This is a genomic window from Pseudomonas sp. MWU12-3088, from assembly GCF_023242405.1.
GTDB classification, from domain to species: Bacteria; Pseudomonadota; Gammaproteobacteria; order Pseudomonadales; family Pseudomonadaceae; genus Aquipseudomonas; species Aquipseudomonas kribbensis.
Map to the genome: position 1 here is coordinate 343,615 of NZ_JALJEA010000006.1, position 47,538 is coordinate 391,152.

Genomic DNA, 47,538 nt, shown 5'->3' on the forward strand with positions numbered 1-47,538 from the left:
GGTCGAAATGATCGCCGCGTAGGTCGAAGGACGGCCAATGCCGCGCTTTTCCATTTCCTTCACCAGGCTGGCTTCCGAGTAACGGGCCGGCGGCTTGGTGAAGTGCTGGGTCGGGTCGAGCTTGATCAGCTTCATCACGTCGCCCTGCGCCATGTCGGGCAGGACATCGTCGTCGCCCGGCTTGGTGATTTGCGGCAGAACGCGGGTGTAGCCGTCGAACTTCAGGATACGGCCCTTGGCACGCAGCTCGAAGTCGCCAGCGGCCACGCTGACGGTGGTCGACAGATATTGCGCCGGCAGCATCTGGCAAGCCAGGAACTGGCGCCAGATCAGCTCGTAGAGGCGCTCAGCGTCACGCTCCATGCCTGCGAGCTTGCTTGGCGTGGTGTTGGCGTCGGAAGGACGAATCGCTTCGTGAGCCTCTTGTGCGCCTTCCTTGCTGCTGTAGACGTTCGGCGTTTCCGGCAGGTACTTCTTGCCGAACTCGTCTTCGATATAAGTACGCGCCATCGCCACGGCATCGGCCGAGAGGTTGGTCGAGTCGGTACGCATATAAGTGATGTAGCCGGCTTCGTACAGACGCTGGGCCATCATCATGGTTTTCTTCACGCCGAAGCCCAGGCGGTTGCTCGCAGCCTGTTGCAGCGTGGAGGTGATGAACGGTGCCGACGGTTTGCTGCTGGTCGGCTTGTCTTCACGCTTGACGATGCTGTAGCTGGAAGACTTCAGCTTCTCCAGGGCCGCCATGGCCTGCGCTTCGTTGAGCGGCTTGAAAGCTTCGCCCTTCTCACGGGCCACTTCGAAACGAACGGTCGAGCCCTTGGTGGTGCCGAGGTCGGCATGCACTTCCCAGTACTCTTCCGGGATGAACGCACGAATTTCACGCTCACGCTCGACCACCAGCTTCACGGCCACCGATTGCACACGACCGGCGGATAGGCCACGGGCGATCTTGGCCCACAGCAGCGGCGAGACCATGTAACCGACGACGCGGTCGAGGAAACGGCGGGCCTGCTGCGCGTTCACTCGATCGATATCGAGCTCGCCCGGCTCCGAGAAGGCTTCCTGAATCGCTTTCTTGGTGATTTCGTTGAACACCACGCGCTTGTAGCGGCTGTCGTCACCACCGATGGCTTCGCGCAGGTGCCAGGCAATGGCTTCCCCCTCGCGATCCAAGTCGGTTGCGAGATAGATGGTGTCAGCATCCTTGGCGAGCCGGCGCAGCTCTTCGATGACTTTTTCCTTGCCCGGGAGGATCTCGTACTTGGCCTTCCAGCCATGATCCGGATCGACACCCATGCGCGAGACCAGCTGCTTGCGCGCCTTCTCTTTCGGCGACAGCGCTGGCGCTTCGCCCGCAGCTGCCTTGCCACGCTTGGCGGCTGGCTCCTTGCTGGCGCTAGCCGAACCGCTGGTGGGCAGGTCTCGGATATGGCCGATACTCGACTTCACCACGTATTGGTTGCCCAGATACTTGTTGATGGTCTTGGCCTTAGCCGGGGATTCCACAATGACCAGCGATTTGCCCATGGATCAGAAAATTCCTGAATTCTAGAAGTGAAAGGCGGTTGGCGCCTGACGCGGCACCGCTATATATAGTGGCTACAAGGTGAGGTCAAGCGCAGGGTTTTGCGCGCACTCGCCTTACGGCTTCGAAAAAAGGCTCGGTTCGGCTTGCACCAAAGCAAAGCGTGGGACCTGCTCCCCGTCAACCTCGACGGACTCCAGGAACATGCTCAAGGGACGCACCCAGAAGCCGTAATCGCCATACAGGGCTTGGTAAAAGACCACTTCCTCTTCGGTCTCGGAATGCCGCGCGACACTGAATACGCGGTACTGCGGACCTTTGTAATGTTGGTAGAGCCCAGGTTGTATCGGCATGCTTCGGCCCTCACTCAAATTTTTTCAAAATAAAAACAAAAATAAATCCGTAAAAACAAAAACCGGGGCACTTGGCCCCGGCTTCCATCGACGAGACGCTTAAACGCGTTCGAAGACGGTGGAGATGCCTTGGCCGAGGCCAATGCACATGGTGGCCACCCCGAAGGTGCCGCCATTCTGCTTCATCACGTTCAGCAAGGTGCCGGAAATACGGGCACCGGAGCAACCGAACGGGTGACCCAGGGCGATCGCGCCGCCGTGCAGGTTAACCTTCTCATTCATCTTGTCGAGCACTTTCAGGTCTTTCAGCACTGGCAGAGCCTGTGCGGCGAACGCTTCGTTGAGCTCGAAGAAGTCGATATCGTTGATACCCAGGCCGGCACGTTTCAGTGCTTTCTGAGTCGCCGGTACCGGACCATAGCCCATGATCGCCGGATCCACACCTGCCACCGCCATCGAACGAATCACGGCCAGCGGCTGAATGCCCAGGTCCTGTGCACGCTGCGCCGACATCACGATCATGCACGAAGCACCATCGGTGATCTGCGACGAAGTACCGGCAGTCACGGTGCCGCCCTTTGGATTGAACGCCGGCTTCAGAGCCGCCAGGCTTTCCAGGGTGGTTTCCGGACGAATGGTTTCGTCGTAGTCGAAGGTTTTCAGGAAACCGTTCTCGTCATAGCCCTGCATCGGGATGATTTCGTCCTTGAACTTGCCTTCCACAGTTGCCTTGTGGGCCAACTGGTGGGAACGCACGCCAAAGGCGTCCTGCTGTTCGCGAGTGATGCCGTGCATTTTGCCCAGCATTTCAGCGGTCAGGCCCATCATGCCCGAGGCTTTTGCCGCGTACAGGGACATGTGCGGGTTCGGGTCGACACCGTGCATCATGCTCACGTGGCCCATATGCTCGACGCCACCAACCACGAATACGTCACCGTTGCCGGTCATGATCGCTTGCGCAGCGGTGTGCAGCGCACTCATCGACGAGCCGCACAGACGGCTGACGGTCTGGCCGGCCGAGGTGTGCGGGATCTGGGTCATCAGCGACGCCATACGCGCGATGTTCCAACCCTGCTCCAGGGTCTGGTTCACACAGCCCCAGATCACGTCCTCGACTTCAGCAGGATCGACCTTGGTGTTGCGCTCCAGCAGTTTGCTGATCAGGTGCGCCGACATGTCTTCGGCGCGGGTGTTGCGGTGCATGCCGCCCTTGGAGCGGCCCATCGGAGTACGACCGAAGTCGACAATCACGACGTCTCTAGGATTCAAGCTCATAAGTTCACTCTCACTCTAGTTGGGGGCGCTTAACCGAAGAAGCTCTGGCCGTTCTTGGCCATTTCGCGCAGCTTCGCGGTCGGGTGGTACAGCGCGCCCAAATCAGCGTACTGGTCGGCCAGGGCAACGAACTCGGCAACACCGATCGAGTCGATGTAGCGCAGCGCACCGCCACGGAATGGAGGGAAACCAATACCGTAGACCAGACCCATGTCGGCTTCGGCGGCGGTTTCGACGATGCCGTCTTCCAGGCAACGCACGGTTTCCAGGCACAGCGGGATCATCATCCAGTTGATGATGTCTTCGTCAGTGACTTCGCGCTGCTCGTAAACGATCGGCTTGAGCACTTCCAGTACCGACGGATCGGCGACTTTCTTCTGCTTGCCTTTCTTGTCGGCCTCGTAGGCGTAGAAGCCCTTGCCGTTCTTCTGACCCAGACGCTTGGCTTCGTAAAGCACGTCGATGGCCGAACGACGATCGTCCTTCATGCGATCCGGGAAGCCTTCAGCCATCACGTCACGACCGTGGTGGCCGGTGTCGATGCCGACCACGTCCATCAGGTACGCCGGGCCCATCGGCCAGCCGAATTTTTCCATGATCTTGTCGATACGGACGAAGTCCACACCGGCGCTGACCAGCTTGGCGAAACCGCCGAAGTACGGGAACAGTACGCGGTTGACCAGGAAGCCCGGGCAGTCGTTGACGACGATCGGGTTCTTGCCCATTTTCTTGGCGTAGGCAACGGTGGTGGCAATCGCCAGCTCGCTCGACTTCTCGCCACGGATCACTTCCACCAGCGGCATCATGTGCACCGGGTTGAAGAAGTGCATGCCGACGAAGTTTTCCGGACGCTTGAGGGCCTTGGCCAGCAGGCTGATGGAAATGGTCGAGGTGTTGGACGCGAGGATGGTGTCCTCTTTGACCTTGTCTTCGACTTCCGCCAGAACGGCTTGCTTGACCTTCGGGTTCTCGACCACGGCTTCAACGACCAGGTCAACGTGACCGAAATCGCCGTAGGACAGGGTCGGACGAATGCCGTTGAGCACTTCAGCCATCTTCGCAGCAGTCATGCGGCCTTTGTCAACGCGGCCGACCAGCAGCTTGGCGGCCTCCGCCAGACCTTGCTCGATGCCGTGCTCGTTGATGTCCTTCATCAGGATCGGCGTACCTTTGGAGGCCGACTGATAGGCGATACCGCCACCCATGATGCCGGCGCCCAGTACGGCAGCCTGCTTCACATCCTTGGCGATTTCGTCGTAGGCCTTGGCCTTTTTCTTCAGTTCCTGATCGTTCAGGAACAGACCGATCAAGCTCTGCGCGGCAGAGGTCTTGGCCAGTTTCACGAAACCTGCGGCTTCGACTTCCAGCGCCTTGTCGCGACCGAAGTTCGCGGCTTTCTGGATGGTCTTGATCGCTTCGACCGGGGCCGGGTAGTTCGGGCCGGCCTGGCCAGCCACGAAACCCTTGGCGGTTTCGAAAGCCATCATTTGTTCAATGGCGTTCAGCTTGAGCTTTTCCAGCTTCGGCTGACGCTTGGCCTTGTAGTCGAACTCGCCGGAGATGGCGCGCTTGATCAGCTCAAGGGCAGCATCCTGCAGCTTTTCAGGGGCAACCACGGCATCGACGGCGCCGACTTTCAGCGCGTCTTCAGGACGGTTTTCCTTGCCGGCGGCAATCCACTCGATGGCGTTGTCGGCACCGATCAGGCGCGGCAGACGCACAGTACCGCCGAAGCCCGGGTAGATGCCCAGCTTGACTTCCGGCAGACCGATCTTGGCCTTGGTGGACATGACGCGGTAGTCCGCTGCCAGGCACATTTCCAGACCGCCACCCAGGGCGATGCCGTTGATCGCGGCCACGGTCGGAACGTTGAGGTCTTCGAAATCGCTGAAGATCTTGTTGGCTTCGAGATTGCCTGCAACCAGCTCGGCATCCGGCAGCTTGAAGTTGTCGACAAATTCGGTGATGTCGGCGCCGACGATGAACACGTCCTTGCCACTGCTGACGATCACGCCCTTGATCGAAGCATCTGCCTTGATGGTGTCTACGGCCTGACGCAGTTCGTTCAGGGTAAGACGGTTGAACTTGTTGACGGACTCACCCTTGAGGTCGAATTTCAATTCGACGATGCCACTTTCAAGAGCTTTAACCGTGATGGCTTTACCTTCGTAAATCATCAACTGATCTCCACGATATGGAAGCTGAACAGTACACGTCGGACGCAGGCGAATGGCTCGGCAGGACGCTTTTTCGTCAATGCTGACACCAATCCACCCGGCACACCCGCCAACGCGATAGTCGGGATTCTGTAGGAGCAGTCTGCAATACAAACGCTCAATTCATACGCCCGTTTGATTTGGGTACGCCACCTTCACGGAATTTCCGACAATTGTCAATCGCCCTAAATACGGGTTGAAATGCGACTTTGCGGTCATTTCTGTAAGACGCAGCCCGTCCACGCATGCTTGCATGTGAGGGCATTCATAAGATTAATAGTTAGAAAAGTCGCCCTAATTCACCGCAAGCCTTGTTTAACAGGCTACGCTGGCTGGACTACGAAGGAAAACAGGCGCACTTTTGCTGACCGGATCACTCCGGCCCAACGCAAAAAAAGAATTTCCGGCCTGCCTGGCCAACCCCGCCCGATGAATCATGTCGGGCTTTTTATTGCTCGTCTGCCAGACGTTTTGCACCGTTGCAGCGCGAAACGTCGGTGTGTCATGCCAGCGCTTTCAGCGTGGCATCAATGTCCAGCAGAACCGAAGCGTCACCTTTCTCGCCCCAATAGAGCGCGATCATCTGCTTGTCGGCATCAACCTTGAAAACGTTGCCCGGCAATTTTTCGAAATGATTCAGCAGAAGCGGATCTTCACAGACTTCCTGCCACTGATTGACCCATACGCCCGGAGATTTCTGCCAATACGTCCAGCACGCCGGCTGCTTGCCGCGCCGTGGCCGGTGGTATTGCGCGCACGGGTTTGGCGGCTCCTGGCTCAGCCAGTGCGGCCACTCCTGCGGCGCCAGCTGCATGGCCAGCCCGATACGCCGCGCCTCAGCGCGCAAGGCTATCCGGCCACTCTGTGCGCGGGACGGACGCAACCACGCCAGAGGGCTCAACACCACCAGCAGGATTGACACCACCAGCCAGACCGTCATATGTGTACTCCCGTTTTGTCATGAGCCCATTGCGTCAGTTTGGAACCAATGCGCTTGAAACCAGCCATACTTAACAATATTGATCCCTCACGAGGAGCACCTCATGCCCTACCACCATATCCTGGTCGCCGTAGATCTGACCGAAGAGTGCGACCCTGTGATCCACCGCGCCCGAGAGCTGTCGGTGAGCAATAGCGCCAAGCTGTCGCTGGTGCATATCGTCGAACCGATGGCCATGGCCTTCGGGGGTGATGTGCCGATGGATCTGTCACAACTGCAACAACAACAGTTCGATCAGGCCAAGGAACGCCTTGAGCGCCTGAAGCACAAATACACCGAACTGGAAGGCTCCAACTGCCACCTGACCTACGGCCAGCCACGCCAGGAAATCCACCACTTCGCCAAGGAACAGGAATGCGACCTGATCGTGGTCGGCAGCCATGGCCGGCATGGTCTGGCGTTGCTATTGGGCTCCACCGCCAACGACGTCCTGCACGGCGCACCTTGCGATGTGCTGGCGGTGCACCTGGTCAAACGCTGATCCCAGGCACTTGTGAAAAGCTAAAAAGCCCGGCGCCCATCACTGGACGCCGGGCTTTTTCATGCCTGGAAACAATCAGGCATCCAGCTCGGCCCAACGCTCCACCAGCGCATCCAGCTCAGCCTGCAACTGCTCCAGAGAAGCAATCACCTTGGCCGTTTCGGCCGGCGGACGCTGGTAGAAACCGGCTTCAGCCATTTCAGCCTCGACAGCAGCAATCTGCTGCTCTTTGGCGTCGATGTCACCCGGCAACGCTTCCAGCTCGCGCTGAAGCTTGTAGCTCAGTTTCTTCTTCGCAGCCGGGGCAGCAGCGACAGGCGCGGCAACCGGAGCCGGTTCGGCAGTGACCACCGCCGAGTTCAGGTCGGCCTTGCCGGATTTGCTTTCAGTCACGCCCAACAGACGCGGCGAACCGCCCTGACGGATCCAGTCCTGATAGCCGCCCACGTATTCGCGAACCTTGCCTTCACCTTCGAAGACCAGGGTGCTGGTGACCACGTTATCGAGGAATGCCCGGTCGTGGCTGACCATCAGCACAGTGCCGTTGAAGGTCAGCAGCACTTCTTCGAGCAGCTCGAGGGTTTCCACATCGAGGTCGTTGGTCGGTTCGTCGAGCACCAGCAGGTTTGCAGGTTTGCTGAACAGCTTGGCCAGCAGCAGGCGCGCACGCTCGCCACCGGACAGCGCCTTCACCGGCGTGCGGGCACGCTGCGGGCTGAACAGGAAGTCGCCGAGGTAGCTCAGCACGTGGCGGCTCTGGCCATTGATATCGATGAAATCGCGACCTTCGGCGACGTTGTCGACCACGGTCTTTTCCAGATCCAGCTGATGGCGCAACTGGTCGAAGTAGGCCACGTCGATCTTGGTGCCCTCTTCCACCTTGCCGCTGGTCGGTTGCAGACCGCTGAGCATCAGTTTCAGCAGGGTGGTCTTGCCGGTGCCGTTGGCGCCGAGCAGGCCGATACGATCGCCGCGCTGCAGCACCATGGAGAAATCGCGGATCAGGAACGGACCGCCCGGGTGCGCAAAACTCACGTTATCCAGCACCATTACCTGCTTGCCGGACTTCTCCGCTGTTTCCAGCTGGATATTGGCCTTGCCGGTACGCTCACGACGTTCGCTGCGCTCGACACGCAGGGCCTTCAGCGCACGCACGCGGCCTTCGTTACGGGTGCGACGGGCCTTGATGCCCTGACGAATCCACACTTCTTCCTGAGCCAGACGCTTGTCGAACAGCGCATTGGCAGTTTCTTCAGCGGCCAGTTCGGCTTCTTTGTGGACCAGGAAACTGGCGTAGTCGCCGTTCCAGTCGATCAGGCCGCCGCGATCCAGTTCAAGGATGCGGGTGGCCAGGTTTTGCAGGAAGGAACGGTCGTGCGTGATGAACAGCACGGCGCCCTGGAAATCCTTCAGCGCTTCTTCGAGCCAGGCAATCGCACCGATGTCCAGGTGGTTGGTTGGTTCGTCGAGCAGCAGCAGATCCGGCTCGGACACCAGCGCCTGGGCCAGCAGCACGCGACGACGCCAGCCGCCGGACAACTCGGCGAGGGTCTTGTCGGCCGGCAGTTGCAGGCGACTCAGGGTGCTGTCGACCAGGGTCTGCAAGCGCCAGCCGTCACGGGCTTCGAGATCGTGCTGGACGTGCATCAGCTTTTCCAGATCAGCGTCGGTGACGATGTTCTGGCTCAGGTGATGGTATTCAGCAAGCAGCGCACCCACGCCGTCGAGGCCTTCGGCAACCACGTCGAACACGGTCCGCTCGTCGGCCACCGGCAATTCCTGCGGCAATTCGCCGATTTTCAGACCGGGGGCACGCCACACGGCGCCGTCGTCAGGCTTCTGGTCGCCCTTGACCAGTTTCATCATGCTGGATTTGCCAGTGCCGTTGCGGCCGATGATGCACACCCGCTCACCACGGGCGATCTGCCAGGACACCTTGTCCAACAACGGCATCGCGCCGAATGCAAGGGACACATCGCTGAATTTGAGCAGGGTCATGAGCTTCTCCAAAAACCGGGCGCGCATTCTACCTGAATCGAGGGCCGAACAGGCCGGCAATTTCGCCGCTGACGTACTCTGCACAACATTTGTTGCGAACTTGTGCCGCAAGGCCTGCAAAGCTTTCGCCGTCTGCTGGCAAAAGGCTAAGCTACAGACAATTCAGTGCCGCCCACGCTGGCACTTGTCATGATTTCTCTGCCCGGATGTCTCATGCGCAGTCGCCTTCTCAGTGTTTTGTCCTGTTTGCTACTCACCGCCGCTGCTGCTCAATCCGCTCAGGCGGTGGACCTGTCCACCCAGCGCCAGTATTACGATGAGGCCAAGCGCGCCCTGGCCAAGGGCGATACCGGCCCGTATTTCCGTTACAGCCAGGCCCTCGCCGATTATCCGCTGGAGCCGTACCTGGCCTACGACGAGCTGACCGCCCGCCTGAAGACCGCCAGCAACGCGGAAATCGAGAAATTCCTCGCCGAACACGGTGACCTGCCCCAGGCCAACTGGATGAAGCTGCGCTGGTTGCGCTGGCTCGCCGACCGTGGAGACTGGGCGACCTTCGTCAAGTATTACGATCCGAAGCTCAACTTCACCGAACTGGACTGCCTGAACGCGCAGTACCAGATCAGCAGCGGCCACAAGGCCGAGGGTTATGCCAATGCCGACAAACTGTGGCTGACCGGCAAATCGCAACCCGCCGCGTGTGACGCGCTGTTCGGGATCTGGGCTGCCGATGGCCAGTTGACCGAGCAAAAACGCTGGGAACGCACCAAACTCGCCGCCCAGGCGCGTAACTATCCACTGGCCAACAGCCTGGTCAACGGCCTGACCACCCTGTCCCCACGCGGACGTCTGCTGGTGGATGTGGCGCAGAAACCTGAACTGCTCAACCAGCCATCGCGCTTCACCCCGGCCGACGAACCAATGTCGGACATCGTCAGCCTCGGCCTGCGCCGCCTGGCCCGCCAGGATCCGGACAAGGCCATGGATCTGCTCGACGGCTACGCCAGCAGCATGCATTTCTCGCGAGATGAAAAAGTCGCCATCGCCCGGGAAATCGGCCTTACCCTGGCCCGTCGATTCGACAGCCGTGCGCTGGATGTGATGACCAAATATGACCCGGAACTGCGCGACAACACTGTTTCCGAATGGCGCCTGCGCCTGTTGCTGCGTCTGGCACGCTGGGACGACGCCTATCAGTTGACCCGCCGCCTGCCGCAGGATCTGGCCACCACCAACCGCTGGCGTTACTGGCAGGCCCGCAGCCTGGAACTGGCGCAACCGCAGAACACTGAAGCACAGACGCTGTACAAGAGCCTTGCACGGGAGCGGGATTTCTACGGTTTCCTGGCCGCCGATCGCTCACAGCTGCCCTATTCGCTGGTCAACAAACCGCTGGTACTCAGCCAGGCCACCATCAACAAGGTGCGCAACACCCCTGGCGTGCGCCGGGCGCTGGAGTTCCACGCCCGCGGGCAGATCGTCGACGGACGTCGCGAGTGGTACCACGTCAGTCGTCACTTCAACCGCGACGAGATGGTCGCCCAGGCCAAACTGGCTTACGATCTGAAATGGTATTTCCCGGCGATCCGCACCATCAGCCAGGCGCAATACTGGGACGACCTGGACATCCGCTTCCCGATGGCCCACCGCGACACCCTTGTGCGTGAAGCCAAGGTTCGTGGCCTGCACTCGAGCTGGGTGTTCGCCATCACCCGTCAGGAAAGTGCCTTCATGGACGACGCCCGCTCCGGCGTCGGCGCCAGCGGCCTGATGCAACTGATGCCCGGCACCGCCAAGGAAACCGCGCGCAAGTTCAGCATTCCGCTGGCCTCGCCGCAGCAGGTGCTCGATCCGGACAAGAACATCCAGCTCGGCGCCGCCTACCTGAGCCAGGTGCACAGCCAGTTCAACGGTAACCGCGTGCTCGCCTCCGCCGCCTACAACGCCGGCCCCGGCCGCGTGCGCCAGTGGCTGCGCGGTGCCGACCACCTGAGCTTTGACGTATGGGTGGAAAGCATCCCGTTCGACGAGACCCGCCAGTACGTGCAGAACGTGCTGTCCTATTCGGTGATCTACGGCCAGAAACTCAACTCGCCGCAACCGCTGGTGGACTGGCATGAGCGGTACTTTGACGATCAGTAATCGTGCAAAGATCGACGTAAACAAAAATGCCCGCATCGAGAGATGCGGGCATTTTTTTGAAATCAATAATTCGCTAACCGTGTTGCAACTTCACCAGCTGAAATCTGCCGCTCGAAGTCAGCCGATACTTCTGATTCGGGCTCCTCGGCGAGTCGGGATCAGTCATCTCGATCAATTCACCCACTAAAGCGGGTGTCAGGTAGTTCGCGCGAAAAGTAGCCTTGTGGACCAGACCCAGCGCCCCCATCAGCTCGTTGACACTGAGTGGAGCGCTATCAAAGAGTAGCTGAAGCAGCTTTCTTACTTGGTCGGTTACTTGGTCGGTAGAAGGCTCATTTTCGATAGCCTCGCGCAACGCCAGGTTCAGCGCATTCAGCATGTACTCCACGAACGGCGTTGATTCCGCCATTCGGTCAGCAGCCGACAACGCTGCGTAATAATCATCCTGCTGCTCGCGAATCACCGCCTCGACAGGCAAATACGCCAACACCGGTCGCCATTGACTGAGGATCAACGTTTGCCATAGCCGTCCCATTCGACCATTGCCATCGGCAAATGTATGGATGAACTCAAACTCGTAGTGAAAGACACAACTGGTAATCAACGGATGCCAGTCCGAAGCCTCGAGCCACGCCAGCAAGTCGTCAACCAAATGGGCAATCCTGCTTGGCGGCGGTGCCATGTGGACCAGTTGTTCGCCACGATAGATGCCGACACCCGCTCGACGAAAGCGACCAAAGTCGTCAATCAACCCATGCATCAACAGTTCGTGAGCACGCAGCAAGTCAGAACGATTACCGGGCTTCCAGTCAGTCAAGCACTCATATGCCGCAAAAGCATTGCGCACTTCCTGAATTTCCCGAGGCAGACCCAACACCCTTTGACCGGCCAACACAGCAGTTACCTGTTCGACACTGAGAGTGTTGTTTTCAATAGCCAAAGAAGCCTGGATCGTTCGAATACGATTCCCACGACGCAACTGAGGTGTCTGTCGCCCACTGTCAGCAGCCGAAAGCTGACCGATCTGCTCACTGATCTCTGCGATCAACGCAAGCATTCGAGGCGTCAGGGTCAACGGGGGTTGGTAGCGGCTCATATCCTTTCCAGATGCTTCTCAATGGTCGCCATAATGCCCGATGCCATCGAGCTCGGCAGCCATATTCAATGAGCTTTCTGCCCATCACTGAACTGCAACGCCGCCAACCGCGCATACAGCGGATTGCTCGCGATCAGCTCCTGATGCGTACCGATCGCCACCAGTTTGCCCTGGTCCATCACCGCAATCCGGTCGGCGTTTTTCACCGTGGCCAAGCGGTGGGCGATCACCAGGGTGGTGCGGTTTTGCATCAGGCTGGGCAGGGCTTGCTGGATCAGGTGTTCGCTCTGGGCGTCGAGGGCGCTGGTGGCTTCGTCCAGCAGCAGGATCGGCGCGTCGACCAGCAATGCCCGGGCAATGGCCAGACGTTGGCGTTGGCCGCCTGACAGGCCGAGACCACCGTCACCCAGATGGGTCTGGTAGCCGTCGGGCATTTGCTCGATGAAGTCGTGGGCGTGGGCGATTTTCGCGGCTTCCTGCACCTGCCCCAGGGTGGCGGTCGGGCAACCGTAGCGAATGTTTTCTTCGACGCTGCCGAAGAACAGCGCCGGAGTCTGTGAAACCAGTGCAAAACAGCGGCGCAGGTCCAGCGGATCAAGACTCGTCAGCGGCACGCCATCGATCAGGATTTGCCCTTCGCGCGGATCGTAGAAACGCAGCAGCAAGTCATACACCGTGGACTTGCCCGCACCGGACGGACCTACAAGCGCGAGGGTTTCGCCCGCGTTGACCGTCAGACTCAAGCCGTCAACGGCAAAGCTTTCCGGACGCGAAGGGTAGGAAAAGCGCACGTCCTGCAACGCCAGCTCGCCTTTGATCCGCTCCGGCAAGATCACCAGTCCGGCTTTCGGCGGCTGGATGATGTTCTCGGAACGCAGCAATTCGGCAATGCGCTCGGCAGCACCCGCCGCCCGCTGCAACTCGCCGATCACTTCGCTCAAAGTGCCAAAGGCACTGCCGACGATCAGGCTGTAGAACACGAACGCCGCCAGCTCACCGGCAGAAATCCGCCCGGCAATCACGTCCATGCCGCCGACCCACAACATCACCGCGACGGCACCGAGCACCAGCACGATCACCAGCGTGATCAGCCAGGCCCGCTGGAAAATCCGTTTGCGCGCGGTCTCGAACGCCTGCTCGACGGTGCCGGCGAAGCGTTGTTCGTCTTGCACCTGATGGTTGTAGGCCTGAACGGTCTTGATCTGGCCTAGGGTTTCCGAAACATAGCTGCCAATGTCGGCGATCCGGTCCTGGCTCAATCGCGAAAGATTACGCACGCGTCGCCCGAAAATCAGGATCGGCGCAATCACCAGCGGCAGCGCAATCACCACGATACTGGTGAGCTTGGCATTGGTGATGAACAGCAGCACGACGCCGCCAATGACCATCAGCAGATTGCGCAGGAACAGCGACAGCGACGAACCGATCACCGATTGCAGCAACGTCGTGTCAGCGGTCAGGCGCGACTGGATTTCCGAGCTGCGATTGTCCTCGTAGAACCCGGGATGCAGGTAAACCAGATGGTTGAACACCTGCCGACGGATGTCGGCCACCACCCGCTCGCCGATCCAAGACACCAGATAGAACCGGGCAAAAGTACCGACTGCGAGTCCCAGCACCAAGAGCATGAACAGGCCAATGGACTGGTTGAGCAGGTGCGGCGACTGGGTCATGAAACCCTGATCGACCAGCAGCTTGATGCCCTGCCCCATCGACAAGGTGATGCCGGCCGTGACGATCAATGCGAGCAAAGCCCCGAAGGCCTGCCAGCGATAAGGAGCGAGAAAATGACTGGTCAGGCGCAGGGCCCGGCGGTGTCGCGAGGAAAGCATCGGGATCATTCAGGTTCACGTCGTGTGCTGATTAATAGGGCCAGCCTGGACACTCAATGGGGTGGAACTCTGCAAATCACAATGAGTCAGGTTAATTATGACCGGCCAGACTACCCCCTAGATGCTATCGGTCTAATGTCCGGGTTGAGACGAACGGTCATTTCTGCTTGAGTGAAGATACCGTTCCGGAAAGATCGAAGGGAGTTGTCACAGCCTGGTCACCTGACGGTTTTATTGTGCTTACACAACCTGATGAGGAGACAGGCCATGTCCTTGCAACACAGCAGCGACGACAAGATTCAAGTGATCCGCACCAAGCCCGGCCAACCTCTGGGTTGCTCGATTATCGATAAGGATGGGCGCGAAGTGCCAATCACTGAAGACATGATCCAGAACGCTTGCCGCGAACTGGAGAAGCGATTGGTCAAGCCTGCCGAACAAAAGTGATGTAGCCACCGTCTTCCTGACCCGGCCCCTGTAGGCCGGGTTTTTTCTGCCCGCGGTTTATACGGCTACAGCGCCCAGCGCCGTCACGATCTGCCGCAGGGCGGGCGAATCCCCCTCGATTCTTACTTTCAGCCCCTCGATTTCGCGCCGCACCGGATACTGTTTGCGCAACACATCGAACGCTGCACGCTGCTCACCGACGCTACCCAACAGGGTGCGACGGAAATCCGCATCGTCCCGGCGCGGGTCGTACACGCCACGGCACAACATCGCCAGGGCCCAGGCCGGATCACTGTCGGCATGCAGGGAAACTTCCGACAACCACGGTGCCGGCAACAGGTCGCCGAGCTGAATGCTGGCCGGCTGACCGATGAAATCGCAATACGCCTGATAGATCTGCGCCGTGCCGCGTTGCTTGCCATCGAGGCTGTAACCGGCAATATGCGGGGTCGCCAGCACACAGAGCTCGGCCAAGGCGACATCGACTTCAGGCTCGGCTTCCCACACATCGAGGACCGCTTGCAGGTCTTCACGCTCCAGCAGCACTTCGCGCAACGCGGCGTTATCCACCACCGGGCCACGAGCCGCATTGATCAGCCAGGCGCCGGGCTTGAGTTGCTGCAAACGTTGCTCGTCGAACAAGTGCCAGGTCGCGCCTTCACCACTTCGGGTCAGCGGGGTGTGCAGACTGATCACGTCGCACTGCTGGATAATCTGCTCCAGGCTGACATAGTCGCCGCCCTCGGCCGCCTGACGCGGCGGATCGCAGACTTTCACGTTCCAGCCCAGCCCTTTCAGCACCTTGATCAAGCGACCGCCCACTTCACCGGCGCCGATCACGCCATAGGTGCGTTCACTCAAATCGACACCTTCGATTTCAGCCAGGGTCATCAGGCTGCCCAGCACATAATCCACCACACCACGAGCATTGCAGCCCGGCGCGCTGGACCAGGTGATGCCGGCCTCGTTGAAGTATTCGAGATCCAGATGATCGGTGCCGATGGTGCAGGTACCGACAAAGCGCACCTGGCTGCCTTCGAGCAACGCGCGGTTGACGTTGGTCACCGAGCGCACCAGCAACACGTCGGCCTGTTCAACCGTGGCCCGGTCAATGGAACGGCCCGGCACCCGGCGGATCTCGCCGAAACCGGCAAAAAAGGCATCGAGCAGCGGGATATTTTCGTCGGCGACAATCAGCATGGCGGGGCTCCTTGGGCGGATCGGCAGTGTAGGCGCTGGGACTGCGATGAGCCAGCCGGCTGTTCGATTACAAATCCGCAACAGAGGATTTTTCCTGACCATAACGTCAGCGGCGTAGAATGCCCGGCCTTGCGCATCAACCCCTGTGGACGCTTTTCCTGTGAATTCCGTAACCGAACGCCCTGACGCCGTTTCCCTCAACCGCCCTGCCCGGGTTCGCCTGGAGCTGAAGAATCTGCTCGGCCTGGCCCTGCCGATCATGATCGCGCAGCTGGCCACCACCGCCATGGGCTTCGTCGATGCGGTGATGGCCGGGCGCGTCGGGCCAAAGGATCTGGCGGCCGTGGCACTGGGCAACTCGATTTGGGTACCGGTGTTTCTGCTGATGACCGGCACCCTGCTGGCCACCACGCCGAAAGTCGCTCAGCGCTTCGGCGCCGGCACCCACAGCGAGATCGGCCCGATCGTGCGTCAGGCCTTGTGGCTGGCACTGGTGGTCGGACTGATGGCAACCACCCTGCTGTTCTGCGCCGAACCGATCCTGCACCTGATGAAAGTCGATCCGGAGCTGATCGGTCCGTGCATGCAGTACCTGCACGGCATCGCCAGCGGTCTGCCGGCGGTGGCCTTCTACCATGTGCTGCGCTGCACCAGTGACGGCCTCGGCCGCACCCGGCCGGCGATGGTGTTGGGCCTGTGCGGCCTGGCGCTGAACATTCCGCTCAACTACGTGTTCATTTACGGCCACTTCGGCGTGCCGGCCATGGGCGGCGTCGGTTGCGGCTGGGCCACGGCAATCGTGATGTGGGTCATGGCGCTGGGTCTGGCCGGTTATGAGCGCTGGGCGCCGGCCTACAAGTCGAGCGAACTGTTCAGCCGTTTCGACTGGCCGCAATGGGCGGTGATCAAGCGCTTGCTGGCCATCGGGTTGCCGATTGGTATCGCGGTGTTTGCCGAGTCGAGCATTTTCGCGGTGATCGCGCTGCTGATCGGCAGCCTCGGCGCCACGGTGGTGGCCGGGCACCAGATCGCGCTGAACGTCAGCTCGCTGGTGTTCATGATTCCGTACTCGCTGGGCATGGCCGTGACCGTGCGTGTCGGCCAGGCCCTGGGCCGTGAAGAACCCCGTGAAGCGCGTTTTGCGGCGGGTGTCGGCATGGGTACCGCGCTGGCCTACGCCTGCCTGTCGGCGAGCATGATGTTGCTGATGCGCGAGCACATTGCCGCGATCTACACCTCGGATCCGATGGTGATTCACATCGCCGCGATGCTGATCGTGTATTCGGCGCTGTTCCAGTTCTCCGACGCGATCCAGGTAACCGCCGCTGGCGCCCTGCGTGGTTATCAGGACACGCGGGTGACGATGATCCTGACGCTGTTCGCCTATTGGGGCATCGGCCTGCCGGTAGGTTACGCCCTCGGCCTGACCGACTGGTTCGGCGAGCCACGTGGCCCGAGCGGCTTGTGGGAAGGCCTGATCGTCGGCCTGAGCTGCGCGGCGCTGATGCTGTCGATCCGCCTGACGCGCAGTGCGCGCAAACGCATCCGCATCAGCCGCTCGATGGGCTGACCGGCCATGAAAAAAGACCTGCACATGCAGGTCTTTTTTTTGCCTTCCGATCAACCGGACTTCTTGCGAATCCAGTACAGATAGGTCCCGGCCTCTTCGTGCTGCCCGACCAGTTCATGGTCGAGAAACACGCAGAACTTGGGGATGTCACGGCGGGTCGACGGGTCGGTGGCGATCACCTTGAGCAGGCCGCCGGGCACCAGGTCACGGATGTGCTGGTGCAGCATCATCACCGGCTCCGGGCAATTGAGGCCCGTGGCGTCGAGGGTGCCGTCGACCGGCGTATTGATCATTTCACTCATGATTCACTCCTGAAACTGGCCGGCATTGTCGCCCAATGCCGGGTGTTCGGTCACCTGTCGCGCGCTCAGCGGGCTTTGGTTTTCTTCACGTCATGGCGGCGCAAATGGCAGGTCACTTCCTCGCGGTCGTGATACAGCTGCTTGCAGCCGATGTCGACCTTGATCCCGCGTGCCTTGAAACCATCGGCAATGCGCTCCAGCAGACGCTTCACTTCGGCGTAACGCTGCTTCATCGGCAACTTCAGGTTGACCACCGCTTCCCGGCAATGCCCCTCGCCGATCCACTCTTCGAGCATCGCGGCGTTGCGCGCCGGTTTCTCGACGATGTCGCAGACCATCCAGTCCACCGGCTGCTTGGGTTTGAAGGTGAAACCGTCGGCCATCAAGTGCTGCACCAGACCGGTGTCCATCAGGCTTTCGGCCATCGGGCCGTTGTCGATGGCCGTCACCAGCATGCCGCGATTGACCAGTTGCCAGGTCCACCCCCCCGGCGCAGCGCCGAGGTCGACGCCGGTCATATCGCTGTGCAAGCGCTCGTCCCACTGATCCCGGGGGATGAAGTGGTGCCAGGCTTCTTCCAGCTTCAGGGTCGAACGGCTTGGCGCCTCACGCGGGAACTTCAGGCGCGGAATGCCCATCGGCCACATCGCCGAGTTACCGGCATCGGCCAGACCGAGGAACACCTCACGGCCGCTCTTGAAGGTCAGCAGCAGGCGCGGCTTGCTGGCGTCGTCCACCAGTTTGCCGGCGCCGGTCAGCGCCTTGCGCAGCGGGCCTTCGAACTTCTTGCAGAAGTTCGACAGCTCCTTGCCGTCGTTGGTGTCGACGACTTCCAGCCACAAGCTGCCGCACACCGGGAATTCAGCCATGTGCGCGAGGATCACGCTGATGCGGTCGGTTTCCGGCAGATCGATGAAAAGTCCACGCGCCCACTGGCGCGGGAAAATCAGCTCGGCGAAACGCTGGCCACGCATCAGGCGCTCGGCGCCGTCTTCTTCGGTGCAGACGAACTCGGCGCAAGCGGTCGCCGGTTTGGCCTTGGCGTAGCCGGCCACGTTCAGTTGGGCGGCGAGGTCGGAAATTTCCGAGCAGACTTCGCCTTCGAAGCCCGGCCGGCAATGCATGAATAGGGTGTTCATTCTTACTCCTGGGCAGAGGGCGATCATTCATCCCCTGCGCGATGTCCAGGCTTGCGTCAAAGCAAAGCCTGTCACGAAAACCGGCGCATGATAGCCGATGTCGGAACCTTGGACTTGCCCATAGAGTCCAGTTATTAGCCAGCTACTGAAAACAGGGCTACGTTGATAGCTCTGCCCGTCCCCTCAGTCCGTAGCCGTGCGGACTCAAAGGAGTGATCGTAATGCCGTCCCTCGATAGCCTGAACACCCTTAAAACCCTGAAAATAGACGACAAGACCTACCACTACTTCAGCTTGCCGGATGCTGCCAAAAGCCTGGGCAATATCGACAAGCTGCCCATGTCGCTGAAGGTGCTGCTGGAAAACCTGCTGCGCTGGGAAGATGAAAAAACCGTCACCGGCGCCGACCTCAAGGCGATTGCCGCGTGGCTCAAGGAGCGCCGCTCCGACCGGGAAATCCAGTACCGCCCTGCCCGGGTGCTGATGCAGGACTTCACCGGCGTACCGGCCGTGGTCGATCTGGCCGCGATGCGCGCCGCCATGGCCAAGGCCGGCGGTGATCCGCAGCGAATCAACCCGTTGTCGCCGGTGGATCTGGTGATCGACCACTCAGTGATGGTCGATAAATTCGGTAGCGCCAGCGCATTTGAACAGAACGTCGATATCGAAATGCAGCGCAACGGCGAACGCTACGCCTTTCTGCGCTGGGGTCAGAGCGCCTTCGACAACTTCAGCGTAGTGCCACCGGGCACCGGGATCTGCCACCAGGTCAACCTCGAATACCTCGGACGCACGGTGTGGACCAAGGACGAAGACGGCCGCACGTATGCCTTCCCCGACACGCTGGTCGGCACCGACTCCCACACCACCATGATCAACGGCCTCGGCGTACTCGGCTGGGGCGTCGGCGGGATCGAGGCGGAAGCGGCGATGCTCGGGCAACCGGTGTCGATGCTGATTCCGGAAGTGATCGGTTTCAAACTCACCGGCAAGCTCAAGGAAGGCATCACCGCCACCGATCTGGTGCTGACTGTGACCCAGATGCTGCGCAAGAAAGGCGTGGTCGGAAAATTCGTCGAGTTCTACGGTGACGGCCTCGCCGACCTGCCGCTGGCCGACCGCGCGACTATCGCCAACATGGCCCCGGAATATGGCGCGACCTGCGGTTTCTTCCCGGTCGATGACGTGACGCTGGAATACCTGCGCCTGTCCGGTCGCCCCACCGAAGTGGTGAAACTGGTCGAGGCTTACACCAAGGCCCAGGGCCTGTGGCGCCTACCCGGTCAGGAACCGGTGTTCACCGACAGCCTGGCGCTGGACATGGGCAGCGTCGAAGCCAGCCTCGCCGGGCCGAAACGCCCGCAGGACCGCGTCTCGCTGCCGAATGTCGGCCAGGCGTTCAGCGACTTCCTCGACCTGCAATTCAAACCCGTCAGCAAGGACGAAGGACGCCTGGAAAGCGAGGGCGGCGGCGGTGTCGCGGTGGGTAATGCCGATCTGGTCGGCGAAACCGATTACGAGTACGACGGCCATACCTATCGCCTGAAAAACGGTGCCGTGGTGATTGCTGCGATCACGTCCTGCACCAACACCTCAAACCCCAGCGTAATGATGGCTGCCGGGCTGCTGGCGAAAAAAGCCGTGGAAAAAGGTCTGACCCGCAAGCCGTGGGTGAAAAGCTCACTGGCACCGGGCTCCAAAGTCGTCACTGACTATTACAAGGCCGCCGGACTGACTCAGTACCTCGATCAACTCGGTTTTTCGTTGGTGGGCTATGGCTGCACGACTTGCATCGGCAACTCCGGGCCGCTGCCGGAACCCATCGAAAAAGCCATCCAGAAAGCCGACCTGACCGTGGCGTCGGTGCTGTCAGGTAACCGCAACTTCGAAGGCCGGGTGCATCCGCTGGTGAAAACCAACTGGCTGGCCTCGCCACCGCTGGTCGTCGCCTACGCCCTGGCCGGCACGGTGCGCACGGACATCAGCAGCGAACCGCTGGGTGAAGACAAGCAAGGCAAACCGGTCTACCTGCGCGATATCTGGCCGAGCAGCAAGGAAATCGCCGACGCGGTGAATCAGGTCAACACGGCGATGTTCCACAAGGAATATGCCGAGGTGTTCGCCGGCGACGAACAGTGGCAGGCCATCGAAGTGCCGCAAGCTGCCACCTATGTCTGGCAGGACGATTCGACCTACATCCAGCATCCGCCGTTCTTCGATGACATTGCCGGGCCTTTGCCGGTGATCACCGACGTGAAAGGTGCGCGGGTGCTGGCACTGTTGGGCGATTCGGTGACCACTGACCACATCTCCCCCGCCGGCAACATCAAGGCTGACAGCCCGGCCGGGCGTTATCTGCGGGAAAAAGGTGTGGAACCGCGAGACTTCAACTCCTACGGTTCACGCCGGGGCAACCACGAAGTGATGATGCGCGGCACGTTCGCCAACATCCGCATCCGCAATGAAATGCTCGGTGGCGAAGAAGGTGGCAACACGATCTACATCCCAACCGGCGAAAAACTCGCCATCTACGACGCGGCCATGCGTTATCAGGCTTCGGGCACCCCGCTGGTGGTGATTGCCGGGCAAGAATACGGCACCGGCTCCAGCCGCGATTGGGCGGCCAAGGGCACCAACCTGCTGGGGGTGAAAGCGGTGATCGCCGAAAGCTTCGAGCGGATTCACCGTTCCAACCTGGTGGGCATGGGCGTGCTGCCGTTGCAGTTCAAGCTGGATCAGAACCGCAAGAGCCTGAACCTCACCGGCAAGGAAACCCTGGAGATTCAGGGTTTGACCGGTGTCGAACTGACGCCACGCATGAACCTGACTCTGGTGATCACCCGGGAAGACGGGCGTCAGGAGAAAATCGAAGTGTTGTGCCGCATCGATACCTTGAACGAGGTGGAGTACTTCAAGTCCGGCGGGATCCTGCATTACGTGTTGCGGCAGTTGATCGCCTCGTAGGACCTGCAGATGCAGAAACACCGCCAATCGGCGGTGTTTCTGTTTGTGGGCGACACTTTTCTGCAGACGAAAAAAAACCCGCCGAAGCGGGTTTTTCCCAAGACCATTATCGACTCCCTGTCGGCAGCGATCCTTGCATATGGTCGATCATCCATGATCCTGAAACACTCCCTGTGCTTCAGTTGATGAGGCTAGATTACGCTGTGGATCCAATCGGCAATAGTCGAAAAAGCTACCAGCGCGTGTAAGACATTCGCCATAGCACCCCTTCCGAAAACCCTTAGGCGTGTCGGGCATTGAGTGCAGCAACTGCCAGATCCGCGACTTTCAGCTGTCCGGCGGCGGCTTTCTGCTCGTCATCCTCCATGAACCACGCGGCAGAAAGTCCGGCGAACGCCAGTACCCATTGCAGAAGGCGTTTTCGCTCAAGTCCCGCCGTTTCACAGATCAAATCGACTTGCCGTTGAAAGCGTTCAGGATCGGCAGCCGTCGGCAGTTCCGGATTGCAGATCAGGTTGGCGTAGTCATAACCACGCTCGCCCCGCACCCGTTTCGGGTCAATGGCCAGCCATCCACGCGGGCCGAAATCGAGGACGTTGTCGTGGTGCATGTCGCCGTGCAGAACCACGATGTCCCGAGGCTCGGTGAGCAAGGTTTCAGCCATTTGCAGGCAAACAGAATATTGGCCGCCGTATCGGGCGGCGGCCACTCGCAGCGAGGCAAACCAAGGCGCCAGCTCAACCAGTGTTGGTGGCTTCGCAGGGCGCGGTGCATGCAATCGCGCCAAAGCCCGGCACATGATCCGGGTGGCCTCGTCATCCTCGCCATTGAGCGCCATGTGCATCAACGAACGCCGGCCCATGGCCCGCTCCAGCAACAGGCCTTCCTCGTGATGAGCGAGCACCCGGGCGGCGCCGTTGCCATCCCACCAGGTCATCAGCAAGTTGCCGTACTTTTCCTCGTCGTCTACCGCGACTTTCAGCATCGCCGGCACATCGCCCTGACGCACCGGCAACAGCTTGCTCCCCGGCGTGATGATCGGAACGCCGTCGGGCACCAGCGCCCAACGTTTCAACCACGGGTCAAACCACTCGTTATCAGCCACCTTCACGCTCGCGTGCCCTGTCGGTTTCGGCCAGAAAGTGTTCGAGCCGGCTCAATTGCTCTTCCCAACCACGACTGTCCATGTAGTAGGCCTCTTTCTGACGCACATCGGGAATATGCGCGAAACCGGACTCGGAGACCTTCAGCAGCGTGCCATTTTCATAGTCCTGCAACTCGAATTTGACCAGCGTGGTCGGTTCCTGGGAGTAGTCGATTTTCGGGTTCACCGCATACGGGTGCCAGCGGAAGGAAAACAGCTGCTGGGGCTCGACCCGCTCCACCAGCACGTTCCAGAGCACATGTTCATAACCGGGGTACGTGACCTGCCCCTGGGTCCACTCGCCGGCGATAAACCGCCGGCCCTCCAGAGCCACGCCAAACCACTGGCCAAACGCCTCGGCATCGACCAGCGCACGCCAGACATGGGAGCGCGGCGAGCGGAGCATGATTTTACGTTCAAAGCTGTTGGGTACTGGTTTCATACGTCACCTCCTGTTTTGAACAGTAGGCTTGTATGACCACATGTCCAATGCGAAGTTGTATCAAACGACTGATCGAAATCATGCTTCACCTGTCTACACTGCACATTTCTTCACCGCATACAGCGAGAACCCCCATGTCCCCACGCCTGCTCCTGGCCCTGACGCCTTTTCTTTTCACTTCCGTTGCCCACGCTGCCGTCGACTGCGCCAATGCCAGCGATCAGGCGACGATGAATCAGTGTGCCGGGCAAGAGAACAAAGCGGCGGATAAAGAGCTGAACGCGGTGTATCAGCAAATTACCGCGCGCCTGAAAGGCGAGCCTGCCAGCAAAAAACTGCTGATCAGTGCTCAGCGGGCGTGGATTGGGTTTCGCGATGCCGAATGCGAATTTTCGGCATCCGGGGTAAAGGGCGGGAGTATGTACCCGATGATCTACAGCTCATGCATTACGCGCGTGACCAAGGATCGAACCGAGGCGCTCAAGCAGTATTTGAAGTGTGAGGAAGGGGATGTGGGTTGCCCGGTGCCAGGGGCCTGATTTTTCCGGGTATTTGAAGGCCTCATCGCTGGCAAGCCAGCTCCCACATTGGTTTGGTGTCGTTCACCACCCCCCTGTGGGAGCGAGCTTGCTCGCGAAGGCGTCATCCCTGACGCCCTGATTACCGAATAAATATCTGCGCCGTAGTAATCGCCATATCCCCACCCGGCAACTTGATGCTGCCGGTCTGTTTCATGGTCTCGGCATCGAAGATCGCCACGTCGTTGAACGTCCCGGCCAGGTAGATCTTGCTGCCGTCCTTGTTGAACGAAATGCAGTAGTAGGAATGGTCCAGCGTGGCCGCCTGGATCAGTTTCTTCTGCTTGATGTCGTACTTGGCCAGACGGTTGAGCACGCCGAACATCAGGTTCGGATCCTTCGGCGAGCGCATGCCGCTGAAGTAGATTTCGGTCAGCGGGCCGAAGTCGGTGGTTTCGGTCTTGCCGGTTTTCAGATCAACGCTGAACAAGCCATACAGGTATTCAGCGGTGGCCGGATCCTGTTTTTTGTCCTTGAACTTCGCTGCCGTGTACAGCAGCGAGAAGTCGTGACGGTAAGTCTGCTGATTCCACACGTAGAGCACGTCCGGCGCGCTGTAGTTCGGGCGTTTCCAGTGACGGCTGGGGATCAGCACGTCGAACTTGCCGCTCTTCACATCGACCTTGTATACATCAGCGCCAGCCACATACAGCGTGCCGTCATCGCCACTCTGCATGATCGTCAACTGCCGTGGCGCCGGGAAGCTGCGCACCGGTTTGGCGTTCATTCCGGCGTCGGTGGCGTAGACGTCCAGACGCGGCTGCTTGACCTCATAGTGATCGTTGAGCATCAGCGTCGGGTTGGCGATGGTGTACAGCTCCTTGCCGTCATGGCTGACGGTGAAGGCGAACATCGACCGTGCCTTCTCGCCCGGCTGCTGGGTGATACTGGCGTGGAATACCTGCTTGCAGCTGTCCAGCTCGACACCGTAAACGTCGGCGTAATGGTTGTTCAGCACGTACGCGGTCTTGCGATCCGGCGACAGCTGCACGGTGCCGGGGCCGAAGGCATCGGGCATCTTGCAGGTCTTGTACAAGCTGTCGGTCGACAGGTCGATGACGTGCAGGTTGTTCGGGTAATTGGTGGTCAACATGTACTCGTGACCGTCTTGCAGCGCGGTGTTTTCATCGGCCAGAACCGGGAGCGCACAGGCGCTCAGAACCGCGAGTGCGGCAAGGCCGCAGGCTTTGAAGTTGTGCATGCCGGAATCCTTCTTCTTATGGATCACTTGTCTTTCGGGAAGACAGTGCCGAGGTTGCGCCAGTTGTCGTTGGACGCCTGGGCATCCTTGTTCCAGTCCGGATAGGTGCTCATCATGTCCGGCACCTGGGCCGGCCACCAGCACGGGTCGGAGCAGCCATACAGGTCGGCTTCCATCGGCTGACACAGCGACGACACCCCGCCGAACGCATCGATTTCCCAGCCCGGGTCAGTGGTCGAGGCGCAGCCCGCGACCGAGCTCATCGCCACCACCTCTTCGATGCGGTTCTCGTCCGCGGCCTGATCCAGCTTCAACGCTTTGTTATTGATTGCCTTGAGATGTTTCATATCAGTGAGCCTTGCGCGGAGTGATGTAGCTGCTGATGAACGCAGGGTTGTTGGCCATGATCCGGGTGTAGACCTCGATGCCGAAGTCGACCCAGTCACGCATCAGTTCGCAGTAGTGATACGTCGGGTGGGCCGGGTCGCCGTAGCGAGCGTAGCTCTCGTGGTAGCAGCCGCCGGAGCACAGGTTGCGGATCTGGCAGTCATGGCAACCGGTGTTGGTGCGATCCAGGCGCTGGGACAGGAAGTCGTTCAACTCGACCTGTTTCACCCCGCTGTGGACGTTGCCGAAGGTCGGCAGCGACGAGCCGGTGAAGCGATGGCACAGGTTCAGCTCACCCTTGTGATCGACCGCCAGCATCTTCAGCCCGGCCCCGCACGGCAGGGCCTTTTTGTGGCCTTCGTGGATATCGGTGATCAGCTGATGCAGGTTGGAAAAACCGATATTGCGGTGTTCAAGCGCCGCCTCCAGATAACGCCGACCGAGGCGTTTCATGCTGGCGAAGACTTCGATCAATTCATCGTTGGTCAGGTTGAAACTGCTGATATCGCCGGACGTCACCGGAGCAAATCCGACTTCAGCAAACCCCAGTTCGTTGAACAAATGATCCCAGATGGTTTCAACGTCGGTGACGCCGGTGGTCAGGGTCACCCGCGCGCCGACCGGGCGACTGTTGTAGCGCGACAGCAGCATTTCGGCCTTGCGCCGCACCACGTCGTAAGTACCCTGCCCGCCCACGGTGATACGGTTGCGGTCGTGCACGGTTTTCGGCCCGTCGATGCTCACCGACAAACCGAAGCGGTGGGCATTCAGGTAGTCCACGGTTTCTTCGGTGAGCAGTGTGGCGTTGGTGGTCATCACAAACTCGACGAACTTGCCGGCCTTGGCAAACCGCTTCTCGCAGTAATCGACCATGTACTCGATCAGCTTGCGATTGCTCAGCGGCTCGCCGCCGAAAAACACCACGGTGAAACGCTCCTCATCGGGAGACTCACGCAGCAGCATTTCCACTGACGCGATGGCGGTTTCGACATCCATTTTCTTGCCGGCGGACGGCTTGTCGAGGTCTTCCTTGTAGCAGTAGGTGCAGCTCAGATTGCAGCCGGTGTTGACGTTGAGCACCACCGTGTTAATCGCAGTGCGCTCGACGCGCTTGACCGCGATGTCCGGGGTCAGCGGCGAGCCGTCGCTGACCAGTTCCAGCGAGATCAGCTCGCGCAGGGTCTCGTTGATTTCCTCGCCGTTGAACCGCGCGCCGAGGCGCTGGATCAGGTCTTCCGAGGAGCAGCCGGGGCCGCGCAACGCATCGATGATGGTGCCGGTCAGTTCATCACTGGCAAACAGCGAACTGCTGGGGATGTGAAACAGCATGCGGTCGGCATCGACGTGCACTTCGTGCAGGTTGCGTTCGACCAGATTCAAGATAGCGCCCATTGCAAACCTCCTGTGCAAGCCCCGCCTGGCGGGACTTGCGGTCATTCCGAAAAGTGTCTGAATCGCTGTCGCTCAGCTCAACTCACGTTTCAACATCAGGGAATGGGTGGATTGTTCCAGCGTTGCACGGTGACGATCAGGTGACCTTCGCCGGTCAGGGATTTTCCTGCGTCGTCGACGGCGGCGATCACCTTGAGGTTGCCGGCATTGTTGGTGGACATCTTGCGTGCCGGATTCGGTCCGGCATCGCCCGGGGTGAACACGCCCGCGTCGGCCTGCATGGTGCCGGCGAACTTGACGTCTTCGTCCTCTTTGGCGCGCTCGTCGAAGGCTTCGACTTTCCATTGCGCCGGGAACACGCCGATGCGATACGGCTTGCCGTCGGCGCCCTTGCCCCAGGCTTCGGCATCGAAGCGACCCTGGACTTTCGGCGTCGAACCGCCGCCCTCGCCGATCCGTGCCACCGAGAACTCCGGTACCACTTTGACCGAGGCAATCGTGCTGTACACCGACAGGCTCGGGCCTTTCAGGCTGCCGACGCTGACAGCGCGCAGGCCCGGCTGGGCATTGGCGGCGGCTTTGACCTTGACCTTGATCCGCTCGACGTTCTGCTCGACCACTTCGACTACATCCACACCTTTGCCGAAATTCGGCTTGCCGCTCAGGCCGCTACCAACCAACGTCACTTCGGTTTCGCTGCCGGCCTTCACGTAACCCGGCTGCACCGCCAGCAAGCGTTGGGAACCCTGTCTGGCCGCTACAAAGTCGAGGCCGCGCTCATCGTGCTCGGCCTCGAACATCCGGCCCTGCATGGCGTTGCCTTGTGCGGCGAACACCTGACGCATGGTCACGCCATCGACAGTCACGTTGCCGCGCCATTCGTAGCCGCTGTAGAGAATCGCACTGCCATCGCCGTTGAACGGGCTGCCATCGGCGTACTGGCCTTTGACGGTGACCTTGAAGGTGTCGCTGCCATCGGCGGTAACGCTCATGGTGCCGGCCAGTTCACCCTTGCCCGGCAGGTGGCCGCTGAAGCTCCAGTCGCCGACCAAGGCTTCGGCTTTCGGCGCGGTTTTGAGCCAGGCCTGCCACGCCGGATTGTCCAGCGGATAACGCTTGGCCAGCAGCGGGACCATTTCCTTGCGGGCGATATCGAACCAGTCGCGATCACGGGCCAGCGCCTGATACTCCAGTGACGGCCACTGGCCGAGGTGGAAGTTCACCAGGCGCACCCATTCCTGAGCCGGACGCCGTTGCAGGGCGATACGCGCGCCGGAGTGGCAACGGCCGCACATTTGCGCGGTTTTCTCGTCGAACTGCTCGACGGTGTTCAACCGACGTTCCAGCGCGTAACGCACGCCATCGGTTTCGCTGGGCGCCAGGCCCTGGGTGTCGGCGAGGTATTTGACCAGTGTGCGGCGGTCTTCATCGCTGATCTGCAAACCGTGCATGGTCTGCATCCGGGCGATGCTCATCAGCCAGCCTTCCGGGGTCTTGCGCTGGTGGCTGATGCGGCTCAACTGGTCGCCGGTTTCAGGGGTGTGACAGCCCTGGCAGGTTTCCTTGAGGATGGTCTGGGCGTCACGGGCTGCCAGGCTGTGGGGCGAATGCAGGGCCACGCAAGCGGCCACGGCCAGCAGGCTCGCGCTCATGCCTGATCGGAGTTTTCTCTTCATCAACGTCGAACCTCGCACGGTGCTTTCTTATTTTTGTGGCTTATCGTTTTTATGGTTTCTGCCGTTCGCGGCGATGCACGGACGGAGGCAAGCGAAACGTCTGAGGTGAGCAATACACGGAGCGTGCCAGCTTGCCGATAAGCTTTTCAATCAAGCAGTTACGTGAAGAACAAGGCGAAGTGACGGTGCTGGCGGCGCTTGCTGGCGTCCCATTTCGCGACAGTTGTTTCAGTCTGAGACAAGCATAGTTGTTGCGGCGTCGGCGACATTGCGTCGCGCGACAGTTCGTGCGGAACCGACAGCATCAGCTGCGATGAAATCTCCAGGTGACTGATAAACAAGCCCCGTACATGACGGGGACTATATTGGCTTGCTGGCCTGATCCTAGCGAACGGAATTGTCCGGGTGAACCTTGTAACGCCCACAAAACTCGCAAACCGTCGAACATTCAGCTTGCGTGTCGGTCTTGGCTGCCAATGACCCGGAATCACGCAGGGCAGCTTGAATTCGACGCTCGCGGTAAAACGCATACGTGATCAGCAAACTAAAGCCCAATGACCAAAAACACAGAATTAAAGCCGTCATGATTTATCCTCGAGCATGGCAACTGCGAAAGAGGTGGCGAGCAAGAAAATACTGCTTGTAGCCATCAAGGCACCTGCCCGAATCGTATCAACATCGGTCAGATCGCCGATCAACAGCGCCGCAAACCCTGTCACCAGAAATCCAGTCCCCACGCCTATCATGAAATTGGTTAGCCACCGAATGGTTAAGTTGTTCATCGACATCCTTGTGAAAACACTGACCCGCCAAATCCATGGCAGGAAAACCCTATACACAAAGCAACTTAGCTCGTACCTCATGCCTCCACCAGTCGGTAAAAACTGTCAGACGCGCGACTTTTCCTACCCCTGAAACGGCCCGATTTAGCCTAGGCCCCGTCACAGCGGTATTGGCTTTGTAGGACGCGTATCCTGCATCTCAATGACTGTCGCGTTTTGAGACAAATTAACGCTCATTACCAATCAAACACTTCCCCTGTCAGGCCGTGAAACGGTGCTGTGCGCGACCTTCGAGCATTTGGCACAAGCATTGCGAAGCCCTTGTCGATCCCATCGAACAACAAGAGGTCTTCACCATGCCCCTGCCTTACCTGCTTCCTGCCACCTCGGCCTTCATCCAGCGCCCGCCGCGCATGCTGATCGGCGGTGACTGGGTCGAAGCCGCCGACGGTCAGACCATGCCGTTGCACAACCCGGCCACCGGCGAAGTGCTGTGTGTGGTGCCTCGCGCCACGCCGGAAGATGTCGACCGTGCGGTGCTCGCCGCTCGTCAGGCTTTCGATGATTCCGCCTGGAGCCGCACCCGTCCGCGTGAACGGCAGAACCTGTTGTGGAAACTCGCCGACCTGATGCAGCGCGACGCCGAACTGCTGGCGCAACTGGAATGCCTGAACAACGGCAAGAGCGCGGCGGTGGCGCAAGTGATGGACGTACAACTGGCCATCGACTTCCTGCGTTATATGGCCGGGTGGGCGACCAAGATTGAAGGTTCCAGCGTCGACGTTTCGCTACCGTTGATGCCCGGCGATCAGTTCCACAGTTTCATCCGCCGCGAAGCCGTGGGCGTGGTCGGCGCCATCGTTGCCTGGAATTTTCCGTTGCTGCTGGCCTGCTGGAAACTCGGTCCGGCGCTGGCCACCGGTTGCACCGTGGTGCTCAAACCGGCCGACGAAACCCCGCTGACCGCGCTGAAACTGGCGGAGCTGGTACTGGAAGCAGGCTATCCCGAAGGCGTGTTCAACGTGGCCACCGGCACCGGTATCACCGCCGGTTCCGCGCTGACTCACAACCCGCTGGTCGACAAGCTGACCTTCACCGGCTCCACCGCCGTGGGCAAGCAGATCGGCAAAATTGCCATGGACTCCATGACCCGCGTCACTCTGGAACTGGGCGGCAAATCACCGACCATCGTCATGGCCGACGCCGACCTGAAAACCGCTGCGGCGGGCGCCGCCAGTGCAATCTTCTTCAACCAGGGCCAGGTCTGCTGCGCCGGCTCGCGCCTGTATGTACAGCGCAAGCATTTCGACAATGTGGTGGCCGATATCAGCGGCATCGCCAATGCGATGAAACTCGGCAACGGCCTCGACCCGAGCGTGGAGATGGGCCCGCTGATTTCCGCCCGTCAGCAGGAGCGGGTCTACAACTACATCGAAATGGGCCGGGAAAGCGGCGCAACCATCGCCTGCGGCGGCGAGCAATTCGGGCCGGGGTTCTTCGTCAAGCCGACGGTGATCGTCGATGTCGACCAGCAGCATTCGCTGGTGCAGGAAGAGATCTTCGGGCCGGTACTGGTGGCGATTCCGTTCGATGATGAAGCCGATGCGCTGCGCATGGCCAATGACAGTCCCTACGGCTTGGGCGCGAGCATCTGGTCGAACGATCTGGCGGCGGTGCACCGGATGATTCCACGGATCAAATCGGGGTCGGTGTGGGTCAACTGCCACAGCGCGCTGGATCCGGCGCTGCCGTTTGGCGGCTACAAGATGTCCGGGGTCGGACGCGAGATGGGGTATGCGGCGATCGAGCATTACACCGAGTTGAAGTCGGTGTTGATCAAATTGTAATGACTGAGCTCATGGCTCAGGGTCTGAAACCCTGAGCCAACAGCCACCCGCGAACGGCTCGCCCCTGCTCCAACGTCAACCCCGCCAGCACCCGATCCGCCGGCTCATCGCGCAACCGCCGCACCAGCGGCGCCAGCTCCACCCCTTGCACATGCCAGATCCCCAGCGGCTGATCCGCCGTGATCACCACCTCGGCCTCATCGACAAACCCGTCATTCAGCACCGGCATCCGCTCGATGCGCAGCGCGGCAAAATCCGCTGCCGCATGGGCCATTTCAGCGTCGGGCCACTGTCGCCGTGCTTGCCAAAACGGCTGTTCGAGCCAGCGCTGTTCATCGGCATAAAAGTCCCGGCCGATCCGCGCAAAGCGCAGGAACAACTGCTCCACACGCTGCCGGTGAAAACGTTGCGCCAACGCCGCCCGTTCGGGTTTGCGCAACAGCGTGTTGATCACCACCGGCGCCTGCAACGCCGAGGACAGCGACTGAAAAATCCCGTTGCCGGACAGCGGGTCCACCGCCATCGCCGCATCGCCGACGCGAATCCAGTTTTCACCGCAGACCTGCGGCGCGAGAATCGCCGTGCTGCTGCGAGCGTGCAGTTGCAACTCTGACTCCACGCCGCCAGCAAAGAACGCTTGAGCAAAATCCGAGGCCTGACGCCGCGCGCGGCAGTGATCGAGCAACTGCGCCTTGCCCGGTAACCCGGCACTCGCCACGTCCACGGTCCATTGCCAATAACATTGGCCGTCGTCCCGCCGGGCCATCCACGCCCAGCCGTCTTCAAGGCTTTCCACGGCGCTGGCGGTCACACCCGACGCACCTTGCCAGCGATTGAGCAGGCTGACCGTCTCCGGCCCGCGCAGACCTTTGCCGGACGCCGGTGCCTGCCGTCCCCGAGCCTCCACCAGGAAATCCGCCGTCAGCATCTGGCCGCCATCAAGCTCGACCTGATGCCCTTCCGACGAAAAAAGAACATTCAAGACTCGCCCTTCAATCACCTCGACCCCGGCCACCCACAAGTCTTCACGCAAGCCGCGATCAAAGGCCGGGCGATCCAGCAGACACTCGATGTTCTGCGCATGCTGCTGGCCGTTCCACGAAACCTGTCGCTGGGACGGCAACCTAGCGTTCGCCAACCCGTGATTCAATCCCGCGCTGCGCAACGCCTCCAGCACCCGCTGCGAGACGCCTTCGAGCGCCGCAAACCGCCGCCATTCGCTGACCAGCGTCACGGCGTAACCCAATCGTCGCAGCCCCAACGCCACCGCCGCGCCAGCCGGCCCGGCACCGAGAATCAGGATCGCAGTCATGGGCCGAAACGCCGTTCAGGGCCGCGATAACGAGCATGCTGTTTTAGCCAATCGATCACTTCAGCGTTGCTCGCCTGCGGGTGCTCCAGCAAATAGCCGGCGATGTGACCGCTTAACGCTGCACAGCCCAGGCTTGCCCCGGACTGCCCCGGATAGGTGCCATGCACACACGCGGCAAAATCCGCCTGCGCACTGTCGAGCCATGACCATTGTTCGTCAGTGCAACGGGCATCGCCGGTCACCCGCAATACTTGCGGATAACTGGCCGGAAACACCGCCGCCCCCTGTGCCGGACTCGATGCACACAGCAACACTCCACGAGCCACTGCCGCCGCGCAGGCCTGGCGCAACAGGCTGCGATCCTGCCGCAGGCCAAGGCTCAGATTGATCAGCCGCACGTCCTGCGCCACCAACCAGTCAATGGCCGCAGAAATCTGCAAGGCGCTGGTGACGCCGCGTTGATCGAACACCTGAGCCACACACATCTGCGCGGCGGAGGCCCGACGACTGATCGCCTCGATCACCGCGCTGCCATGGCCAAGCTGATCGTCGCACAGCTCCGATTCCGCCAGACCGTCCTCCAGCAATGAGAACCGTCGCCCGGCCATCACCTGCACCCGCTGCGCCGCCGAGTGCCCGCTGTCGACCACGCCGATACGCAATTCAGGCTTCATGCAGCACCGTTTTCGAAATGAGTACACCGTCGAGCAACTCGAAACGCAGGTCGGCATCGGCCAGGGTCGACGGGCGGTGGCTGATGAGGATCCGCGTGCGCCCGGTAAACAAACGGTCTATGGCTTCGATCACCTCGCGCTCGGTGGCTTCGTCGACGGCCGATGTGGCTTCGTCGAGCACTAGAATCAGCGGGTCCTGCAACAATGCCCGGGCAATCGCGATCCGCTGTTTCTGCCCGCCGGACAACTGCTGACCGCGCTCGCCCAATGGGCTGTCGAGGCCTTCGGGCAGCGACGCGATCAGGCTGTCGAGTTGCGCCAGCCGTGCGACCTCGGCGATGGCTTCGCGGCTGGCGTCCGGCACCGCGTAAGCCAGGTTGTCGGCGAGGCTGCCGCGAAACAGCACGATGTCCTGACTGACCACGGCAATGCGTCGACGCAACTCGAACAGTTCGAGTTCGCGCAGATCCACGTCGCTGAGCAGCACCCGCCCGGCCTGCGGATCGTGATGCCGTTGCAGCAGATCGATCAACGTCGATTTGCCGACGCCGGAGCCGCCGCTCAAGGCGACTTTCAGACCGTAGGGAATCGTCGCTTCGATGCCGCTCAATGTGCTTGGGCGACCCGGATGGCTGAAGTGCACTGCATCAAAGCGCAGCTCGCCGGAAGTGGGAAACGGTTTCGGCGTGGCCGGTGAAAATACCGTGGGTTCCTCACCACGCAACTCCATGACCCGCCCCAGACTGACGGTCATGCGCTGGATCGCCACGTACAACCCCAACAGGCTCTGCACCGGCCCGACCGCCATTCCCAGATAGGTGGAAAACGCGATCAGCGCACCCAGCTGCCAGGTGCCCTGCACCACCCAATAACCGCCGATCAAAAACGCGCAGGCGCGGGACAACGACGTCAACGTGCCGGGCACGGCCTGGGTGAAAAACTCGGTGACTTGCAGGCGCAGCAACTGGTTCATGTAGCCCTGTCCGAGGCTTTCCAGACGCCGCGCTTCACGCTGTTGCTGACCAGCGGACTGGATGAATTTCATCACCGGCAAGGTCTCGACCATGAACGACGACATGTCCGCCGAACGCTCGCGCAGCTGCCGCACATCGCGCTCGACCTTGCGCCGCATCCAGCGCAGCCACAGCACATCGAGCGGGATCAGCACCAGCGCCAGCAACGAAAGTTTCCACGACAGCGTGAACAGCATCGCGATTGCGACCACCAGGCCGATCACACTCGATACCGCCGAGAACAGCGAGTCCACGGCGAAGCGCTGGATCTCCGCCACATCGCCGTCGAGCCGCGACATCAGATCACCGATCCGCCGCTGGCCGTAGAAGCTCGGCGACAACTTCTGCAAGTGCCGGTAAAGGTCATCGCGCAGGGCAAACAGAATCCGCCCGGACAGCCGCGTGTGCAGATAACGGTTGATTCCCGACAACGCCGTGCCGAGCAAACCGGCGATGATCATCAGCACCGCGATCAGCACCAGCATCGGGAAGTTGCGCGCCAGCAGCCCGTCGTCAATCAGCAGCTTGACCAGCCACGGCTGCACCAGCACCAGCAACGAGGCGCACACCGACAGACCGAGCAGGCCGGCAATTGCCAGCCGCTGCGGCCGCACGAAACCATACAGCCAGCGCAACGCCCCTTGCAGCGCGGCGGGGTTGTGGCTGTCGATCAGCCGCACGAACAGGCGCTGCATCACGAGCGCAACTGTTTGAGTTTGCGGTACAGGGTCGCGCGGCTGATGCCCAGGGCGTCGGCGGCGGCCGAGACGTTGCCCTGATGGGTGTCGAGGGACTGGCGGATCATCTCCAGTTCGTTTTCGCGAATGCTGCCGGTCTGGGGTTTCTCGGTGGCGCAGAGTTCGTCGAGCATGCTGTCGGGCAAGTGATCGAGGGTCAGCACGGTTTCACCGGTCTCGCGCATGGCCAGCGCGGTGCGCAAGACCATTTCCAGTTGGCGGATGTTGCCCGGCCAGTGATAACCCGCGAACAAGCGATTGAGGTCGTCGTGCAGCACGGCGTTCGGTGCGTCGAGTTTGCCCAGCAGACGGGTGATCAGCGCGGCGAAGTCATCGCGCTCACGCAGGGCCGGAAGCATCACGCTGATGCCGTTGACCCGGTAGAACAGGTCCTCACGAAACTGCTTGTCCTCGACCTGACGCTTGAGGTCGCGGTGGGTGGCGCAGATCAGCGCGACGTCGATGTCCTGCTCCTCACCAGCACCCAGCGGCGCGACTTTTCGATCCTGCAGAACCCGCAACAGACGCGCCTGCAAGGCCAGCGGCATGTCACCGATCTCATCGAGGAACAACGTGCCGCCATGGGCTTGTTGCAGACGCCCGATCATCCCGCCACGGCGCGATCCGGTGAACGCGCCTTCGCGGTAGCCGAACAGTTCCGACTCGATCAGGCCTTCGGGAATTGCCGCGCAGTTCACGGCTACAAAAGGTTTGTCGCTGCGGCTGCTGGCCAGGTGGAGGGCGCGGGCGACCACTTCTTTACCGGTGCCGGTTTCGCCGAGCAGCAACACCGGCAACTCATTGGCCAGGCCTTGGCGGGCCATGCGCAAGGCACGGGCATAACGGGCGTTGTTGCCGGCCAGTGCTTCCAGATCCGGTTGCGCCTTGGCGGTTTTCGCCACGCTGCGTGGCGGGCCGCCAACGTTGACCGAGCGCGCCGGGGCTCGCAGGGTCTTATAGAAAAATTCGCCTTTGGCGGTCTGCACACTGCCGACGCCGCCCTGTTGCAGACGGGTCAGCAACTGCACGCCATCGACCCCGAGAAACTCTTCGCAACGCTTGCCGACCAGTGCCGAACGCTCGGCACGCAGCAACTGACAGGCCTGGGCGCTGACCGCCAGAATCTGCCCGCCGAGACTCACCGCCAACAGGCCTTGCCACGGCGATTCGAGATACTGACGGCGACTGTGAAACGCCAGGACGATCTGATCGGGAAAACTGTTGTTGAACACCCGGCTCTCTATCTGGCTGACCGCCATGCTCAGCAGCGCGGTGCTGTCATGGACGCGGCCGAGAGGGCCTTCCCGGGTCAGGTCGAGAACGCCGAGAATCTCGCCCTGAGGGCAATGGATCGGCACCGAGGTGCAGGAAAAATCGGTGAGGCGATCGAGGTAATGTTCGCCGCAATCGATCAGTGTGGGCCGCGCTTCCACCAGCGCCGTACCGAGGGCGTTGGTGCCGCGAGCGGCTTCGCTCCAGCAGGCGCCGAGGGTGATGTCCTGCAAACCGCTGCCCTTGAGCCGGTCGGCACGTCCTTCGACCGCGAGAATGGTGGCGTCGGAATTGGCGAGGATGATCAGGCCCTCCTTGCCTTGGCGCTCGGCCAGGTAATCGATGGCCGGTATCGCCGCATCGATCAGCAGGCGATTGCTCGCCAGCAACACATCGAGACTGGCGCTAGATTCCAGCGCCAGCTCATGCTTGCCATTGAAATGCACGCCGTGGCTCAGGCTGCGCCGCCACGAAGCATCGATCTCCGCACGCAACACGCCATCCGGGACCTGCCCTTCGAGATGGAGTTTTTCCCGGGCCAGCCGGGCTTCGGGGTGAGACTTGGGATCGGTTGTTTTTATTAGAGTCATCAAGCGCTCCGGAGCGGTCCGCTTTGCGCTTCTTTACTTCAGCGCCCTGACGCCAATGTTTACGTTAACGTCAGGGCGATGGCAAGCACCGCAGGGCGCTTCGTCAGGTGGATCGTCTCAGCGCTGCCACACCTCGGCATTCACGAAAAACGCCCGGGCGTTGTCTTCGAGACTTTCCAGGTGATAGCCGCCTTCCTGCACGATCAGGCACGGCAGGCCCAGGCTGCGGATCCGCTCACCCAGTGTTGCAAAGCCTTCACGGGTGACAGCGACTTTGCTTTGCGGGTCCAGTTCATAGATATCGAAGCCCAGCGACAGCACCAGCACCTCGGCGCCGAACTCGCGCACCGCGCTCAAAGCGACTTCCAGTTGCCCGAGGAAATCCGCTTCGCTTGAACCATGGGCCATCGGCAGGTTGAGGTTGAAGCCCTCCCCCGCGCCGCTGCCACGTTCATCGGCAAACCCGGCGACGCCCGGATAGAAGTTGGTCGGATCGCCATGCACCGAGACGTAGAGCACGTCGTCGCGGTCGTAGAAAATTTCCTGGATGCCCTGGCCGTGGTGCATGTCGGTGTCGAGCACAGCGACTTTTTCAAACTTGTCGCGCAGTACCTGCGCCGCCACCGCCGCGTTGTTCACGTAGCAGAAACCACCCGCCGCTTCGGCCCGGGCGTGGTGCCCCGGCGGACGGCACAAGGCGTAGGCCGCCGGCTCGCCATCGATCAGCGCCTGAGCCCCGGCCACCGCGCATTGCGCCGACCAGTAAGCCGAGCGCCAAGTCTGCTCGCCGACCGGGCAACTGCCGTCCGCCAGATAGCGCGCAGCCTGAGCAAGGATGCCGCGCAAAGCGTTGGGCTCGCGAACGAAGATGTTCGACATCACCTCGTCGCCCCAGTCTTCGGGGATTTCTTTCCAGCGCGCATGCGCTTCCTGCAGGAATGTCAGATACGGCGCACCATGCACCGCCAGCAACGGTGCGAGGCCGGCGTCGGCAGGTTGCTCGACACGGAAGCCCAGACCATGGGCCGCCTGCACCAGACGCTGGGCGCGCTCCGGGACTTCCTGCGGTGTGCGCATCTGCCCGCGCGAGTAATAGCTGCGCGGATGGTGGAGCAATTGTTCGGGGTGGAAAAAACTGCGCATGCTTCAGATTCCTTGTTCGATTCGACCGGCGCGGGCCAGCACGGCGTTGAGCAACACATCGGTGCCCTGCTTCACGTCTTCGGGCAACACATCTTCGGCTTCGTTATGGCTCAAGCCACCGACGCACGGAATGAACACCATCGCCGTCGGGCAGTAACGCGCGAGGTGAATCGCGTCATGCCCGGCACCGCTGACAATCGACTGCTGAGCGTAGCCCAGCGCATCCACCGCCTCTTGCACGGCCGCCACGCACTCGGCGTCGAACGGCGTGGACGGACTGATCCAGTGCGGGGTGATCGTCAGGTTCAGGCCACGACCATCGGCGATGGCCTGCAACCGGGCACGAACCTGTTGCTCCATGGCAGCGATGGCATCGTCGCGGTGATGACGCAGATCGACGGTGAAATTCACCAGCCCCGGAATGGTATTGCGCGAGGACTTGTTGATGCTCAGTTCGCCAACCGTGGTCAGGCCTTCCGGCGCAAAATCTGCTGCCAGGCCTTCGATTGCCTGGATCATCCGCGCCACACCATACAGCGCGTCTTTGCGCAGCGGCATCGGCGTGGTGCCGGCGTGGGCGGCCATGCCTTCCACGCGCACGTCGAGCCAGCGGATCGCCTGACCACCCGTGACCACGCCAATGCTTTTGGCGTTGTCTTCAAGGATCGGGCCCTGCTCGATGTGCGCTTCAAAATACGCGTCCACAGCGCCGCCCAACGGACACTCACCGGCGTAACCGGTCCGCTGCAAGGCCTCGGCAACGCTGATGCCATTTGCATCACGAACAGCCAGCGCAGCACTTAGATCCATGATCCCGGTGAATACCGCCGAGCCGAACATGGCCGGTGTGAAGCGAGCACCTTCTTCGTTGGTCCACACCGCCACTTCCAGCGGTTTGCGGGTCTGGATGTTCAGGTCGTTGAGGCAACGTACCACTTCCAGTCCGGCGAGCACGCCGTAGACGCCATCGAAACGCCCGCCCTCGGGCTGGGTGTCGAGGTGGCTGCCCATCATCACCGGCGCGGCGTCCGGATCGGTGCCGGCGCGGCGGGCGAACAGGTTGCCGATCGCGTCCACGCTCAAGGTCATGCCGGCTTCGCGGCACCAGTGGGCGAACAGTTCGCGACCGGCCTTGTCTTCGTCGCTCAGCGCCAGACGGCAACTACCGCCACGAGCGGTGGCACCGATTTCGGCCATGGCCATCAGGCTCGCCCACAGGCGTTCGCCATTGATTTTCAACATGAGGTTCTCCTGAAATTCCGGGTTAGGCACGGGCCATTTCCGCGCGATGGGCGCTGGCGTGACGACGGGCGAGGGACAGTACGCAGACCAGCGAGATACCGGCGATCAGGCTGTAGAAGACCGCCATCGGCCACCACTGCCCGGTGAACTTGTGCGCCAGCATGGTGCCGATCAGCGGCGTCAGCCCACCGGCCACCGCGCCGCAAATCTGATAGGCCAGGGAGATCGCGGTGTAGCGCACGCGGGTCTCGAACATGCCGCTGACGTAACCGGCGATCACCGCGTAGAACGAGGCCATGCACACCACCGCCAGGGCGATCCCGAGGATGATCAGCGGCGCCTGGGCCGAGCTGACCAGCACAAACATCGGATACGGCGAGGCCATCGCCAGCAGCGACACCAGGCACAGGAAACGCGTCGCACCGATCTTCTCCGCCGTCCACGCCGCCAGCGGCTGAATGCAGAACTGAATGATCGCGACAAAGAACAGGCATTCGAGAATCAGCGAACGCGGCAGCGCCAGTTGCTGAGTGGTGTAGGCGATCATGAAGGTGTTGGTGAAATACACCCCGGCGATGCCCAGCGTGTTGGCGCCGATGCACAGCAGCAGCGGACGCCACGCGGTACGCAGCACTTCCATGACCGGCGCCTGTTCTTTCTTGATTTGCTTGGTGGCCTGCTCGCGGCTGGCGAGGAATTCCGGCGACTCATTCACGCCCAGGCGAATCGCCAGGCCCACCAGCAGCAACAGCGCACTGGCGAGGAACGGTAGACGCCAGCCCCAGCTCATCAAATCTTCTTCCGGCAAACGGGTCACCGCGCTGAAGGCCAGCAGCGACAGGATCAAACCCGCCGGGCTACCCAATTGCGCAAACGACGCGAAAAAATTGCGCCGGCCCTTCGGTGCATGCTCACCGGCCATCAACACCGCCCCGCCCCACTCGCCGCCGACGGCAATGCCCTGGACGATGCGCAGCAGAATCAGCAGCACTGGTGCCGCCGCGCCGATCTGCGCGTAGGTCGGCAACAGACCGATGCACACCGTGACCACGCCCATCATCAGCAGCGTGATGATCAGGGATTTCTTGCGACCGATACGATCGCCGATATGACCGAAAATGATTCCGCCCAACGGCCGGGCAAAGAAGCCCACGGCGAAGGTGCCGAACGCGGCCATGGTACTGAACAGCGGATCGTCGGAAGGAAAGAACAGCGCGCCGAACACCAGCGCGGCGGCGGTGGCGTAGATGTAAAAGTCGTACCACTCGATCATGGTGCCGATGAAGGCTGCGGCCGCCGCACGGCGCGGCTGGTTCGAAGCGTGGGGCTTCATGGGGTCGGGCTCCTTTGATTGTTTTTCTGGCAGGAGGGAAACGGCAAATCCGAGGCGCTCTGACGGCGCCTGTCTGGGGGTGATTTATCGTTCCGGGGCTATGATTAGTCAATTTTCTATTTATTATTCCGACTATTAACCAACCTTATAATCGAGAATCCCATGGCCGAACGCGACGTCCAGCGCCTGCTCAACGACCGCCTCGACTGGAACCTGTTGCGCACCTTCCGGGTGATCGGCCAGGAGCTGAGCATCAGCCGCGCCGCCGCGCGTCTGCACCTGACCCAACCGGCGGTGAGCCAGGCGCTGAAACGTCTGGAGGAGCAATTGGGTCGCCAACTGATTGCCCGGCGCGGTCCGCGCTTTGCCCTCACCGAAGTCGGCGAGCAGATCTTCGAACTGGCCGGCGAGATCTACGGACAGATGTCCCAGGTCAGCAGCCTGCTGGAGCAACCGGCCGACGAAGTGATCGGCAAGGTGCGGCTGCTGATCATCAGCCGGATCTTTTCCGAGCGCTTCGATGACTTCCTCGCCGACTTTCACCGGCAGTATCCACGGGTGGATCTGGAGGTCGATGTAATGCGCAGTTCGGACATCGTCAGCGCGCTTCAGGAGAAAACCGCGACCCTTGGCCTGAGCCTCAATCGCCGCCCGCAACCGCGTCTGGAACAGCGTCTGTTCCTGCGTCAGCGCTATGCGTTTTTCTGTGGCAAACACCATGCTCTGTTCGGCCGACAGGACATCGGCGAAGGCGATCTGCAGCGGGAGAATTTCGTCAGTTTCACCAGCGACCAGATTGGCGGAATGCTTTCTCCGCTGACGATTTTTCGTGATCAGCAAGGCTTCAGCGGACGCATCGTCGCCTCATCGCCGAGCCTGGAGGAAGTGCGACGACTGGTAATCGCCGGATTCGGCATCGGCTGCCTGCCAGAGCACGTGGTGGCGGCGGACGTAGAGACCGGATTGCTCTGGCGCCTGCCGCCCCACGAAGGGATCGCCGATGTCGACATTCATCTGCTGTGGAACCGCGAGCAGCGCATGAGTCGCGCCGAGACACTGTTCATCGAACGTTTGCAGGCCTGTCTGGCGGATCAGTAACCGAGCAGCCGATCCGCGCTGTTGAGCAATGGTTCGCCGGCATTCAAACGGCGGAAGTTCTCGGCGATCTGTTCGGCGATGCAATCGTGAGACGCCGCCGAAGCCATGTGCGGCGTGATCGTTACGCCCGGGGTTTTCCACAGTGGATGATCGGCGGGCAGCGGTTCCTGTTCGAAGACATCGAGCAATGCCCCGCGCAGTTTTCCACGGGCCAGCGCCTGTTGCAGATCCTCGATGTTCAGGTGCCCGCCGCGGCCAACATTGACCAGTGCCGCGCCGTTGGCCAATCGTTCGAAGGTCTGGCGATTGAGGATGCCGCGTGTTTCGTGAGTCAGCGGCAACAAGTTGATCAGCAACTCCACGCCGTCGAGAAACGGGTTGAAGGCATCGCTGCCAGCAAAGGTTTGCACGCCCGGCAAATCCTTGCTGCTGCGCGCCCAGCCACGTACGTCGTAACCGGCGGTTGCCAGATCTTGGGCGATTGCGCTGCCGAGCGAGCCGAGGCCCATCACACCGATCCGGAACTCATGGGCCGGGCGTTGCAGCGGTCGCTCCCAATGCTGTTGACGCTGTTGCTCAAGGACTTGATCGAAGCCGCGATGGTAGTGAATCACCGTCCAGCGCACGTACTCGGTCATCCCTTGACGGTGGCCGGGATCGACCACCCGGCACACCGGCAGGTCCGGGCACGACGGGTCGTGCTCCAGATGATCGATGCCGGCGGCGACCGAGTGAATCACTTGCAGATTGGGCAACGCGGCGAGGCTGTCCGGTAGCGGAAACCAGCACGCTGCGATCTGCGCATTCACCGCCCGGGGATCATCGGCCAGTACCGCCGAGAGCTGCGGCGCGCGGCGGGCAAACGCTTCCTGCAACTGTTTGAGCAACAGCGTGTCACGGGACATCAGTGCAACGGTGTTCATGACAGATAGGACTCGCGCTGGGATTCGATCAGGGTCAGTGCGGCCTCCCAGGCCAGGTCGATGATGTTGTCCTGTTCATCGCGGTCGAATTGTTCGGCGGTGTGGGCGCAGACTTCCGGCGACGGGAAATGCAGCTCGCAACCGCCAGCCAGCGCCTGCACTTGAGCCTGACAGGCACGCTCCAGAAAGTGGATTTCCTGGAAAGCCTGGGCCACACCGGAACCGCCGACCAGCAAACCGTGATTGCGCAAGATCATCGCGCGATGCGGGCCGAGATCGGCGATCAAACGCTCGCGCTCATCCAGCGACAGCGCGATGCCTTCGTAGGTGTGGTAAGCAAGTTTTCCGTAGAACTTCAGCGCGTGCTGACTGATCGGCAGCAGGCCCTGTTTCTGCGCGGCGACGGCCATGCCGGCGGCGGTGTGGGTGTGGATCACGCAGTTCAGATCCGGCCGCGCCATGTGGATCGCCGAGTGAATCACGAAGCCGGCGGCATTGACCCGATGCCCTGCATATTCAGGGTCGACGATGCGCCCGTCCTGATCGATGCGCACCAGATCGGAGGCGCGCATGCGGTCGAAGATCACGCCGTAGCGGTTGATCAGGAAATGATGCTCCGGCCCCGGAATCCGCAGGGTGATGTGGGTGTCGATCAGGTCGGTCATGCGAAAGTGCGCGATCAAGCGATACAGCGCGGCGAGCTCGCAACGGGCTTGCCATTCGATCGGGTCAATGTGGGCGGGCTTACTCACGAATACACCTCTTTGCTTGTGTGAAGGACGACCGGGTGGGCCCGTAGACGCGCGAGGCCACAGACACCGATCAGGGAAAGAGCGGACAGCAGCGTGAAGAACACCGCCAACGGCAGCCATTGCCCGGAAAACTTGCTGGCCAGCAGCGTGCCGATCAGTGGCGTGGTGCCCCCGGCGACCGCGCAGCTCAACTGGTAAGCGATGGAAATGCCCGAGTAGCGCAGGTGCACCGGGAACGCCTGGGTCATGTACCCGGCGATTACCGCGTACAGCGCGGAGAGGATCACCACCGCGACGGCGATGCCGAGGGTCATCAACAGAATGTTTTGAGTGCCGACCAGCAGGAACATCGGGTATGGCGTGACCATGCACAGCAATGCGACCAGCATCAGAAACCGCCCTTCGCCGATGCGCTCGGCGAGCAGCGCCGACAGCGGTTGCGAAAGCAATTGGATGATCGTCACCAGGAACAGGCAGTCGAGAATGGTCGCTCGTGGAATGCCCTGATATTGGGTGACGTAGGTGATCATGAAGGTGTTGGTGAAGAAGAAACCGGCCGAGCCGATAGTCACGGCGGCAGCGGCGAACAGGATCTGCCGCCAGCACTGACGAATCACGTCCTTCACCGGGTATTTGGCGGTTTCGTTATTGTCCTTGGCCTTGGCGAATTCCGGCGATTCATGCACCCCGGAGCGGATCATCAAGCCGACCATCATCAGCACACCGCTTGCGAGAAACGGCAGACGCCAGCCCCAGGCGAGGAAGTCTTCCGGCGACAGCGACGTCACCAGACGGAACGCGATCAGTGCCAGCAGCAAACCCGCCGGGCTGCCGAGCTGGGCGAACGAGGCGTAGAAGGTCTTGCGTTTGGCCGGGGCGTGCTCGCTGGCCATTAGCACCGCGCCGCCCCACTCGCCGCCAACGGAGATGCCCTGAATCAAGCGCAGGGTTATCAGACCGATCGGCGCCCAGATGCCGACGCTGGCGTAACTCGGCAGCAGACCGATGCCGGCGGTGGCCAGGCCCATCAGTGCCATGGTCACCAGCAGCATTTTCTTGCGGCCGAGACGGTCGCCCAGGTGTCCGAACACCATGCCGGCCATCGGGCGGGCGATGAAACCAACGGCGAAACTGCCGAACGCGGCGAGCGTGCTGGTCACCGGGTCGCTGCTGGGAAAGAACACTTGCCCGAGCACCAGCGCCGCGGCGGTGGCATAGATGTAGAAATCGTAGAATTCGATGGTCGTGCCAATGAAGGCAGCGGCCGCGGCGCGACGCGGCTGAGCGGTGGTGTGCATGCAAGAACCCTGTGTATTTATAGTTTTGGGCAGGTGTCGAGGCGGCTGACGGTCGCGCTCTGTGGCGCTTGTGGGCTTTATCGCCTCCGTGACAGGATTAGTCAATTTTCAAAATCTTATCTTTACTATTAGCGTGGCTACTGCATGAGCTCTTCCTCGAATCCCTGGATCGGCCGACGTTTTCTCAACGACCGGCTCGACTGGAACCTGCTGCGCACGTACCTGGTGATCGGTCAGGAAGGCAGCATGAGCCGCGCCGCTGCGCGATTGCACATCACTCAGTCGGCGGTCAGTCAGGCGTTGAAACGTCTCGAGGAACAACTGGATTGTGTGTTGATTGCGCGCAGCGGACGGCGCTTTGATCTGACGGAAACCGGGGAGGAAGTCCTGCGGATTGCGGCGGATATCTACGGCGATATTTCCCGTTTGGGCACCGTGGTCGAGAACCGCCATGACGACGTTGTCGGCAAGATCCGCATCCTCACCGTCAGTGGTGTACAGGCGCGGCATTACGACGAGTTTCTTGCGGACTTCCACGAAACTCACCCGAAAATCGAGCTGGAAGTCGAAGTGATGGGCAGCTCGAACATCATCAGTTCACTGCTGCAGAAGACCGCTACGGTCGGCGTCGGTTTATGTCGCTTGCCACAGCCCCGACTGGAGCAACGGGTGCTTTTTCGTGAGCGCTATGCGTACTTTTGCGGGCAGCGGCATCGACTGTTCGGACAGCAGAATCTGACGTTGGAACAACTGGCGGCGGAGAACTTTGTCAGCTTCACCAGCGATCAGCTTGGCGGCAATCTTTCGCCGTTGACGCTGTTTCGTGACCAGCAGGGATTTACCGGCAAGATCGTCGCCTCCTCCACCAGTTTCGAAGAGATTTACCGCTTGATCTGTGCAGGGTTCGGCATTGGCTGTCTGCCGACTCACCTGGTCCGTCGGGATGTCGAACAGGGCTTGCTGTGGCGCTTGCCGCCGGAGGACGGGGTGGTGGATTTCGATATCCAGCTACTGTGGAATCGCGAACAGAAGATGACTCAGGCGGAAACGGTGTTCCTCGACAGCTTCCAGCACATGCTCAGCTTGCGTGAGCCTGTGCTGTGAAGCTGTGGCGGATTACACGTGAGGATCGCCTGGTGCCTTGGTCGGCGCCGCGTACTGCGGCTTGAGGTGACCATCCTGGTCGAGTAGCCAGGCGTCCATGATCTGCCGCACCACGGGACCTGCGACTCGGCCACCGGCCTCGCCGTTCTCGATCATCACAGAAATCGCGATCTTCGGATGCTCGGCCGGGGCAAACCCGACGAACAAAGCGTTGTCACGATGGCGCTCGAGGGTTTTCTCGCGGTTGTAGCGCTCACCCTGCTTGATCGCCACCACCTGCGCCGTACCACTCTTGCCGGCGATGCGGTATTGCGCGCCGGCGGCAGCGGCGCGGGCGATACCTCGGGCGTCGTGCATCACCATCTGCATGCCGTGGTTGACCTGATCCCAGTCACGCGGATCCTTGAGCAGGATGTTTGGCATCGGGTGTTCGTCCACAGGCGGCACACCGTCGACGGTCTTGGCCAGGTGCGGACGATTCCAGACGCCCTTGTTGGCGATCAGCGCGGTGGCCTGAGCCAATTGCAGCGGCGTGACCTGCATGTAGCCCTGGCCGATGCCGAGAATCACCGTCTCACCAGGGAACCACGCCTGACGCCGGGTGGCGCGCTTCCAGGCCTGGGAGGGCATCAGGCCGGGCGACTCTTCGAACATGTCGAGCGAGACTTTCTCGCCGAGGCCGAACATCGCCATGTAGTCGTGCAGGCGATCGATGCCGAGCTTGTGCGCCAGGTCGTAGAAGTAAGTGTCGTTGGAGCGCATGATCGCCGCGTCCATGTCCACCCAGCCGTCGCCGCTGTGGTTCCAGTTGCGGTACTTGTGATCGAAGTCCGGCAGCTGGTAGTAGCCAGGATCGAAGACGCGGGTCTGAGGCGTGACCACGCCGGCGTCGAGCCCGGCAATGGCCACCTCGGGCTTGATCGTCGAACCGGGCGCGTACAAGCCGCGTAGCACGCGGTTGAACAGCGGTCGGTCAATGGAGTCACGCAGCGCGGAATATTCCTTGGAGCTGATACCGGTCACGAACAGATTCGGGTCGAAGCTGGGGTTGCTGACCATGGCCAGCACTTCGCCAGTCGAAGGGTCCAGTGCGACCACTGAACCGCGACGATCGCCCAATGCGGCTTCGGCGGCTTCCTGAAGCTTGACGTCGAGGCTCAGGACGATGTTTTTGCCGGGCACTGGATCGGTGTGCTTGAGGACACGCAGTACGCGGCCCTGAGCGTTGGTTTCCACTTCCTCGTAACCGACATGGCCGTGCAGTTGTGCTTCGTAGAAGCGCTCTACGCCCGTCTTGCCGATGGATTGGGTGCCGCGGTACTCGACGGAGTCGAGCGTCTTGGATTCTTTTTCGTTGATGCGACCGACATAGCCGATCGAGTGAGCGAAGTGCGCGCCGAGCGGGTAGTGACGAACGAACTGCGGTTCGACATCCAGCCCCGGCAAACGGAACTCGTTGACTGCCAGCACGGCAATCTGTTCTTCGGTCAGTTCATAGAACAGGGTCACCGGTGTAAACGGGTGACGCGACTGCTTCATGGCCTTGTCGAAGACCGAACGATCTTCGGCGGGCAGGTGCAGGAGACTGATGACTTCGTCCAGCTCCTGATTGACATCAGTGGCACGTTCGCGGGTGATGATCAGGTTGTAACTGGGACGGTTGTCGGCCAACAGTATGCCGTTGCGGTCGTAAATCAGCCCGCGTGTTGGCGGAATTGGCAGGACATGGACACGGTTGTTTTCGGAGATGGTCGAGTGGTAGTCGAACTCAACCACTTGCAGGATGTACAGGCGCACCACGAGCGCACAGCTTATTGCGAAGACGAACAAGGCACAGGCAACCAGCCGTTTGTTGACCAGGCGTGTCTCTTTTTCGTGATCCTTGATGGGGATTGGTTCAGGCATTTCTGCAGCAACTCTTTGACAAAATGAGCGCCGATCCGTGGGCGAGACATCAGTCCGTTAAAAACGAGCTGCACCATACCAAAAACCGCGCGGTCATTTCAGAAGGATTTCCCCAGCGGTTGCGATCACGACGCCCGGCTCACTCTTTCAA

At 61.0% G+C, this 47,538-nt stretch carries 38 protein-coding genes (1 of these 38 only partly in view); 9 read left to right on the forward strand and 29 right to left on the reverse strand.

Features of this window, described 5'->3' with window-relative positions; all coding sequences use genetic code 11:
- The 5 genes from topA to M5B98_RS17080 all read right to left on the reverse strand — a co-directional run.
- Window positions 1–1,530, reverse strand: partial view of a type I DNA topoisomerase gene (gene topA / locus M5B98_RS17060; RefSeq protein WP_248743354.1) — the 5' portion only. It extends 1,110 nt beyond the left edge of the window; 1,530 of the gene's 2,640 nt are visible here — the first part of the coding sequence; it begins with the start codon at window positions 1,528–1,530; the stop codon falls past the left edge of the window.
- Between the two features lie 114 nt (window positions 1,531–1,644).
- Window positions 1,645–1,881 carry a DUF1653 domain-containing protein gene (locus tag M5B98_RS17065; RefSeq protein WP_007953059.1) on the reverse strand — a complete coding sequence of 79 codons (237 nt, stop codon included), beginning with the start codon at window positions 1,879–1,881 and terminating at the stop codon, window positions 1,645–1,647.
- A gap of 99 nt (window positions 1,882–1,980) precedes the next feature.
- A complete protein-coding gene (gene fadA, locus M5B98_RS17070; protein ID WP_007953060.1) occupies window positions 1,981–3,156 on the reverse strand; it encodes an acetyl-CoA C-acyltransferase FadA in 1,176 nt (391 codons plus the stop codon).
- A 29-nt stretch (window positions 3,157–3,185) separates the two neighbouring features.
- Window positions 3,186–5,333: a fatty acid oxidation complex subunit alpha FadB gene (gene fadB, locus M5B98_RS17075; protein WP_064598124.1), complete on the reverse strand. Its 2,148-nt coding sequence runs from the start codon at window positions 5,331–5,333 to the stop codon at window positions 3,186–3,188.
- 541 nt (window positions 5,334–5,874) lie between these two features.
- The gene (locus tag M5B98_RS17080) at window positions 5,875–6,312 is read right to left on the reverse strand and encodes a hypothetical protein (RefSeq protein ID WP_248743355.1); all 438 of its coding nucleotides are present in this window, start codon (window positions 6,310–6,312) and stop codon (window positions 5,875–5,877) included.
- A gap of 103 nt (window positions 6,313–6,415) precedes the next feature.
- Between M5B98_RS17080 and M5B98_RS17085 the strand changes: the two genes are divergently transcribed.
- Complete coding sequence (locus M5B98_RS17085) at window positions 6,416–6,853, forward strand: universal stress protein (protein WP_248743356.1); 438 nt, start codon at window positions 6,416–6,418, stop codon at window positions 6,851–6,853.
- A 75-nt stretch (window positions 6,854–6,928) separates the two neighbouring features.
- On the opposite strand, the gene M5B98_RS17090 is transcribed toward M5B98_RS17085, so the two are convergent.
- A complete protein-coding gene (locus M5B98_RS17090) occupies window positions 6,929–8,851 on the reverse strand; it encodes an ATP-binding cassette domain-containing protein (RefSeq protein WP_085713134.1) in 1,923 nt (640 codons plus the stop codon).
- A gap of 213 nt (window positions 8,852–9,064) precedes the next feature.
- On the opposite strand from M5B98_RS17090, the gene M5B98_RS17095 reads away from it, so the two are divergent.
- Window positions 9,065–10,993 carry a transglycosylase SLT domain-containing protein gene (locus M5B98_RS17095; RefSeq protein WP_248743357.1) on the forward strand — a complete coding sequence of 643 codons (1,929 nt, stop codon included), beginning with the start codon at window positions 9,065–9,067 and terminating at the stop codon, window positions 10,991–10,993.
- Window positions 10,994–11,066: 73 nt separating this feature from the next.
- On the opposite strand, the gene M5B98_RS17100 is transcribed toward M5B98_RS17095, so the two are convergent.
- Window positions 11,067–12,089, reverse strand: a complete 1,023-nt coding sequence (locus M5B98_RS17100) for a Fic family protein (protein WP_248743358.1) — start codon at window positions 12,087–12,089, stop codon at window positions 11,067–11,069.
- Window positions 12,090–12,154: 65 nt separating this feature from the next.
- A complete protein-coding gene (locus M5B98_RS17105) occupies window positions 12,155–13,930 on the reverse strand; it encodes an ABC transporter transmembrane domain-containing protein (RefSeq protein ID WP_248743359.1) in 1,776 nt (591 codons plus the stop codon).
- Between the two features lie 258 nt (window positions 13,931–14,188).
- Here M5B98_RS17105 and M5B98_RS17110 point away from each other — a divergent pair, with 258 nt between their 5' ends.
- Window positions 14,189–14,368 carry a PA1571 family protein gene (locus M5B98_RS17110; RefSeq protein ID WP_065260694.1) on the forward strand — a complete coding sequence of 60 codons (180 nt, stop codon included), beginning with the start codon at window positions 14,189–14,191 and terminating at the stop codon, window positions 14,366–14,368.
- Window positions 14,369–14,425: 57 nt separating this feature from the next.
- Here the strand turns inward: M5B98_RS17110 and pdxB are convergent, their stop codons facing one another.
- The gene (gene pdxB, locus M5B98_RS17115) at window positions 14,426–15,568 is read right to left on the reverse strand and encodes a 4-phosphoerythronate dehydrogenase PdxB (RefSeq protein ID WP_248743360.1); all 1,143 of its coding nucleotides are present in this window, start codon (window positions 15,566–15,568) and stop codon (window positions 14,426–14,428) included.
- A gap of 160 nt (window positions 15,569–15,728) precedes the next feature.
- On the opposite strand from pdxB, the gene M5B98_RS17120 reads away from it, so the two are divergent.
- The gene (locus M5B98_RS17120; protein WP_085733475.1) at window positions 15,729–17,138 is read left to right on the forward strand and encodes an MATE family efflux transporter; all 1,410 of its coding nucleotides are present in this window, start codon (window positions 15,729–15,731) and stop codon (window positions 17,136–17,138) included.
- Between the two features lie 50 nt (window positions 17,139–17,188).
- Here the strand turns inward: M5B98_RS17120 and tusA are convergent, their stop codons facing one another.
- Together tusA and rlmM are read right to left on the reverse strand one after the other, a co-directional pair.
- Window positions 17,189–17,440, reverse strand: coding sequence for a sulfurtransferase TusA (gene tusA, locus M5B98_RS17125; RefSeq protein WP_011335204.1), 252 nt, complete (start codon window positions 17,438–17,440; stop codon window positions 17,189–17,191).
- Window positions 17,441–17,505: 65 nt separating this feature from the next.
- Window positions 17,506–18,579 (reverse strand): 23S rRNA (cytidine(2498)-2'-O)-methyltransferase RlmM, encoded by a 1,074-nt coding sequence (gene rlmM / locus M5B98_RS17130; RefSeq protein WP_248743361.1) that lies wholly within the window; start codon window positions 18,577–18,579, stop codon window positions 17,506–17,508.
- Window positions 18,580–18,800: 221 nt separating this feature from the next.
- Here rlmM and acnA point away from each other — a divergent pair, with 221 nt between their 5' ends.
- Window positions 18,801–21,542, forward strand: a complete 2,742-nt coding sequence (gene acnA / locus M5B98_RS17135; protein WP_248743362.1) for an aconitate hydratase AcnA — start codon at window positions 18,801–18,803, stop codon at window positions 21,540–21,542.
- Between the two features lie 280 nt (window positions 21,543–21,822).
- On the opposite strand, the gene M5B98_RS17140 is transcribed toward acnA, so the two are convergent.
- Together M5B98_RS17140 and M5B98_RS17145 are read right to left on the reverse strand one after the other, a co-directional pair.
- Window positions 21,823–22,647 (reverse strand): aminoglycoside phosphotransferase family protein, encoded by an 825-nt coding sequence (locus M5B98_RS17140; protein ID WP_248743363.1) that lies wholly within the window; start codon window positions 22,645–22,647, stop codon window positions 21,823–21,825.
- Window positions 22,640–23,128 carry an SRPBCC family protein gene (locus tag M5B98_RS17145; protein ID WP_085713126.1) on the reverse strand — a complete coding sequence of 163 codons (489 nt, stop codon included), beginning with the start codon at window positions 23,126–23,128 and terminating at the stop codon, window positions 22,640–22,642. Before M5B98_RS17145 ends, M5B98_RS17140 begins: the two co-directional genes overlap by 8 nt.
- A gap of 134 nt (window positions 23,129–23,262) precedes the next feature.
- Between M5B98_RS17145 and M5B98_RS17150 the strand changes: the two genes are divergently transcribed.
- On the forward strand, window positions 23,263–23,667 hold the full coding sequence (locus M5B98_RS17150; RefSeq protein ID WP_119427007.1) for a lysozyme inhibitor LprI family protein: 405 nt from the start codon (window positions 23,263–23,265) through the stop codon (window positions 23,665–23,667).
- A 121-nt stretch (window positions 23,668–23,788) separates the two neighbouring features.
- Here the strand turns inward: M5B98_RS17150 and peaD are convergent, their stop codons facing one another.
- The 5 genes from peaD to M5B98_RS17175 form a co-directional block, all read right to left on the reverse strand.
- Complete coding sequence (gene peaD, locus M5B98_RS17155; RefSeq protein ID WP_248743364.1) at window positions 23,789–24,907, reverse strand: quinohemoprotein amine dehydrogenase subunit beta; 1,119 nt, start codon at window positions 24,905–24,907, stop codon at window positions 23,789–23,791.
- Between the two features lie 23 nt (window positions 24,908–24,930).
- Window positions 24,931–25,254, reverse strand: coding sequence for a quinohemoprotein amine dehydrogenase subunit gamma (gene qhpC, locus M5B98_RS17160; protein WP_008016081.1), 324 nt, complete (start codon window positions 25,252–25,254; stop codon window positions 24,931–24,933).
- Between the two features lies 1 nt (window position 25,255).
- Window positions 25,256–26,686, reverse strand: a complete 1,431-nt coding sequence (gene peaB, locus M5B98_RS17165; protein ID WP_248743365.1) for a quinohemoprotein amine dehydrogenase maturation protein — start codon at window positions 26,684–26,686, stop codon at window positions 25,256–25,258.
- Between the two features lie 95 nt (window positions 26,687–26,781).
- Window positions 26,782–28,362, reverse strand: a complete 1,581-nt coding sequence (gene peaA / locus M5B98_RS17170) for a quinohemoprotein amine dehydrogenase subunit alpha (protein WP_248743366.1) — start codon at window positions 28,360–28,362, stop codon at window positions 26,782–26,784.
- 581 nt (window positions 28,363–28,943) lie between these two features.
- Window positions 28,944–29,144, reverse strand: a complete 201-nt coding sequence (locus M5B98_RS17175; protein WP_248743367.1) for a hypothetical protein — start codon at window positions 29,142–29,144, stop codon at window positions 28,944–28,946.
- Between the two features lie 356 nt (window positions 29,145–29,500).
- Between M5B98_RS17175 and M5B98_RS17180 the strand changes: the two genes are divergently transcribed.
- The gene (locus M5B98_RS17180; RefSeq protein WP_248743368.1) at window positions 29,501–30,991 is read left to right on the forward strand and encodes an aldehyde dehydrogenase family protein; all 1,491 of its coding nucleotides are present in this window, start codon (window positions 29,501–29,503) and stop codon (window positions 30,989–30,991) included.
- A gap of 16 nt (window positions 30,992–31,007) precedes the next feature.
- On the opposite strand, the gene M5B98_RS17185 is transcribed toward M5B98_RS17180, so the two are convergent.
- The 7 genes from M5B98_RS17185 to M5B98_RS17215 all read right to left on the reverse strand — a co-directional run bounded on the left by M5B98_RS17185 (window position 31,008) and on the right by M5B98_RS17215 (window position 40,307).
- Window positions 31,008–32,303, reverse strand: coding sequence for an NAD(P)/FAD-dependent oxidoreductase (locus tag M5B98_RS17185; RefSeq protein WP_248743369.1), 1,296 nt, complete (start codon window positions 32,301–32,303; stop codon window positions 31,008–31,010).
- The gene (locus M5B98_RS17190; RefSeq protein ID WP_248743370.1) at window positions 32,300–32,977 is read right to left on the reverse strand and encodes a S8 family serine peptidase; all 678 of its coding nucleotides are present in this window, start codon (window positions 32,975–32,977) and stop codon (window positions 32,300–32,302) included. Before M5B98_RS17190 ends, M5B98_RS17185 begins: the two co-directional genes overlap by 4 nt.
- A complete protein-coding gene (locus M5B98_RS17195) occupies window positions 32,967–34,685 on the reverse strand; it encodes an ABC transporter ATP-binding protein (RefSeq protein ID WP_248743371.1) in 1,719 nt (572 codons plus the stop codon). Before M5B98_RS17195 ends, M5B98_RS17190 begins: the two co-directional genes overlap by 11 nt.
- Complete coding sequence (locus M5B98_RS17200; RefSeq protein WP_248743372.1) at window positions 34,685–36,589, reverse strand: sigma-54-dependent Fis family transcriptional regulator; 1,905 nt, start codon at window positions 36,587–36,589, stop codon at window positions 34,685–34,687. The genes M5B98_RS17195 and M5B98_RS17200 overlap by 1 nt, the downstream gene beginning before the upstream one ends.
- 117 nt (window positions 36,590–36,706) lie before the next feature.
- On the reverse strand, window positions 36,707–37,732 hold the full coding sequence (locus tag M5B98_RS17205) for a histone deacetylase family protein (protein WP_248743373.1): 1,026 nt from the start codon (window positions 37,730–37,732) through the stop codon (window positions 36,707–36,709).
- Between the two features lie 3 nt (window positions 37,733–37,735).
- Window positions 37,736–38,974 (reverse strand): Zn-dependent hydrolase, encoded by a 1,239-nt coding sequence (locus M5B98_RS17210; protein WP_248743374.1) that lies wholly within the window; start codon window positions 38,972–38,974, stop codon window positions 37,736–37,738.
- 22 nt (window positions 38,975–38,996) lie between these two features.
- Entirely contained in the window at window positions 38,997–40,307 is a 1,311-nt protein-coding gene (locus tag M5B98_RS17215) for an MFS transporter (RefSeq protein ID WP_114884431.1), read from the reverse strand.
- Window positions 40,308–40,469: 162 nt separating this feature from the next.
- On the opposite strand from M5B98_RS17215, the gene M5B98_RS17220 reads away from it, so the two are divergent.
- Window positions 40,470–41,405: a LysR family transcriptional regulator gene (locus M5B98_RS17220; RefSeq protein WP_248743375.1), complete on the forward strand. Its 936-nt coding sequence runs from the start codon at window positions 40,470–40,472 to the stop codon at window positions 41,403–41,405.
- Here M5B98_RS17220 and M5B98_RS17225 read toward each other — a convergent pair.
- From M5B98_RS17225 to M5B98_RS17235, 3 genes are read right to left on the reverse strand one after another with little or no spacing between them, the layout of a single operon-like run.
- Window positions 41,399–42,328 (reverse strand): 2-hydroxyacid dehydrogenase, encoded by a 930-nt coding sequence (locus M5B98_RS17225; protein WP_248743376.1) that lies wholly within the window; start codon window positions 42,326–42,328, stop codon window positions 41,399–41,401. The genes M5B98_RS17220 and M5B98_RS17225 overlap by 7 nt on opposite strands.
- Window positions 42,325–43,080 carry a class II aldolase/adducin family protein gene (locus M5B98_RS17230; RefSeq protein ID WP_011335215.1) on the reverse strand — a complete coding sequence of 252 codons (756 nt, stop codon included), beginning with the start codon at window positions 43,078–43,080 and terminating at the stop codon, window positions 42,325–42,327. Before M5B98_RS17230 ends, M5B98_RS17225 begins: the two co-directional genes overlap by 4 nt.
- Complete coding sequence (locus tag M5B98_RS17235; RefSeq protein ID WP_248743377.1) at window positions 43,077–44,378, reverse strand: MFS transporter; 1,302 nt, start codon at window positions 44,376–44,378, stop codon at window positions 43,077–43,079. Before M5B98_RS17235 ends, M5B98_RS17230 begins: the two co-directional genes overlap by 4 nt.
- Before the next feature lie 144 nt (window positions 44,379–44,522).
- On the opposite strand from M5B98_RS17235, the gene M5B98_RS17240 reads away from it, so the two are divergent.
- Window positions 44,523–45,482 (forward strand): LysR family transcriptional regulator, encoded by a 960-nt coding sequence (locus M5B98_RS17240; protein WP_248743378.1) that lies wholly within the window; start codon window positions 44,523–44,525, stop codon window positions 45,480–45,482.
- Window positions 45,483–45,494: 12 nt separating this feature from the next.
- Here the strand turns inward: M5B98_RS17240 and mrdA are convergent, their stop codons facing one another.
- Window positions 45,495–47,387: a penicillin-binding protein 2 gene (gene mrdA, locus M5B98_RS17245; RefSeq protein WP_248743379.1), complete on the reverse strand. Its 1,893-nt coding sequence runs from the start codon at window positions 47,385–47,387 to the stop codon at window positions 45,495–45,497.
- Window positions 47,388–47,538: the final 151 nt, after the last annotated feature.

Coding starts and splice junctions, on each gene's coding strand:
- M5B98_RS17065 (WP_007953059.1), bottom strand. CDS start 1,881: ATGCCGATACAACCTGGGCTCTACCAACATTACAAAGGTCCGCAGTAC.
- fadA (WP_007953060.1), bottom strand. CDS start 3,156: ATGAGCTTGAATCCTAGAGACGTCGTGATTGTCGACTTCGGTCGTACT.
- fadB (WP_064598124.1), bottom strand. CDS start 5,333: ATGATTTACGAAGGTAAAGCCATCACGGTTAAAGCTCTTGAAAGTGGC.
- M5B98_RS17080 (WP_248743355.1), bottom strand. CDS start 6,312: ATGACGGTCTGGCTGGTGGTGTCAATCCTGCTGGTGGTGTTGAGCCCT.
- M5B98_RS17085 (WP_248743356.1), top strand. CDS start 6,416: ATGCCCTACCACCATATCCTGGTCGCCGTAGATCTGACCGAAGAGTGC.
- M5B98_RS17090 (WP_085713134.1), bottom strand. CDS start 8,851: ATGACCCTGCTCAAATTCAGCGATGTGTCCCTTGCATTCGGCGCGATG.
- M5B98_RS17095 (WP_248743357.1), top strand. CDS start 9,065: ATGCGCAGTCGCCTTCTCAGTGTTTTGTCCTGTTTGCTACTCACCGCC.
- M5B98_RS17100 (WP_248743358.1), bottom strand. CDS start 12,089: ATGAGCCGCTACCAACCCCCGTTGACCCTGACGCCTCGAATGCTTGCG.
- M5B98_RS17105 (WP_248743359.1), bottom strand. CDS start 13,930: ATGATCCCGATGCTTTCCTCGCGACACCGCCGGGCCCTGCGCCTGACC.
- M5B98_RS17110 (WP_065260694.1), top strand. CDS start 14,189: ATGTCCTTGCAACACAGCAGCGACGACAAGATTCAAGTGATCCGCACC.
- pdxB (WP_248743360.1), bottom strand. CDS start 15,568: ATGCTGATTGTCGCCGACGAAAATATCCCGCTGCTCGATGCCTTTTTT.
- tusA (WP_011335204.1), bottom strand. CDS start 17,440: ATGAGTGAAATGATCAATACGCCGGTCGACGGCACCCTCGACGCCACG.
- rlmM (WP_248743361.1), bottom strand. CDS start 18,579: ATGAACACCCTATTCATGCATTGCCGGCCGGGCTTCGAAGGCGAAGTC.
- acnA (WP_248743362.1), top strand. CDS start 18,801: ATGCCGTCCCTCGATAGCCTGAACACCCTTAAAACCCTGAAAATAGAC.
- M5B98_RS17145 (WP_085713126.1), bottom strand. CDS start 23,128: ATGAAACCAGTACCCAACAGCTTTGAACGTAAAATCATGCTCCGCTCG.
- M5B98_RS17150 (WP_119427007.1), top strand. CDS start 23,263: ATGTCCCCACGCCTGCTCCTGGCCCTGACGCCTTTTCTTTTCACTTCC.
- peaD (WP_248743364.1), bottom strand. CDS start 24,907: ATGCACAACTTCAAAGCCTGCGGCCTTGCCGCACTCGCGGTTCTGAGC.
- qhpC (WP_008016081.1), bottom strand. CDS start 25,254: ATGAAACATCTCAAGGCAATCAATAACAAAGCGTTGAAGCTGGATCAG.
- peaB (WP_248743365.1), bottom strand. CDS start 26,686: ATGGGCGCTATCTTGAATCTGGTCGAACGCAACCTGCACGAAGTGCAC.
- peaA (WP_248743366.1), bottom strand. CDS start 28,362: ATGAAGAGAAAACTCCGATCAGGCATGAGCGCGAGCCTGCTGGCCGTG.
- M5B98_RS17175 (WP_248743367.1), bottom strand. CDS start 29,144: ATGAACAACTTAACCATTCGGTGGCTAACCAATTTCATGATAGGCGTG.
- M5B98_RS17180 (WP_248743368.1), top strand. CDS start 29,501: ATGCCCCTGCCTTACCTGCTTCCTGCCACCTCGGCCTTCATCCAGCGC.
- M5B98_RS17185 (WP_248743369.1), bottom strand. CDS start 32,303: ATGACTGCGATCCTGATTCTCGGTGCCGGGCCGGCTGGCGCGGCGGTG.
- M5B98_RS17190 (WP_248743370.1), bottom strand. CDS start 32,977: ATGAAGCCTGAATTGCGTATCGGCGTGGTCGACAGCGGGCACTCGGCG.
- M5B98_RS17195 (WP_248743371.1), bottom strand. CDS start 34,685: ATGCAGCGCCTGTTCGTGCGGCTGATCGACAGCCACAACCCCGCCGCG.
- M5B98_RS17200 (WP_248743372.1), bottom strand. CDS start 36,589: ATGACTCTAATAAAAACAACCGATCCCAAGTCTCACCCCGAAGCCCGG.
- M5B98_RS17205 (WP_248743373.1), bottom strand. CDS start 37,732: ATGCGCAGTTTTTTCCACCCCGAACAATTGCTCCACCATCCGCGCAGC.
- M5B98_RS17210 (WP_248743374.1), bottom strand. CDS start 38,974: ATGTTGAAAATCAATGGCGAACGCCTGTGGGCGAGCCTGATGGCCATG.
- M5B98_RS17215 (WP_114884431.1), bottom strand. CDS start 40,307: ATGAAGCCCCACGCTTCGAACCAGCCGCGCCGTGCGGCGGCCGCAGCC.
- M5B98_RS17220 (WP_248743375.1), top strand. CDS start 40,470: ATGGCCGAACGCGACGTCCAGCGCCTGCTCAACGACCGCCTCGACTGG.
- M5B98_RS17225 (WP_248743376.1), bottom strand. CDS start 42,328: ATGAACACCGTTGCACTGATGTCCCGTGACACGCTGTTGCTCAAACAG.
- M5B98_RS17235 (WP_248743377.1), bottom strand. CDS start 44,378: ATGCACACCACCGCTCAGCCGCGTCGCGCCGCGGCCGCTGCCTTCATT.
- M5B98_RS17240 (WP_248743378.1), top strand. CDS start 44,523: ATGAGCTCTTCCTCGAATCCCTGGATCGGCCGACGTTTTCTCAACGAC.
- mrdA (WP_248743379.1), bottom strand. CDS start 47,387: ATGCCTGAACCAATCCCCATCAAGGATCACGAAAAAGAGACACGCCTG.